Below are 57,671 nucleotides of genomic sequence, written 5' to 3'. Positions count from 1 at the left end.
TTTTTATTCTATTGACCTCTCTTTTGTACGGTTTTCTCAATTGGAAAAGTATGGCATCTTTTTTCACTAAACTTATGTCGATAATACCAATACAGTTAAATAGGTTTCATTTTCTGCATCCATTATTTTGGTATTTACTTTTAGGATTGGCATTAACTTTTGTAGCCAGACAATTCAAGTTTGGAAAGTTAATTGTTGTTCCCATACTCATATTTCAGTTATATTTTGTACTAAAGCATCATGAGTTTATTACTCAAAAAAATGGACCAGCATACAACAAGTTTTATTCAGAAGAACTTTTTGAAGAAGCAAAAAAATTTATCGGTAAGCCACAAAAATCTTATAGGGTAATAAGTTTAGGCCTTCACCCCTCTATAGCATTATACAATGGATTTTATACTTTGGATGGATATTTTCCCGATTATCCTTTAGAACATAAACATAATTTTAGAAAAGTAATAGCAAAAGAACTGGATAAAAATAAAAAATTACAAAAATACTATGACAATTGGGGATCTAGATGCTACGCATTTTCCTCTCAACTTGCAAGAAAATATTGGGACACGAAACCTAGAAAAGTTAAAAAACTAGAGTTTGATTTTAAGGCGTTAAAAGCCCTTGGGGGAGAGTATATTTTTTCTAGCGCAGAAATTGATACAAAGAATACAAAGGGAATCAAATTATTAAAGGTTTTTGAGCATCCAAATTCACAGTGGAAAATCCATTTGTATCAAATAGTTATTAATTAGAGATTCTTCTTCTCTATATAGCTTTTATTTGCTAATTTTACACTCTTACTTTTAAGCATAAGAATACCTACCCCGACTATTTAAAATTATAACTTATTTATTATAAAAAAATGAAATATTTTAAAGGCTATTTGTATAGAGATGTGCTATTAATTATGGGTGCATTATTCATTGTATCATGCAGTAGTGATGATTCAGATTCTTTACTTTTTGAGGTGGATTCTAAGGTTACAGATATTACATGTAGCAACAGTGGTAGTATTGATTTAATTGTTAGTGGTGGGACGCCTCCTTATAGTTTTTTATGGAGCACTAACCAAACTACAGAGGATATAACAAACATTACTTCAGAAGGAACATTTAATGTGACTATTGCTGATAGTAATGGGTTAACTAAGATTTTGAGCATAGATGTTAAAAGGGTAGATTCTCGAATACGAATTGAAGCAGAAATCAATAATTCGGATCTTTTTACAAATAATGGCTCAATAAGTTTAACAGTTACCGGCGGGGTTCCTCCATATGAATATGTTTGGTCTAATTCTGAGACTGTGAATAGTATTTCCAACCTAGAACCAGGCCGATATGAAGTTGAAGTTAGTGACGCAAATAAGTGCTTATCAAAAGAAGCATTCACAATCCAAGCTCTTGAAGTATTTACAGATGGTCGGGATGGTAAAAATTATACAATGATCAGAAACGGTGACCAAGTATGGATGTATGAACCTTTAAATTTTGAAACCGCCAGTGGCTCTAGCTTCATCTTTGATGATCCTGATAATGCAGATAAAGGAAGATTATATACTTGGGAGACAATCATGAATGGTGAGCGTTTCGATCCTGCCAATCCAAGTGATATACAAGGACTATGTCCAGAGGGATGGCATATCCCTAGTGTTGCAGAATGGAAAGTGTTTGAAGAGTTTCTTAAAACTCAAAAAGATCAATTTGGGAATGTAGAGTGGTCAAGAGTTTTAGTACCGAATCCAAGAGTAACATTTTATTTGGTTGATTTTAGATCTGGTGTTCAATGGCGAGATGAAGGTTTTACAACTTTCATTACGAATACAAGTGATACTTTTGTATGGTTAGAATTTTTTGGTAGCCTCGAATATAAATCAACTACCATAGAACCAGATATCAGATATTGGACAGAATACAAACATTTTTGTCACTGTATAAAAAACAAAGATTAGCCAAAGTAATATTTATGAATATTTGGAAATCAATAACTCAGAAAAACAGTCTTGAAACTATTTATGATAAGAGTGTTTTCGTAGCCTTGTTATTGGTAATTGTGACCTACCCTTTTTCCATGAGTATTAATAGCCTGACGATTATACTATTAGCTGGGGCATCTATTATAAAACTTATTGTAGAAAGAAAAATCTATCTTCATAAAGTATATATTTTATTTTTTCTAATTTTTTTAATACGACTTTTGTCCTTGTTTTATACGACAAATATGCATAGTGGAGGTAGAGCAATAGAAAGATCTTTATCATTACTTATATTTCCGTTGGTCTTTATGGTTAATAAACCTATTTTATTAAATAGAACTTTTTTATTTAAGACATTAAACATTGCAACACTTGTGGCATGCCTTTTCTGTTTACTAAACAACTATTATTACTTTGTAACCAATAATATTTCTGTCAAATGGTGGTTGGATTGGAAATATAATAACCATCACCTAAGCTCATATTTGGATTTCGGGCCTAATTATTTTTCATTAGTAATTGTTATTAATTTGGCAGGTATGTACTTCTATAAGTATAATTCGTTTCGCTCTAAAATACTATGGAGCATTAGTTATTGCATACAATTTATCTTTTTGTTACTTCTTTCCTCGCGCTCCTTGATTCTTTTTTTTGTACTGAGTACAACAATCATTTTTTTATACAAAATGTATAACAAATACAAGATAAAAGGGATAATAATGACCACAGTATTTTTGGTTTTTGGCACACTAGTAGCACTATCAATTCCTGTTGTAAAACAACGCTTTAATAAAACATATTTAGAGCTTGTTTCAGACAATAAAGCCGAAACAAAGGTTGGAGGGTTTGTCAATAGGATTCAAAAAGTAAAAAGTGCGATACATATCCTGAAAGAGAATTATTTATTGGGAGTTGGTATTGGAGATGTGAAAGATGAACTTAAAAAAGAATATATCAAGATTGATTTTCAAGAAGGAATTAACCTTTCGTTTGATGCTCATAATCAATACTTACAAAGTTATTTAGCATCAGGTATACTTGGTTTTATCTCTTATCTATTAATCCTATTGGCTATTGGCTATAATTTTATATTAGATAAAAAGTATTTCTTCTTATTTATAGTGTGTATATATGCTTATTTTTCGTTATTTGAGTCTTTAATAGAAACCCATAAAGGAATAGTACTTTTCTCAATTCTACTTCTATTGGTTTTACCCTTTGATAACCAAAAGGTGTTGCAAATCGATTGGAATAAAAGAAAATAAAGGCCCCTGTACCATTTATCATATTAAGGTACACTAATTATTTATAAAAACTTGGCACAAAAACAATACATTTGCTGAAATTTTAAGGAAGCTTACTAAGAATAGTTTAAAAAGAATGTCCAGACTTTATGCGTTTGATTAAAAATAAGTTTATCTCAAAGGTTGATTTCGCTGAAAAAGGCAAATTGATCTCGTATTTGAATGTTTATAATTATATGTTATTAAGAAAGGCTGAACATACTCTCAAAGCTATCGACTATTTTACTTTTGATGGGTTTTTGTTTCAATACTTATTCTTTTTTCTAACAGGTAAATCACATAAGAGATTAGCTCCAGATTTTGGCTCATATTTTTCTGAAATGTTTGATTATATGGATAGGAAAAAAGAATCTGTTTATTTTGTTGGAGCAAAAAAAGAAGAATTACAAACTTTTGTGGGTTTGATTAGAAGTAAATATCCTAATATCAAAATAACCGGTATGCATGACGGGTACTTTGGCAGCGATGATGAACCAAATCTATTAAGCGATATTAAAAAAAATTCACCTGATAAAATAATAGTAGGATTAGGAACACCGAAACAAGAAAAGTTCTCGGTAAAAGTTAAAAAAACAAGCCCAGACACCCTAATTTTTAATTGTGGAGCTTTTATTTCTCAAACGGCAAACCATGGAGAAGAATATTATCCTAAATGGATTAACCAATTAAATCTAAGATGGATTTATAGAATTAGAAAAGAGAAAGGATTGTTTAAAAGATATTTTAGAGAATATCCAAAAGGTATTATTTATATAATTAAAGATCGATTTATATTATAAAATACTAATTTTATAAATAGATTGATTTTGTGATTAGTAAAACAAAAATTGAAATATGAAAATAACTGTTGTAGGCACTGGATATGTAGGCTTGGTTACTGGAACATGTTTGTCAGAAACAGGTAATGAAGTTCTATGCGTGGATATAGATATGGATAAAGTAAAAAAAATGCAACAAGGAGAGGTTCCTATCTATGAACCGCACCTTGATGTGTTATTTGAAAGAAATATCAATGCCGGTAGACTTACTTTTACAACATCATTACAAGAAGGGTTGGACCATGGAGAAATTATTTTTTTGGCATTACCAACTCCCGAAGATGAAGACGGCTCTGCAGATTTATCATACGTGCTTGGTGTTGCAAATCAAATAGGCAAATTAATAAAAGATTATAAAGTCGTAGTTGATAAGAGTACTGTGCCAGTTGGTACAGCAGAAAAAGTACAAGCAGCAATTAGTAAAAATGCAACATGTGATTTTGACGTAGTATCTAATCCAGAATTTTTAAGAGAAGGATTCGCGGTTGATGATTTTCTGAAGCCAGAACGAATAGTTATTGGGTCTAGTTCAGAAAGAGCAACAGAGCTAATGAAAAAATTGTATAAACCATTTGTTAGATCTGGTAATCCTATTATTATAATGGACGAAAAATCTGCAGAATTGACGAAATATGCAGCTAATTCCTTTTTAGCAGCAAAGATTACCTTTATGAATGAAATTGCAAACTATTGCGAAAAAGTTGGAGCCGACGTAGATAAAGTACGAATAGGTATGGGAACAGATTCAAGAATTGGTAAAAGATTTTTATTTCCAGGAATAGGTTACGGAGGCTCTTGCTTTCCGAAGGACGTAAAGGCATTATATAATTCTGGAAAAGAAGTATCTTATAATTTTCAAATTTTGGATTCTGTAATAAAGGTAAATCAAAATCAAAAAATTGCATTACTGCCTAAAATCAAAGAGTATTTTAACAACAATTTAAATGACAAATCTTTTGCAATATGGGGACTGGCCTTTAAGCCAGAAACAGATGATATTCGCGAAGCCCCATCACTATATATAATAAATGAGTTATTAAAAGAAGGTGTAAACATCAAGGCTTTTGATCCTGAAGCAATGAACAATGTAAAAAAGAAGTATGATGGTCAAATTGATTTTGCCAACTCGATGTATGAAACATTAAAAGAAGTTGACGCTCTGATTATTTGTACGGAGTGGAGTATTTTTAGGACACCTAATTTTTCCAAAATCAAAGATTTAATGAAAGGGGATGTGATCTTTGATGGTAGAAATCTTTATGATTTGGAAGATCTCAAAAAAGAGAACTTATCCTATTTTTCGATAGGTAGAGAAGCTATAACCTCAGAAAGACAATTATGAAGCGTATTTTAATAACAGGAGCGGCTGGTTTTCTTGGATCACATCTTTGCGATAGATTTATAAATGAAGGATATCACGTAATAGGTATGGACAACCTAATCACAGGTGATTTAAAGAATGTTGAACATCTATTCAAGCTAGAACACTTCGAATTCTATCATCACGATGTCACAAAATTTGTTTATGTTCCAGGTAAATTAGACTATATTCTTCATTTTGCTTCTCCAGCAAGCCCGATAGATTATCTTAAAATCCCTATTCAAACACTGAAGGTTGGATCCTTAGGTACCCATAATCTTTTAGGTTTAGCAAAAGAAAAAAACGCTAGAATACTTATTGCGTCTACTAGTGAGGTTTATGGTGACCCATTGGTACATCCTCAAAATGAAGATTACTATGGAAACGTAAATACCATTGGCCCTAGAGGAGTTTATGATGAGGCCAAACGTTTTCAAGAGTCGATAACTATGGCCTATCATACCTATCATGGAGTTGAAACAAGAATAGTGCGTATTTTTAACACCTATGGACCAAGAATGCGATTAAATGATGGTCGAGTGGTTCCTGCCTTTATTGGTCAAGCTTTAAGAGGAGAGGACCTAACAATTTTTGGTGACGGATCGCAAACACGTTCCTTTTGTTATGTTGATGATTTAATAGAAGGAATTTACAGATTGCTCTTTAGTGATTATGTCTATCCGGTAAATATTGGTAACCCCAATGAAATCACCATTGCAGATTTTGCAGAAGAAATTATTAAACTTACAGGAACGGATCAAAAGGTTATTTATAAGCCTTTACCGGTTAACGATCCTCTTCAAAGACAACCCGATATAACTAGGGCAAAAGAAGTTTTGAGTTGGGAGCCAAAAATTGGCAGAGCAGAGGGCATGAAAAAGACATTAGAATATTTTAAGGAACTTTCACAAGAAGAGCTACACAAAAGCGAACATAGAGACTTCGAAAAAAGTAAAGACTAAATGAGTGCTAGGATAGGAAGGTATTCGGTATATATTAAACCTCTTTTCTGTTTGGTTGACTTAGTGATATTAAACGTTACAATATCCTTTTTTGAGACTAACATTAGTCTTACGCTTTTATTTTCTTTTTATATATCTGTTCTATGGATTATTCTATCTATTAAAAATAAGTTTTATGATGTAAAGCGTTTTTCGAGAGTTGTTCAGGTTCTTGCTGCGATAATTCGTCAATTCTTGATTTTTGGGCTCATTTTGTATGCTTTTATTGGGTTTTTTAAGCAACCTGGAATAAGCCGATTAGAAATGGCAAAGTATTTTACCTCCTTAATTGGATTAGTGACTCTAGTAAAATTTGCACTACTTTATTTATTGTCTAAATATAGAAAGGTTTTTGGAGGTAATATTAGGAAAGTAGTGGTGATAGGAGACAACAAAAAAACCAATCAGCTTATTAAGATTTTTAAAGATAAACCAGAATTTGGGTATCGTTACCAAAAGAAGTTTGCAGTTAAGGATCAGGGTTTTAACTTAGAATCTTGTTTTTATTACATAGTAGAAAATGAAATTGATGAGGTATATTGTTCAATAGCAGATTTGTCAAACGATCAGTTACGAGAAGTAGTTAATTTTACAGAAAATAATCTAAAGATTTTAAAATTTATTCCTGATAATAAAGATATTTTCACCAAAAAACTAATCTTTAATTATTATGAGTATATACCAGTATTATCGTTTCGGGAGATTCCGTTAGATGACCCAATAAATAAATTTGCAAAAAGGACTTTTGATATTCTTTTATCATTAATTGTTTTAATTGGCATACTTTCATGGTTGACTCCATTAATAGCATTACTTATTCAACTTGAATCAAGAGGGCCGGTATTTTTTAAACAACTTCGTAATGGTATAGATTATAGAGAATTTTATTGCTATAAGTATAGATCAATGAAGCCTAGTACTAGTGTTAATCAAGCAACAAAAGGAGATTCCAGAGTAACCAAAGTTGGAAAATTTATGAGAAGAACCAGCATAGACGAATTACCACAGTTTATTAATGTGCTTAAAGGGGACATGTCGGTTGTAGGGCCAAGGCCACATATGGTAAAACATAATGAAGAATTTGCCCAGAAAGTAGATAAATTTATGGTACGTCATTTTGTAAAACCTGGAATTACAGGTTTAGCCCAAGTTAGTGGTTTTAGAGGTGAAATAGAGACTAAAAAGGATATCATAAATCGGGTTAAATATGATATTTTTTACGTAGAAAACTGGTCATTACTACTTGATATTAAACTTGTTATTCTTACAATACTAAATGCTATTAAAGGAGAAGAAAAGGCATATTAATCATTTCAAACAGAGCGTTTTTAGGTCAAATATGCATAATTAATAAGAAAATTGTTCGTTTATATTATTTGCTTCTCGCTTAACTATAAGATTGTTAATATAAAACCATGGAAATCGTATCTAAATTCGGAGAGATGTTTTACAAATACGAGGACGATCTTATATTAACAATCTTCTGGAATAGTCTATATACTGCCTTTTTTTTATTACCGCTAGGAATCAATCTTCCCACACCTTTTTTTTTGGTTTCAATTATTCTGGGACTGGTAAATGTTTTTAGATCCAAAAAAAGATTGATATCTAAGGATAAAGCTTTATTATTGTTCCCTTTGTATTTTATTATCATGGTAGGTAGCATGATATATACAGAAAATATTTCTGCGGGGGTAGCGTTATTACAACGGTCCTTATCCTTATTATTTTTCCCAATAATTTTCCTTTTTGTTAAAGAAGACAGCTCTACGGTTAAAAAACTATTTGAGTTTTTACTTTTAGGACTGATAATTTCCTTTTTTATAAATCTATTAATTGCATGTTATCATGTTTTTTTGATCTTAAAGGAAGACATATCGACTCTTGAGATTTCACTAGAAGGAACTTCTGCACTTTTCAATTCTTTAAATCAGGGCTGGAACCATTTTTTAGGGGCAGAGTTTTCTGGTTTGGTGAACCCTAGTTATGTTTCCTTGTATATTTTACTAGTGCTATGTTATTACCTTAAAAATAAACTTCAATCGAAGACACAGGTTTTTATTATAATCCTGTTATTTCTATATCTTTTTCTGCTCGCGTCTATCGCCGCATACCTTATTTTATTAATTATCAGCATATTGTTGATTTCTAATATTTCAAACAAGAGTCATAAATACACGATGACAATAATATTTCTTCTAGGATTTATTGTTTTTTTTAAAAATCCCAGAGTTTTTGATTTTTATACAAATGTAACAGATACTAATAATACTTTGGAAATTGATAATACTAGCATAGAAAGATCTAGACTACTAACTTGGAATGCCAGTATCAAGTTGATAAAAGATGCTCCGATTTTTGGATATGGTATAGGGGACACCAACGAAGTGCTAGTCGAAAAATATAAAGAATTAAATTATATCTCAAATTATCAGAATCAATACAATGCACATAATCAATTTCTCCAGACATTTCTCCAAACAGGAATTATAGGATTTACAGTATTAGTTAACATTTTCATACTACTAGCATTACGAATGAACAGAAGTAGAAACGAAATTTCTGTTTTCGTAATCCTTTTTATCTCACTGTTTTTTGAATCTATGCTGGTGAGATTTAACGGGATCGTATTTTTTTCAATTATCATTCCTTTATTACTTAAGAAGCGAAGTATTTTAAGCAGTACAATTATTCGTAATGAACCTCCTGTAAAAGAAAATTTTTAAAAAGTACTTTTTTACGTACTTACTTCCTATATTTGTTATATGGAAACAGTAAATTACACAGATTTTCGTTCAAACTTAAAACATTGGTTCGACAAAGTGATTAATGATGTAAGCGACATTATTATCAAGCGTAAAAATGGTAAAGACCTTGTATTGATATCATTAGACGAATACAACTCATTAAAAGAAACCACCTATCTGTTAACAGGTAAAAACAGAGACATTTTATTAAACTCTATCAAGGAGTTAGAAGCAGGTAAAGGTATTGATAAAGAGGTAATCGAATAGATGAAATTAACTTGGTCTACCGCCTCTTGGGAAGATTATTTGTATTGGCAAAAAGTCGATAAAAAAATAGTAAAACGAATTAATGAACTTATTAAAAGTTCCATGCGAACACCTTTTGAAGACATCGGTAAGCCTGAAGCCTTAAAAGGAGATTTACGAGGGTATTGGTCAAGACGGATTACATCAGAACATCGATTAGTCTACAAATATGAAAATGAAGGGCTTTGGATAGCAGCTTGCCGTTATCATTACGGTAAATAATCCGATTCCCTGCTCCACAAAGTAAACGCTCTGCGAATGTCTGTGACTTCGCAGCGCCAATACAATAAAAAATAATGCGAAGTTTCAAACTTCGCATAGCACAGTGTTTTTTATATAAATGCCACAAGAAACCACAGGATAATGTCTACGACAAAGTAACATAAATACATATTATAATATCACTTCCAAAAATCTTTCATTAGAACTCAAGTTTTTACACAAAACTAGTAGCAATACAAAAACGAATCCACTATTTTTGATGCCGTAAAATTAAAAGCCGTTGTGAGCTACGACAATACCTTTGAAAAAGTTTCTTTTCCTTTGGTTTGTCACCCTGAGCGAAGTCGAAGGGTCAATTAGTACAGTTAATCGCTTTTTATGTTGGATTTAAAAATTAATTACACATGCATTTAATCATTTCTCCCTTGGGGAGAAACAGGAATTAGGGATAACAGAAAGAAATGTGTAATTAATTTTTTAAACTTTATAATATAAGTTAAAACATTTAACAGTAGAGCTTTTAAAATCTATTAAAATTAAATCAACACACATGAACATTCTAATACTAGGATCCGGTGGGAGAGAACATACATTTGCCTATAAAATCGCACAAAGTGACCTGTGTGATCAATTATTTGTAGCACCAGGTAATGCAGGAACAGCAGCTATTGCAAACAACGTAGCTATTTCAGTTAATGATTTTAAGGGAATCAAAGCGTTAGTGATCAAAGAGAATATCGAGATGGTCGTAGTGGGACCAGAAGATCCCTTGGTGAATGGTATTTCTAATTTCTTTTCTGATGATCCTCAGCTAAGTAACGTAATTGTTATTGGACCTTCAAAAAGAGGTGCTTTACTAGAAGGAAGTAAGGAGCGTGCCAAAGAGTTTATGGCTATGCATAATATTCCTACAGCTGCATATCAAAGTTTTACCGTAGAAAGTCTGGAAGCTGGAAAAATGTTTCTGGAAACATTACACGCTCCCTATGTTCTCAAAGCGGATGGCCTAGCTGCCGGAAAAGGAGTGTTGATTCTTCAGGATCTTGAAGAAGCCAAAACCGAACTCGAAAACATGCTCACCAATAAAAAATTTGGTAGCGCCAGCGAAAAAGTAGTGATCGAAGAGTTTCTAGATGGGATCGAACTAAGTGTATTTGTATTGACCGATGGTAAAAATTATGTAATCTTACCAACCGCAAAAGATTATAAACGTATTGGTGAAGGGGATACGGGACTCAATACCGGGGGCATGGGCGCTATCTCACCAGTACCATTTGCCGATGAGGCGTTGATGACCAAAATTGAAGAGCGAATCATTAAACCTACAGTAGCCGGATTGGCAAAAGAAAATATCGATTATAAAGGCTTCATTTTTATAGGATTGATCAAAGTAGGCGACGATCCAAAAGTAATCGAATATAATGTGCGTATGGGAGATCCCGAGACCGAAGCAGTACTGCCCAGAGTTAAAACTGATTTGGTCACCCTTTTTAAGCATGTTGGGAATCAATCCTTAGACAAAGTCGATTTAGACATTGATCCTAGAAGTGCTACTACAGTAATGACTGTTTCTGGTGGCTATCCTGAAGCTTATGAAAAAGGAAAAGAAATCACCGGGATCGATTCGATCTCAGATTCAATCGTCTTTCATGCCGGTACAAAACTTGAAGGCGACAAAGTTGTAACTAACGGCGGTCGAGTGATAGCAATTACATCTTTTGATAATGATTTCAGAAAAGCATTACAAAAATCGTATCAAAATATAGAAAAGCTACATTTCGATAAAATGTACTATAGAAAAGATCTTGGATTTGATTTATAAACCTTCTGTGATCTCTAAAAAGGATTAGATTATCCATTCGTTGTGTAATATATAGATTTCCTGTCATCCTGAACTTGATTCAGGATCTCACACGCAACATTGATTTTTAATTGGGATGCTGAAATAAATTTCTTTAGACTTGCATTAGTAAATAAGTATTAAATTTAAGAAGGAGAAAAGAAGTAAGATGCACCTTTTTAACTATAGGCATTAATTGAAAATAAAAGAACATAAAAAAACCCGAGTTGTCTTACAACTCGGGTTTTTTATGATTTTATAATATGAGAATTTAAATTCTCTCCCTTTGGAAGAGATATCCATAGGGCAGAGAGAGCCTAATTCAAAAACGAATGCGCTGTAGGGTCTCTGTCTTCTTCATTGTTATCGTTAAACTTCTTTAATTCTTTCATCCAATAGAAAAAAGCAACAAAACCTATAATCATAAATAACCAGTTAACTACGTTGGCAGCAGTCCAGTTATCTAATTCTAATACTCTTAATGCATCAAAAGGTGCAAATAATACGTCTACAAAAAGAGATTCAATAGCTTCAAAAAATTCTTTCATAATTCAAGATATGATTGAGGTTAAAGATCAAATAAATAAGATCCTTAAACTTTTTATACATTAGTTCTTTAGTAAATCAAAACAATATTATAATATTGTTCGATGCAAAAATATAAAAAATAGTAGTGTTATCAAGCTTTTTTAGTAAATCAAAACCCATTAATTATATAGTTGTTGCACTATATATGATTATTCTTTATAGTCTGGCATACTTTAGACAAGGATTTGCAGTGCAAACCGCGCACATTTTATTTTTTGCTTTAGGTGCTCTCTTGTTTATAGGACCCATGTTATTGCTTCATTTTATCGTGCAAAGAAATGACCTTACTTATAAGGGCACATATACGATACTTTTATATGCTTTTCTTACTTGTACTCTACCAAATGCCTTAACTCAGGTTACTATTTTATTATCAAGTTTGTTTGTGATGCTGGGGTTACAAAGCTTGTTGCACTTAAGAAATGGTAAACAAATAAAAGCCAAAATTTTTAATGCTTCTATTTACATCGGTTTGGCTTCTTTGGCATTTTTCTGGAGTATTGGATTTATAGTTTTAATTTTTCTGGCAGTAGCGTATTTTGCTCCTCAAAATTATAGAAATTGGATCATACCATGTATTGGAATACTCATGGTTTATATATTTGCGAATTGTTTTACCTTGTTATTTTATGATTCCTTTTTTTTGATAACGAATTATGTGGATCCTGTATCCTTTTCTTTTCAATCGTATTTAATAAAAGATCACTTATTTTCTGTGGGAATATTATCGATTTGCATGCTGTTTTTTGGATCAATATACCTATTTAAATTCAGTCGTAAACCTGCAATCTCAAAACCCATATTACGATTGATTGTTGTATACCTAATCATCGCAATTGGTATTGCAGCAATTGCCCCACAAAAGAATACATCAGAATTATTTTTTGTGGCAACACCATTGGCAATCATAGGCTCTACATATCTAGAGATGCAGTATCATCAATTTGCCAAAGAGATCAATATTTGGGTCTTCCTCTTAATTCCGTTTACGGTCTTATTGTTTTAGGATCAAAATATGATACCTTTGTATCTCTCAAAACGATAATATACATGTTTACAGATACGGCAAATTCAATTTTCAAGGAGGTTATAGATAATTATCATGTTATTGATAGTGTAGATCAGGAATTTTCTAATCCTTATGATAGTAAATCACAAGCCATCGAACACCTCTTATATCGTAAGTGTTGGATTGATACTGTGCAATGGCACTATGAAGATATTATTCGTGATCCCCAAATTGATCCTGTTGCTGCACTAAAGCTGAAGAGAAAAATTGATGCTTCTAACCAGGATAGAACCGATATGGTTGAGTATATCGATAGTTATTTTTTGGAAAAATATAAGGAGATAACTCCAAAACCAGATGCTACCATTAATACAGAAAGTCCTGCCTGGGGGGTAGATCGACTATCAATTCTGGCACTTAAGGTATATCACATGCACGAAGAAACGATTCGAGAAGGTGCTAGTGATGCCCATAAAGCAGCGTGCCAAACCAAATTGAATGTATTATTAGAACAACAAGTAGATCTTTCGACTGCGATCGATACCTTATTAAAAGATATCGAAAACGGGGATAAATACATGAAAGTGTATAAACAGATGAAGATGTATAATGATGATGAATTAAATCCTGTTCTTAGAGGAGAAAAATAGCTGGGGCGTTCGAGCGGGCTATCCACTCTATCTTTTTTATCACGTACCCTGAGGCTCTCGAAGGGTACGTGATAAAAAAGAGGTTAGGCGATAAAAAGAGGGTACGTGATAAAAAAGGATGCCGCTGCTATCCCTAACGCAAATTACAAATTCATAAGAGAAATTCTGAACGTTGACTACAGAAGAAACTATAGAAAAATATACTAGCACCAATACCGATCATGCAGAAACTCATATCTTGGTCATCCGTCTTTCTGCCATGGGGGACGTCGCAATAACGGTTCCTGTATTGAGAACCTTTAGGACCACCTATCCCAGTGTAAAACTTACTGTACTTACCAGAAAGTTCTTTGGGCCTATGTTTTCTGATATAGCGAATCTCGAAGTATATCATGCTGATGTAACTGGGAGACATAAAGGTATAATAGGACTGACACGTTTATTTAATGAACTTCGGAAATTGAATATTGATGCTGTCGCAGATTTACATAATGTATTGCGCTCTAATGTATTAAAAACAATGTTTTCTTTAAAAGGAACCAAGGTGGTGCAGATTGATAAAGGAAGAGAAGAAAAAAAAGCGTTAACAAGGGCAAATAATAAAGTTTTTGAACCCTTAAAAACTACACATCAACGCTATGCAGATGTTTTTGAAGCTTTAGGATACCCAATTGATCTTACTCATCATAAATTTCCTCAGAAACAGCGATTAACTCCAAATATTGTTTCGTTAACACAAAATTCTACTAAAAAATGGCTTGGGATTGCTCCTTTTGCACAATATGAAAGCAAGACATATCCTCTTGAGCTAATGGTTAAGGTGATCGAAGAGTTAGATAAACAAGATCAGTTTGAAATTTTTCTGTTTGGAGGAGGAAAGCGAGAGACAGATATTCTTAATAATATCGGAAGTAAATACAATAATGTAGTGAATGTAGCAGGCAAATTACCCTTTGAAGATGAGCTTAAACTTATTGGGAATTTAGACGCTATGTTATCAATGGATAGTGGTAATGCCCACCTGGCAGCCATGTATGGCGTACCAACAATCACTTTATGGGGTGTGACTCATCCATACACCGGTTTTATGCCTTTCGGACAACCTTCAGCGTACGCGATTTTACCAAATCTGGCAAAATATGACCAAATTCCAACATCTGTATACGGCAATAAAGTCCCATCAGGATATGAAAGAGTGATGTACAGTATCACACCAGAAGTAGTATTAGAAGTATTGAGTACACTATAATGTTTAACTCTTACCCTGGAGCGGAGTCGCTAAAGGGGAGCATCGAACCATGAACTATATCAAACATCATCAAAATCAATAGTAAGTGTCGCACTGGTAGGGTGTGCCTGGCAAGCCAGGATGAGTCCTTCGGCAATTTCACCATCAGTAAGAATACTATTTTTTTCCATAACAGCGGTACCTTCAGTAATTCTGCAAATACAAGAACTACAAACACCTCCCTGGCAAGAATAAGGTGCGTCAATATCTTCTTCTAGAGCAGCATCTAGAATAGTCTTTTTTTGATCCATGGCGAAGGTAAACTCTTCATCATCCACAAGAACAGTAATTTGAGTTTTCCCCTCCAGATCAGCATCGATTTCAACGTCTTCAGTACTGCTAGTGAACAATTCAAAATGAATTTTATCCTTTTGAACACCATGTTCAATCAAAATATCGGTTACCGTATTAATCATATCTTCTGGACCACAGAGATAAAACGCCTCAAAAGAAACATCTTTAAATTTATTCTTTACAATGTAGTTCACCGTTGGTTTTTCAATTCTGCCAAAATGGGCATTGTCCTCCTGGCTTTGGCTATATACAAATTCTATAAATAAACGATCAGAATACGTAGTTTGAAGTTCTAAAAGCTCCTTGCGAAATATAGTTTCTTCGGGAGTTTTATTTCCGAAAACCAATACAAAACGACTATTAAGTTCTTCTTCTAGTACTGCCTTAACCATACTCATTACCGGAGTAATACCGCTACCTGCAGCAAATGCAGCATAGGTATTACTTGCGTTTGGATTCGTTTTAAGAAGAAAGTGTCCCTCTGGGGGGTGTACTTCAAGCACATCACCTTCTTTAAGCTGATTGTTGGCAATAGCAGAGAAAGTACCACCTTCTATTTCTTTAACTGCAACTTTAAGCTCCCCACTTTTTGGTGAACTACAGATAGAATATGCCCTTCTGATTTCTTTTCCTTCAACTTCTGTTCTAAGAGTAAGATATTGTCCCGGAATAAATTCATAATCCTTCTTAAGGCCTGAGGGTATATCAAAAGTTATAGAAACGGCTTGGGGAGTCTCTCGGGTTATTTGTTGTATATGTAGCTTATGAAAATCTGGCATTGCAATAATTTTTCCGCAAAAATAATAAATGCAGAAAGAGCAAACAGAGTTTAAGAAAAAATTATTTGAATGCCCGCAATTTGTTATTGAACTTGTTCAGACTTTTTGGATGTAAGCGAAAATTAGAAGTTTTTGATTCTATTGAAGTTTTTTTGAGTGGCATAGCAGAGGCAAGGAAGGAAAAAAAGACAAAAATAGAGTTAAAAACAGCAATTTTTTAGCAAATTGAAAAAGTCTAAATGAGTTCATTATGTAAATGATTATCGATTATGGACCACAATCTATTGGTCATCCTGAACTTGATTCAGGATCTCGCCAGTAAGCGATCGGTAATTAACGAGATGAAATACTTAATAAACCTGTCTGTTCTTTACATACATGTAGCTCCATCATGCGGTATAAAAGTCTTAGCAGATTCAAAACCGATGATCAAAAAATACCAGCAAAGCGAAGTTTTGAAGATAGTTTTGTAACAAAACCTCTTTTTTGATTACTAAATAGTTAAATACTATCCAAACTATGTTTAGACACTTTTTTGTACTACAATGGAAATCCTTTTGGAGATCTGCCTCTTTAACTTCAGGGCTTTTTATGAAATTGTTTATGGGTTTTTGGGCACTTTGGTTTGCATTTATGTTTGCTTTAGGGGGAGTAGCTGTTTTCGAGCTCATTAAAGAACAGTTTAATCTGGATCCTTTAGAAACCGTAAATAGATTTTTGATCTACTGGTGGGTTTTTGATCTAATATTTAGGTATGCTTTACAAAAAATGCCTGTCATTAATATTAAACCGTTACTCATTTTACCTTTTCCCAAGAACAGGATTGTGTCTTTTGCTTTTGGAAAAACAATATTTTCATTCTTCAACATCATCCATGCGTTCTTTTTTATTCCATTTTCAATTATTTTGATAGTAAATGGATATTCCGTAATGAATGTTTTGCTATGGAATTTTGGATTGATCGCCTTAATTTACAGTAATAATTTTTTAAATATTATCCTGAATAAAAAAGATAATCTAATTTTCTTTACAGGAAGTATATTCGCAATACTTGGTGGGTTACATTATTTGGGATATTTTGATATAACGCTATATACTGGACCATTTTTCCAAGGGTTGTATGACCTTCCTATTCTGATCTTTATTCCAATAATAACATGGGTGTTGCTAGTGTCGGTATCCTTTAAATCATTTGTAAAAGACCTATACCTAGATGCTGGTCTGGCAGCAAAATCTAAAGATGTAAAAACCGAAAATCTGGATTGGCTTGATCGTTTCGGAAAAACAGCAACATTTCTTAAAAACGATATAAAACTCATCAAAAGGAATAAAAGAGCCCGATCAACGGTTCTGGTAAGTATTTTATTTCTTTTTTATGGATTATTATTTTTTACAGGAGCAATTGATGCTTACCAAGGACCGGTTTGGACAATTTTTGCTGCAATTTTTGTCACCGGTGGATTTCTATTAAGCTTCGGGCAATTTGTGCCTAGTTGGGATAGTGCCTATTATCCACTCATGATGAGTCAAAACATAAAATATAAAGAGTATTTATCTTCCAAGTGGTGGCTAATGGTAATTGCAACATTGATATCTACCATACTTGCATCAGGATATTTATATTTTGGTTGGGAGGTATATTCAGCTATACTGGTGGCCTCAATTTATAATATTGGAGTAAATTCTCATGTAGTTCTTTGGGCAGGTGCATACGTTAAAACCCCTATAGATCTCACCAGCAATAAAAAGGCTTTTGGCGACAAACAAGCGTTTAATACAAAAACACTTTTGTTATCACTACCCAAAATGGTGTTACCTATGCTGTTATATGCTATCGGCTATTATGCACATAGTCCTTATGCCGGTTATGCTTTGGTTGCGGTAGCCGGAGTAGCAGGTTTTGCTTTTAAAGATAAAGTATTCGATAAAATTGAGAACATTTATAAATCAGAGAAATACAAGACTATTTCGGCCTATAAACAAGAAAATTAAAAAGAATGATAGCAATACATAATCTTATTAAAACCTATTCAGGAAAAACAGTGTTGAATATAGGGCATCTCGAAATTCAAAAAGGGAATAGTTTTGGCTTGGTTGGTAATAACGGTGCAGGAAAAACCACCTTGTTTAGTGCTTTATTAGACTTGATACAGCCCACTTCTGGTTATATAGAAAATAATAGTGTTAAGGTTCACGAAAGTGAAGCATGGAAAGCAACTACGGCCGCTTTTATAGACGAAACCTTTTTGATAGGATATTTGACTGCCGAAGAATATTTTTATTTTATCGGCGAACTGCGTGGTCAAAACAAAGCGGATGTGGATGCATTACTTTTTGGATTTGAAGATTTTTTTCATGGCGAAATCTTAGGACAGAAGAAATACTTAAGAGACCTTTCTAAAGGAAATCAAAAAAAAGTAGGAATTATTGCGGCACTTATCGGCAATCCCGAAGTCATTGTGCTTGATGAACCTTTTGCCAATTTAGATCCTACCACTCAGATACGATTAAAAAAGATAATCAAAGAACTTTCTGCAGATCCAGAGGTTACAGTGTTAGTTTCTAGTCATGATTTAATGCATGTTACAGAAGTATGTGAGCGAATTGTGGTACTGGATAAGGGTGAGGTGGTAAAAGATCTGGCTACATCGCAAGAAACACTTAAAGAACTTGAAGCTCACTTTAATAAATAACTGAAAAATATATCTACATTGCGATAGATAAAAACACCGATTTTTTATTTTACCGCTATGTTCTAGTAATTATGCTTTTGCATAAAGTAATTTTTTATCGTTAATAACTCAACCGGTATCTAATAAAAATGATATTTGACAGAGAAAAAGGTGTTAACAACCTGTTTTTTAATCAAAGAAATGTATTTTTACCATCCACTTGTTATTTTTGTGAAGGTAGAATACACTAAAAAACAAGTTTTTTAGTTATCACACGTATAAATTATCTGGTTTGGGGAAAAAAGTATCACAAATCATACTGGTATTGCTTTTAGCATTGTTAGGATTTGCTTGTTCACGAAAGAAAGACAAATTCGTGAATCGCGCATGGCATGATGTGACTACCAAAAACAATACCTTATACAATGGCCGCGTAGCTTTTGATACGGGCGGTGAAGAACTAATCCAATCCTATAAAGATAACTTCTGGGAACTACTTCCGATAGAAAGAATGATAGTTAGCGAAGATGTAAGACTTCCTAACGAGGTATTAAATCAAAATTTTGATAAAGCCGAAGAGAAAGCTGTAAAAGCAATTCAAAAACATAGCATGTTGATCGATGGCAGGGAACGTAACCCAAAAATTGACGAAGCATTTTTGTTATTGGGTAAATCAAGATATTTTGAACAACGATTCATTCCGGCACTAGAAGCGTTTAACTACATACTATACAAATACCCTACAAGTAACACGATCAATCATGCCAAGGTCTGGAGGGCTAAGACTAATCTGCGCCTTGATAATAATGAAAAGGCCATCGAGGATTTAACAAGAATGATCGAGCAGGAGTATATGAAGCCTCAGGATTATGCCGATGCTGTATCAATGATGGCACAAGCCTATATTAACTTGAAACAAACAGATTCTGCCGTTACTTATATCAATAAAGCAGCAATTCACACCAAAAACTTTGAGCAAAAGGGTCGTTATCTTTATATAAAAGGACAATTGTTGAACCAATTGGGTTATAAGGATAGTGCCAATTATGCTTTTGATCAGGTAATAGCGCTTAACAGAAGAACACCTCGCATGTATATGATCAATGCAGAGATGGCTAAAGCGCGAAACTTCGATTATGAGAAAGGTAATAAAGAAGAATTTCTCGAATTACTTACCGATCTTGAAGAAAATCGGGAAAACAGGCCTTTTCTAGATAAAATTTATAACCAAAAGGCGGTATATTTTAAAACCTTAGATTCTATCGATATGGCGGTAGCATATTATAATAAATCGTTACGTACCAATTCTGATGATAAGTATCTAGAATCATTAAATTATTATACGCTTGGCGATATTAATTTTGATAGAAAGGAGTATGCTACTGCTGGCGCATATTATGATAGTACTTTACAGAGAATGATTGTTGATTCAAAGAGATATCGAGTACTTAAGAAAAAACGCGTTAATCTTGATGATGTAATCCTATATGAGGGTATTGCCCAAACAAATGATAGTATTTTAAAAGTCGCTGCTATGTCACCGGCAGAACAATTAGCATATTACTCAGAATACACAGAGAAAATAAAGGCGAAAGCAATAGCCGCTCAGGAAGCAGAAGAAATAGCTAAATTAAAAAGTCAATTACCAGCAGAACAACGTTTTGGGCAACCCGGCACATCAAGAGGAATAACACCGGCACAGGGTCAAGGTCGAGAAGGGAAATTTTATTTCTATAACCAGACTACTGTGGCTTATGGTAAAACAGCTTTCAAAAGAACCTACGGCAATAGGGAATTGCAAGATAATTGGAGAGTGTCCAGTATTTCAAATCCCGGTGTATTTTCTGCCGAGGTTGAAGAAAAAGAAGAGGAATATGCTATCGAAAATGACCCAACTTTTGACCCACAAACTTATATTGCTCTACTCCCTACAGAGCAAAGTATACTTGATAGTTTGCATACCGACAGGAACTTTGCGTATTACCAGTTAGGCGTTATTTACAAAGAAAAGTTCCAGGAATATGATCTGGCCATAGATAAGTTTGAGAATTTGCTTCAAAACAATCCCGAAGAGCGATTAATTGTTCCTTCAAAATATAACTTGTATAAAATTTATACTGCTCGAGGCGATTCAACGAAGGCCAATGCTTTTAAACAAGATATAATCAATAATCATGGAGAATCCAGGTATGCTAAGATCCTTCAGAACCCAAATCAGGAACTAGAAGATAAAGATAGTCCAGAATCAATGTACAACAGGCTGTACAAGGATTTTCAGAATCAAAAATATGCCGAGGTTATTCAAAAAAGTGATGAACTCATTACTAAATTTGGCGGAGACGATGAATTTTTACCGAAATTTGAGCTGCTAAAAGCACAAGCGATAGGCCGTTATAGGGGTTTTGAAGCATATAAAAAAGCACTAAATTATGTAGCCTTAAACTATCCGCAAAGCCCAGAGGGAAAAAAAGCACAAATCATTTATCAGGTCACTGTTCCACAGATAGAAAATAACGTATTTTTAACTGATGTTAATGAAGACGAAAATCATAAACTGGTATATGTATTTTCAACATTTGGGGATAATCAGGCCGCTGGTTTAAAAGAACTCATAGAAGAGATTCTTAAAGAACTAAGATATGAGAAAATGAAAGTTTCTTTAGATATATATACTAAAGACCAGCAATTTGTAGTTGTACATACTAAAAGAAATAAATTAGAAGCCGAGGGCTTAGGCGAATTACTGTCGTTAGGTAAAACAGAGGATACCAGAGGTGTAGATCTAACACGATGGAATAGAAAAAAGAAATATTACAAAAAAGTAGATGTTCCATATTTTACCATAGCATCTCCAAATTATAGAATACTTCAGATTCATAAGAATCTTGAAGAGTATGATAAAGAATCAGAAACAGAAACAGAAGAAACAAAATAAAATTATTAATTAATCCCCCTATATATTATGTTTTCAGATAATAAAAAAGGAAGAGACCAAGGACCGATGACAGATTTTTCACGCAATCAGAACAAAATTTCTGAAGGAACAAAAATGGTCGGTGACATTGTTGCTGAAGGAGGTTTTAGAATTGAAGGAACGATCGAAGGAACATTTAAGACTACAGGTAAAGTAGTAGTAGGAAAATCTGGTTTTATACAAGGAACTCTAGAATGTTCTGACGCAGATTTTGAAGGTAAGTTTTCAGGAAACCTAGTTGTTTCAAACACCTTATCCTTAAAACCAACAGCACATATCGAAGGTGAAGTTACCGTGGGTAAATTGGCCGTTGAACCTGGAGCAAACTTTAATGCATCTTGTTCTATGAAAGGCGGTGTAAAATCACTAAGCAAACCAACAACCAGTAGTGAGTCAAAACAACCAGAACCAGCGCAACCACAAGGACAAGGGAAGTCAGCTTAGAAGATTTGCGGTACTTACAGGTATTGCTTTCGAAATGGGGGCAATCATTTTTTTGTTTGCATACGTAGGGGAGAAACTAGACACCTATTATGAACTAACAGAGAAATGGTTTACGATCCTCTTTGTCCTTTTGGGAGTTGCAATTTCTTTATATATTGTAATCAAGCAACTTAACAAAATCAATAAGTCCAATTGATTTTGAAGCATAATTTATTTCCTTTGCAAAATATTTAAAATAGGTATGCTTCAGAAAATCATTAGGTTTGTTGCGCTATTTGTTATTGTTGTCGGGGGAAGTTATTTTGTACATCATACAATTGCATATCGCGTATTTTCAAGTAAAAATATAAACATTATTAATTTGTCGTATTTGTTTAATGCGTCATTTACTTTTCTCTTTACTACAACCATAATTTTACTTAGTAATAAATACAAAGATCAGATTGGATTTATCTTTTTGGTGGGTAGTTTTGTAAAAACAGGAATTTTTTTAGCGCTAATTAAAGTTAACAATATAGAAATCGATAAAAATGTCTTTCTGGATTTCTTTATTCCTTATGGTATCTGTTTGATTCTAGAAGTTTATTATGTTTCTAAAATGCTTAAATCTATTAAATAATTGATTTACAGTATTTTAATATATTTTAAACTACACATAACTTATTTGGCTAAAATAGTTTAAGAATCTAACATAATTATGTACATTTGCACCGAAATTTAGGAACCGAATTTATACACGTAATGCAAAAACGTACTGTTGTTAAGATTTTATTGATTTTTACCCTGGTTTTTAACGTTGCAAATCTGTTTGCTAAAGAACCTCAAAAAGGAGATGATGGTGGAAAAGTAAATACAAAATCTGAAATCGATGCATACATAGAGCATCACCTTCAGGATTCTCATGATTTTACACTTTGGTCTGATGGAGAAACTGGTTCTCATGTTGGTTTTCCACTTCCCGTGATTCTATGGGATAACGGTCTTAAGGTTTTTTCTTCTTCTAGATTTCATCATGGTGAAACTGTTGCTGAGGTTAATGGTAATTATTATAAGCTGTATCATGGTAAAATTTATAAGACAGATGCAGAAGGCACTATCAATTACGACGAAGATCATCATCCTACAAATGCAAAACCATTAGACTTTTCGATTACCAAAAATGTCGTTACGATGATATTTGTAGGAGTACTTATGTTATTGCTATTTGGTGGTTTAGCTAGGTCTTATAAAAAAGGAGCATTGCCAACAGGTTTTGGTAGAGTTTTAGAGCCGCTCGTAATTTATGTGCGTGATGAAATAGCAATTCCAAATATTGGCTACGAAAAGCACAGAAAGTTTATGGGCTTCTTGCTTACAGTTTTTTTCTTTATCTGGATATTAAATTTATTGGGGATGACTCCTCTAGGAGTTAACGTGACTGGTAATATTGCAATAACAGTTTGTTTGGCCTTGTTTACTTATTTCATTACACAGTTTAGTGCGAATAAGGAGTACTGGAAACATATCTTCTGGATGCCTGGAGTACCGGTAATTATGAAGATTGTTTTAATGCCAATCGAGATCTTAGGAACATTGACTAAGCCTTTTGCACTTTTAATACGTCTTTTTGCAAACATAACTGCGGGTCACGTAGTGATTATGAGTTTGATTGCATTAATTTTTATGGCAGACAATTTATATGTAATGACACCGATTTCATTACTATTAACAATATTTATATCAGTGATCGAACTTCTGGTAGCTTTTCTACAAGCATTCATCTTTACGATGTTATCGGCTTTGTTTATAGGGCTCGCAGTTCAGGATCACGAGCATCATTAATAACAATTGTTTAATTATTTAATATTTATTTTATGGAAATTCCAGCTTTAGTAGGTGCAGGTTTGATCGTAATCGGAGCAGGTATCGGTTTAGGAAAAATTGGTGGCTCTGCAATGGAAGCAATCGCTCGTCAACCAGAAGCTACTGGTAAAATTCAAACTGCGATGATTATTATTGCGGCGCTTTTAGAAGGGTTAGCATTCGCTGCTTTAATCCTTGGAAAATAAGCAAAATTTTAAAGTGTTATCTGCAACGGTTGGTTGCAGATAATGCTTATTTTAAAAAATAAATAGTTAGACAAAGAAAATTTAAGTACATAAGAAATGGATAAATTAATTAATGATTTTTCATTCGGATTATTTTTCTGGCAGGCAATAATACTTTTGGTGTTATTATTCTTATTAAGAAAATATGCTTGGAAGCCAATTCTGGATTCTTTAAACAATAGAGAAGAGGGAATTAAAAATGCATTAGAATCTGCAGAAGAAGCTAAGAAAGAAATGCAAAATCTGCAGGCAGATAATGAGCGAATCTTAAATGAAGCAAGAGCAGAGCGTGATGGAATGTTGAAAGAAGCTAGACAGCTTAAAGAAACAATTATTACAGATGCAAAGGCAGAAGCTCAGGCAGAGGCAGATAAGATCGTTGCACAGGCACAAGCTACAATCGCTAGCGAAAAGAAAGCTGCAATTGCAGAATTGAAAAGTCAAGTAGCTGAGCTTTCTGTAGAGATTGCAGAAAAAGTAGTTAGAAAAGAATTAGCCAACAAAAAGGACCAATTAGAATTGGTTGACTCTATGTTGGGAGATGTTACTTTAAACTAATCACAGAATGAGTAGAGCAGCAATACGTTATGCAAAGGCTGTTTTGAGTTTGGCTCAAGACAAAAAAGCCACTGAAGATGTTCAGAAGGATATGCAAAGTATTATTATTACTGTACAGGATAGTGCAGAGCTCAAAATGGTATTAAATAGCCCGTTGATCAAAAGTGAAGTAAAGCTTGCTTCTTTGCGTGAGATCTTTAAGAATACGGGTAGCATTACCCAACAGCTATTTGATACATTGATTCAAAATAAAAGAGTTGATCTATTAGCTGAAGTTGCTAAGCAATACATTGTTTTGTTTGATCGATTAAATAACACTCAAGTTGCAAAAGTGACTACTGCAGTGCCTTTGGATAAAGCATTGAGTAAAAAAGTTTCAGACAAGGTTAAACAGCTAACCGGTAACGAAGCTATTTTAGAAAATATCGTTGATGAAAGTATCATTGGCGGATTTATCTTAAGAGTGGGTGATTTGCAATACAATGCGAGTATTGCCAATAAGCTTATCAATTTAAAAAGAGAATTAAGTAATTAAATATAAATTAATAATAAGGGAATAAGTATTTTATCTTGTTCTCCTAAATTACTATAAAATGGCAGAAGTAAATCCTGCTGAGGTATCAGCAATTTTAAAACGACAAATATCTGGATTCGAAGCATCAGCTTCATTAGAAGAGGTAGGAACTGTATTACAGATAGGTGATGGTATCGCACGTGTATATGGGTTATCTAATGCTCAATACGGAGAATTAGTACAGTTCGATTCTGGACTAGAAGGTATCGTCCTTAACCTTGAAGAAGATAATGTTGGGGTAGTACTTTTAGGTCCTTCTACAGAAGTAAAAGAAGGAGCGACGGTAAAACGTACACAACGTATTGCGTCGATCAATGTTGGAGAAGGAATTGTAGGACGTGTGGTAGGAACGCTTGGAAATCCTATAGATGGAAAAGGTGCGATCGAAGGTGAAACTTTCGAAATGCCATTAGAGCGTAAAGCTCCGGGGGTAGTTTTCCGTCAGCCGGTAAATGAACCACTTCAAACAGGAATTAAGTCAATCGATGCCATGGTGCCGATTGGTCGAGGACAACGTGAGTTGGTCATTGGTGACCGTCAGACTGGTAAAACGACAGTTTGTATAGATACCATCCTTAATCAGAAAGAATTTTATGATGCCGGTGAGCCGGTATATTGTATCTATGTGGCAATTGGACAAAAAGCTTCTACGGTAGCGGGTATTGCCAAAGTGTTAGAAGATAAAGGCGCAATGGCCTATACGACCATCGTAGCGGCTAATGCTTCTGATCCTGCTCCAATGCAGGTATATGCTCCATTTGCAGGTGCTGCAATTGGCGAGTACTTTAGAGATACTGGTCGTCCTGCTTTAATCATTTATGATGATTTATCTAAGCAGGCAGTAGCATATCGTGAGGTTTCGTTATTATTACGTCGTCCACCAGGTCGTGAGGCGTATCCTGGAGACGTTTTCTATCTTCACTCAAGACTATTAGAGCGTTCTGCAAAGGTAATTGCTGATGATACTCTTGCTAAAGATATGAACGACCTTCCTGATTCCTTAAAAAATAAAGTAAAAGGAGGCGGATCATTAACCGCACTTCCTATAATTGAAACACAAGCAGGTGACGTTTCTGCTTATATTCCAACCAACGTAATTTCGATTACCGATGGTCAGATATTCTTAACTTCGGACTTATTTAACTCTGGTGTACGTCCAGCGATTAACGTAGGTATTTCTGTATCTCGTGTAGGTGGATCTGCACAGATTAAATCGATGAAGAAAGTTGCAGGTACGTTAAAACTTGATCAGGCTCAGTTTCGTGAATTAGAAGCGTTTGCCAAGTTTGGTTCTGATCTTGATGCTGCTACCCTTAATGTAATTGAAAAAGGAAAGCGTAACGTTGAAATCCTTAAACAAGCACAAAATGACCCTTATACTGTAGAAGATCAGATTGCGATCATTTATGCGGGTTCTAAAAACTTGTTAAGAGACGTTCCTGTAAATAAAGTAAAAGAATTTGAAAGAGATTATCTTGAATATCTTAATGCAAAACATAGAGATACTTTAGACACTCTTAAAGCTGGAAAACTTACAGATGAAGTAACCGATGTATTAATGGCTGCTTGTAAAGAAATTTCAGCGAAGTATAAGAATTAGTATTGAGTACAGCGTATAAAGCCGTAGAATCTTATTACTCTGTATTTCATAAAGTTTAATGTTGAAAAAGTATTGATTTAGGGAAGTACTAACTACTAACTACTCAATACTCAATACTAAAAAAAATGGCGAATCTAAAAGAATTACGTAGTAGAATTACATCAGTGTCGTCAACGATGCAAATTACCAGTGCCATGAAAATGGTATCTGCTGCAAAGTTGAATAAGGCACAGATGGCTATTACGGCTATGCGACCATATGCAGATAAACTTACCGAACTTTTGCAAAGCCTAAGTGCTTCTTTAGAAGGAGACAGCGCAAGTGCCTACGCAGAGCAACGTGAAGTCAATAAGGTGTTGGTCGTAGCGATTGCTTCAAATCGTGGTTTGGCGGGTGCTTTTAACACAAATATTGTTAAGGCAGTAAGAGACCTTTACCAAAATCAGTATCAAGGAAAACAAGTTGATTTTGTTAGCATTGGTAAGAAAGTAAATGATGTAGTTTCCAAAACACATACTGTGGTTGCTAACAAAAGTGAAGTGTTTGATGATCTTACTTTTGCAAACGTTGCTGCCATTGCTGAAGAATTAATGCAGTTGTTTACAGAAGGTGCTTATGATAAGATCGTTATAGTTTATAATAAGTTTAGAAATGCAGCTACACAAGATGTAACTACAGAGCAGTTTTTACCTATCGTTCCGATCGAAGGAGGTACAGCTACTAATGTAGACTATCTTTTTGAGCCTTCTAAAGAAGAAATTGTAGAACAATTAATTCCTAAATCTCTCAAAACTCAGTTGTATAAGGCAATTCGTGATTCGTTTGCCTCAGAACATGGTGCTCGTATGACAGCCATGCATAAAGCAACCGATAATGCTACAGAGTTGAGAGACGCGCTTAAACTATCATATAACAAAGCAAGGCAAGCTGCTATTACCAATGAGATTCTTGAGATCGTAGGTGGTGCAGAAGCATTGAATAGCTAAAAAGATTATTTTTTAAACTACGAACCTCGCAATTTTTCTTGCGAGGTTTTTATTTTGGTAAAATCATGTTTTTCTATCTTTATAATTGATTAAAACAGTTTGGCATTGGTTTTGCCTTCTATGAGAATATAAGTAATTAGTATGAAGAATTTTAAAACAATAAGTATTAGAATATGTATATTATTGATTGGTAGTACCTTTATGCAATGTGCAAGTAGTCAAAACATGAAAAACACATCTTCAATACAAATTAAAGAGCCATATTTTCAAAAATGGACTTCCCAAGATAATAATGGTTTTACAATATACATCCCAACAGAAGATACTTCTAGGGTTTCATTCAAATATGCATACTTCAAACAAAAAAGAATAACGCTTACCAAAGAAGAAGGTAAATCATTGTATACTGGAAGTTATGTTTACCCCAAAAAAGCAACAGATTTGATAATGAGCAGTGATCCTAAAGAAGAGTTTCAAAATACAGTTCCCGTTGGGATTGAACGAATACCTTTTAGGCTTAAAGACAATGAGTGTGTTATTGTTTACACAAAAGATGGTAAAGAAGGGCATTTCAAAATAGAAAATGTGCCTGAAAAAAAAGAGTTATAGGGGTTGATTAGTCTGGGTGATAAAAATTGTACTTTCAATTGCACCTAAAGTGTTATTTTTTCGAATCTTTCAATACTTTGGGACTACCTGCGAATACTGAAGTATTAAGAAATTATAATGGGTGTCACATCAATATTTCTTGCACATAATACAGATTGTTACCAAGGTACGTTTTACTTAAAACTTGTTATGGGTTTTTTTAATTGTGAATACGATAAAATTGGCACTTGCCACTAAAGGAAGTGGGTTTTCTTGGTTTTATCTTTATATATTCTAAAACTTTCTTTTTTCGCGCAACCTTCAGGCATAATGCAGTCTAAATGAGTAAAAAATGTATAAATACTTGAAAAATGAAAAAATTAGGTTTTTTAATGAAAATTAAGGGGATGTTGCTTTTTATTACTCTTATTTACGTTACAATTTCTTGTTCTGATGATGACCGCACTTTTAGAGATTTTCCGCGTAACATTACAAATTCTGGCAATAACTTTAAATGCGGTATCAATATGAATGATAGTGTATTACCCAAGATAGGAGACACAAGAACGTATTATGTTATCACTGATTTGACAGAAAAACGAGTGATTTGGGGAGCTGGAGACTCTATTTGTAGTGTATTACCTTTCATAAAAGAAGAAAATTTATTAGAACATGGAATTCAAATTCTTAGTGATTCAAACACAGGAGACTCTTTAAAAGTTAATTTTATAGAAGGATATAAAGGATTGTTTATTGGGTATAAACTTTTTGTAGAAAAAGACACACTTTGTTGTGCGGCAATGGGAGAACCTAGAAGGAATTAGTCGTTGCAAAAATGGAGGGAGTAGATAGTATTATTTCATCTTGTTTTTGGTTTTATTCCAAGTTACAAAAGGTATGTTTTTGTCAAGGTTTCAGTCCACCAATATTGATTATTGCTGATTTCGATCTGACCACTAAAAAACAATAAAATAAATAGATCAAAAAAGAGTAATAGTAATCGATTAGCCCGGGTGATAAAAAATTGTATTTTTACAATGACAAGGACACTAGCAATTGAGCACTTTTCAAAAACTATTTAAACAGACTTTTATTTACGGACTGGCAACGGTGTTGCCACGTATGTTGTCTTTTCTGTTGGTTATTGTTCACACCAAGTACCTCGAGGGGCCAGTATCTTATGGTCGGGTAACTATACTGTTTTCGTGGATAATTGTTTTTAATGTTATCCTCGCCTACGGAATGGAAACTTCCTTTTTTAGGTTTTTAAATCAAAATAAGTACAAGGATAAGGTTACAAGCACATCCGCGATATCTATAGTTATCACCACATTTATTTTTGGAGTTTTAGCCTTTTTATGTCAGGATATAATATCATCTCTTATTGGTATAGAAAAGGAATTCTTAACATATGTTATTCTAATTTTGGTACTTGATGCGTTGGTTATTATTCCTTTTGCCGATTTGAGAGCCAATGAGAAACCGGTCAAATATTCGGTTATTAAGATTGCCAATGTTATAATTTATGCCGGTCTCAATGTGTTTTTTTTGATTTTTTTACCAGAGCTTTCGCAAAAAGTAACGTGGTTACAATCAATATACTTCGAAAACTTTGAGATCCAATATGTATTTTTGTCGTTAGTAGCAGCCAGCGGGATAACCTTGTTATTAATGCTGCCCTTCTATTTCAGGGTTTCACATCGTTTTGATAAAGAACTATGGAAAAAAATGATGATCTACGGGTCTCCCATTTTGATTTCGGGATTAGCGTTTGCGATCAATGAGCATTTTGATAAAATATTATTAGAATGGATGTTAGAGGGTGAGCAAGGCTTATTTGATTCGGGGGCGTATGCCGCGTGTTATAAACTTGCGTTGTTTATGACTTTGTTTGCTACTGCTTTTAGATTGGGTATAGAACCTTTCTTTTTTAGTCATGCCACAGATAAAAATGCGCCTAAAACGTATGCAATTATTACTAAATATTTTGTGATTTTTGGATCTTTAATTTTGTTGAGTGTCATTATTTTTTCAGACTTACTTAAAGAATTTATGATCAAAAGTCCAGAGTATTGGGAGGCCATGGTGGTAGTTCCAATCATACTACTTGCCAACCTATGCCTTGGGATTTATCATAACCTTTCGGTTTGGTACAAGATTACTGATAAAACTAAATTCGGCGCCTATATTTCGATAGTAGGAGCTATAATAACCCTTGCACTTAATTTCTTGTTAATTCCAAAATACAGCTATCTAGGTTCTGCCATTGCCACATTGGCGGCATATGGCACGATGATGCTGTTGTCTTGGTATTTTGGAAAAAAATATTACCCGATACCTTATAATCTCAAAAAGATAGGAATGTATCTTACGATATCTATTGTATTTTCAATACTGTCTTTTTATGTCTTCGAGAGTAATTATATGATTTCTATTCCGTTGTTACTCCTGTTTTTAGTAATTTTGTACGCCTTTGAGAAAAAGGAATTAAAACAGATTTTAAAAATATAGATACATTTTACTGTCATCTTAAGTGAAGTCAAGAGATCATAATTTTGAATAGGATATTTCGATTGAACTTATCCAAGGCTCGATCAATGGGCTCAATGTGACAGACCTTTTATAAATAAAAACATGAAAATAAAAATCATCAATAGATCATCTCATGAGATGCCTCATTATGAAACCATTGCCTCGGCAGGGATGGATCTAAGAGCAAACGTTACCGAATCTGTTACCTTAAAACCTCTTGAGAGGGCTGTTATAAAAACAGGTCTTTTTATAGAACTCCCTGTAGGCTATGAAGCACAAGTGAGACCAAGAAGTGGCCTAGCGGCGAAAAAAGGAATTACCGTATTGAATGCCCCGGGAACTATTGATGCAGATTATCGCGGAGAAATAGGTGTAATTTTGGTAAACCTGTCTAATGATAGTTTTACTATTGAAAACGGAGAACGAGTGGCACAGATGGTAATTGCAAAACATGAGCGTGCAGAGTGGGTAGAAGTAACCGAACTATCTGAAACGTCGAGAGGCGAAGGAGGATTTGGAAGCACAGGAGTAAAATAGGTATGAGGTTTTAGGTAGTAAGCTTGAGGACTGAGGTGTTATACTGAGCTTGTCGAAGTACTATCGAAGTCCTGTAGCCGAAGTGTGAAATTATAAACTAAAGACTAAAAATTGAACTCTTTGAGGGTTGCTGCTTTCTAGGAGATATATTTTGGAAAATAAAATAAAATAGAAATACCCTAATTTCTTTGAAATGGGGTTAGGGAGGTGTAAATAAACAAAAAACAAAAAAGAGAATGAAAATCATCGTACCCATGGCAGGGAGAGGTTCTAGACTCAGACCTCATACACTTACTGTTCCAAAACCTTTAATTCCGGTTGCAGGAAAACCAATCGTGCATCGATTGGTGTCTGATATCGCAAAGGTTTTGGGAGAACCTATCGACGAAATTGCTTTCGTACTTGGTGATCCTGCATATTTTGGGGATGATGTGGTAACAAGCTTGACCAAATTGGCAGAGAGTTTGGGTGCAAAAGCATCAATTTATAGACAGGACCAACCGCTAGGTACTGGTCATGCCATTATGTGTGCTGCAGCATCACTTTCGGGTCCTGCAGTGATTGCCTACGCAGATACGCTCATTCGAGCAGATTTCAACCTTGATAAAGAAGCAGATGCTGTGATCTGGGTAAAGCAGGTTGATCAACCAGAAGCCTACGGAGTGGTAAAACTCAATGATAAAAAACAAATTGTAGAATTGGTAGAAAAACCTCAGGAATTTGTGTCTGATCTTGCCGTAATTGGTATTTATTATTTTAAAGATGTCGCTATTTTGAAGAACGAATTGCAATATGTTTTGGATAATAACATTATTCATGGTGGTGAATACCAAATCAACGATGGTATCAAAAGAATGATGGCCAATGGTAAAACTTTTGTTACTGGCCGGGTAGATGAATGGATGGATTGTGGAAACAAAAATGTTACCGTAGAAACTAATTCAAGAATGCTTGGTTTTTTGCAGGATGATGGAGAGGAACTGGTAAGTAAGACAGTTACTTTAGAGAACTCAACAATAACACCACCTTGTTATATAGGAGAAAATGTAGTTCTAAGGAACACGGCTGTTGGTCCCAATGTTTCTATCGGTGATGGATGTTTATTAGACAATACCACCATTAAAAATAGTCTTGTTCAGACCAAAACTGTCATAAAAAATGCTAACTTAGACAATGCAATGATCGGAAATAATGCAGTTTATGACGGAAACTTCAAAACAGTGAGTATAGGAGACTATTCTATTTTAGAATAATTTATGAGGAATAAAAGAGAGTTTCAGTAGTTTTATGAGTAAAATTTGGACATATATATATATTTTGATAGTATTCTTTGGAACGGGGAATACAATTGTCTTTTCCCAGGATATAGAACCTAAACAAGAAATCAATATTGACGATTTAGGAGATGTTTCAGACGAATTTCAGGAAAACTTTTTTGAAGCGTTAAAGCAAAAAGCTATTACCAACTACGATAAAGCAATTGAAGCTTTAGAAAAATGTATTGAAATCGATCCAAAACCTGTTTTTCTATATTCAGAATTAGGTAAAAATTATCTCGAGCTCAAAGTATATGAAAAAGCAGAAGAGAATTTCAATAAAGTTCTTAAAGCTAAGCCTAACGACAGATATGTTTTAGAGCTTTTATATGAGGTTTATTTTCAGCAACGCAAATACAAAGAATCTGTCGGGGTAGTTGAAAGATTGGTTCCTTTTAACACCATGTTTAAAGAACAATTAGCCAATCTGTATTTTCTCGAAAAACGTTATGACGATGCATTAGAAATGCTGGACCAACTTAATGAAGAATATGGGACTGATGCTTATCGAAATCAATTACGAAAGAGAATTACTTCAAAAATTACAAATCCCAATAGCAGAATTGCCATTCTTGAAAAAAAGATAAAAGAGAATCCAAAAGTAGAGCAAAACTATCTTAACTTAATCTATATCTATAGCCAGAACAATCAGAGTGAAAAAGCCTTCGAGACGGCTCAACAATTGCTTAAGAAAAAACCAAAATCAGCATTGGTTCATTTGGCGTTGTATAAGTTTTATCTACAAAACAATAAGAATGATGATGCGATTAATTCTATGAAGATCGCTTTACAAAGCTCTAAAGTAGATACAGCATCCAAATATAAAATAGTTAATGACTTTTTGCCCTTTCTGGATAAAAATCCTCAATACGAATCACAATTAGCAGAAATCATGGCTTTGGTTTCGGGCGGTCAAAATAATTCGAAGGTTTTTACAGAACTGGGACATTTTTACTATAAAAAAGATCGAAAGGAGCAGGCTCTCAATTTTTATGAAAGAGGCATAAAAAGCAATGCTAATGATTTTGCACTCTTAAAAAGAATTTTATTATTACAATTGGATCTGAAACGATATGAAAAAGCAGAAATAGGAAGTCAATTGGCTTTAGAGATGTATCCTGCACAACCGATTTTCTATTTAGTAAATGGTGTTTCGTTAATTAATCTTGAAAAGGCAGAAGAGGCCATCGAAATCCTTTCACTCGGTATAGACTATATCATAGAAAATCAAAAAATGGAATCTGATTTTTATACTCAAATGAGTGTAGCTTATCAAAAACTAGGCAATACAGCAAAAGCTTCAGAATATCAACAAAAGGCAAATCAACTCCAGAAAAATCATAACGGTTAATGTACAGAATATTTTATCTATTGTGTTTTTCTTTAATTGTACTAAGTTCTTGTAAGGGATCCAAAGCAACGACAGGGGCGAAAATAAAAAAACTTAGTGCCGAAAAGATTATTGCTAACCACTACAATAAATCCTTTAATTTTGAAACGCTTAATGCCAAGGTTAAAGTGCGATATGACGATGGAAAAAATTCATACAGTCCTTCGGCTACTTTGCGAATAGAAAAAGACAAAGCTATTTGGATTAGTGTAAAAATGTTAGGAATTACATTGGCAAAGGCATTGATCACTCCAGAAAAAGTGAGTTACTACGAGAAAATCGAAAACACATATTTTGAAGGAGATTTTAAGGTGTTGAGCGAGTGGTTAGGTACAGATGATCTTGATTATGATAAAGTGCAACAAATGCTTTTAGGGCAGGCATTGTTTAACCTTCGAAATGATAAATACAAATCTTCAATTGCAGAGCAAGGGTACTTACTACAACCTAAAACAGAATTAGCATTGTTTGAACGTTTATTTTTAGTACGCTCCAATAGTTTTAAAATGGCTTCTCAACAACTAATTCAGCCTATAGCGAATAGAAATCTAACCATCAGTTATCGCAGTTATCAAAAAGTCGGAAATCAGGATTTCCCAAAAGAAATAAATATTGAAGCGTTGCAAGAAGATCAAAAAACTAGTATAGGGATAGAATATAGAATGGTAGATTACAATGCACGGGTGAGTTTTCCGTTTAAAATACCATCAGGTTATAAGGAAGTTACTATTCAATGAGGTTTTTAAGAGTAATATATGTTATTGGATTGTTATTGGTTTGTGGTCCATCTTATTCGCAAAGTACAAAACAACAACAACTCGAAGAAGAACGGCAACGCCTTAGAGAGGAAATTGCGCAAATGAAAAAATTGCGCGAAGATAATAAGCAAAAAGAGCTTTCGGTACTTGATCAGGTTGAAGCAATTAATTCTCAAATTAGTACTCGGGAAAATCTTATAAAAATTACGAATCAGCAAGCAAATTTATTAACAAGAGAGATCAACACGAATCTCAAGAAGATAGATGTATATCGCACTGAGCTTAAAGTGCTCAAGGAAGATTATGCCAAAATGATTAAGAAATCATATAAAAGTAAATCTCACCAGAGCAGGATAATGTTTTTATTGTCTTCATCAGATTTTGCACAGGCTTATAAGCGATTGCAGTATATGAAGCAATATAACGAGCATCGTAAAGAGCAAGCAGAGCGAATAGAAGGTAATACGCTCGAGCTTCAGAAACTTAACCGAGACTTGTCAAAGCAAAAAGAAAACAAACAAGATCTTATTGTAGAAAATCGAGAAGCGCAAGAGAAACTTAAAGAAGAAAAAAAGGAGCAACAGGTTTTGATGGCCTCTATACGCAAGAAACAAGGAGTGTATACGAAGCAAATCAAGAAAAAGCAAGAACAGGCTAGTGCTATTGATAAAGCTATCGAGAAGTTGATTCGCGAAGCTATTGCCAAAGCCAATAAAAAAGCTGGTAAAAAAGTTGCGAATAAAGGATCTGCTACTACATTTGCATTAACCGCTGAAGCTAAAATACTAGCCGATAATTTTACATCTAATAAAGGAAAATTACCTTGGCCGGTAGGAACGGGCAGAGTCACCAAAAAATTTGGTCGTCAGCCGCATCCTACGCTTCCAAATATACAAATCAATAGCAGCGGTGTAGAAATTGAAACCAGAAAAGGAGAGAAGGCTAGAGCCATTTTTGAAGGCGAAGTGATTGCTATTCAAAAATTAAAAGGTGCTAGTCGTCTTGTACAGATAAGACACGGTAATTACATCACTACATATTATAACATAGAGAATATTACGGTTAAAGAAGGCCAAAAAGTGAACACAAAACAATCTATTGGCGAAGTACGTGTGAATCCTACTACAGGGAGAGCAATTATGAAATTTTTGATTTATCAAAATGCAAAAAGATTAAACCCGCAAAGTTGGATTTATAGGATGTAATGTATAGTAGGATGAAATTCAAAAAATATAGTATAGGGATTGTAGTATTGCTCTTAATACCAGGCATCACGTTTTTGTTTTTTGCAACTCCTTCTCAAATCACTGAAGTTCAACCAAAATATCCTGATTATGTTGGTAAAATAGATTTAAATAAGGCTACACGAACTACTGAATTCTCTCTTTGCAAAGATGAGAATAAACCTCATGGATTTTATAGTAGTTCAGCCCCACATATATACAAAAAGAATAAATTAGAATTTAGGGAGTTTATTGTACAGCATTATCAAAATAGAAACAGGAATGATAATGGTTACCTAAACCTAAGATTTCATATCAATTGTCGGGGTGAAACAGGTAATCTCATAATTAATGAATTGAATGCAGACCTTGAACCATCAAATTTGAGTGCTACTTTGGTAGAACAACTTGTAGATTTGTCGATGAGAAACGAAAATTGGCGTACCGCAGATCACCCTACGATTAATTACTACATGTATTTAATCTTTAAAATCGAAAATGGAAATGTTACAGAGATACTTCCTTAGTATTTTTATAAGTTTATTCTTTTGTTCTTGTTATAACAAGAATCTGAAGGAGGCGTCAGAAGAAGACAAAATACTTTCTAAGAAAATATTCGATGAGGAGCAAGCAAAACATGACTTTGATGGTCCTTACCAGGGAACGCCATTGTCGATGAAATTATTGGATAGTATTCTTACCCTGGATCCTAATAATTGTGAAGCCTTAAGATCATATTCTGTACCCTATCTTAAAAGAGGAATGCCCCATAAATGGAAACCCTTGTTTGATAAAGCGGTGGCATGTGATCCAAAAACATGGCAACCATGGCGAGGTTACTTGTATTTATGGTTTTATAGAGATTATAAGAAAGCAATTGAGGACTTCGATGCCAGTGATATCCTTACTCCAAATTTTGTAGATTCTCCTCAAGGCCATAGCGTTGATTACTGGAGAGGTATTGCATACTTAGGCCTAAAAGATTATAAGAATGCAGCACATTATTTTAATACTCATATTGCCAGAGTGCGCGAGGATTCTGGTGAGGACTGGGTAGAGCCCAGTGCATTTTTATATTTGGGTATCACGTACTTTGAAGATTCTAAATTCAAAAAGGCCAGAATTAATATAGAAAAAGCATTACGGTATTTCCAAAATGTATCTGCTGATAGCCATTATTACAGGGCTTTGTTATATCTGGAAGAAGGGGAGTATCATGAAGCTATCGCTGCGACTAATAAAGCAATCGATGATTATAAGAATGGATATTATAGTAAACGGGCGTATGTTGAAGAAATCAGGCAGATATATCCTCAACAGTTATTAAGGCTTAAAAAATTAATCGCAGCTCGTATGGTTAAAAATAAGTAGTGAGAAATTTTAAATGAGCCCAATTAGACTTTTAATTCATATTGTGGTACACTAGTAACATCTGGATATTCTTGATCATCACAATATCGAATTCTTATAAAAATTGCGATAGCCAGAATTAACCCGACTAACGTAATGATAAGCGAGAAGATAAGATTTTTACCTCTTTTCATTTCAACGAATTTCCATTCATTTGAAGATATAAAAAAGCAACGAAAATTTTTTCTTTTCTTCAGATTTTAAGATAGTTTTAGGTAAAATCAAGTTAGATGAATAACGCCTTCAACTCTGTAGCATCATTTGGTTTCATTTTACCTGCAAGTACCAGGCTAAGTTGCTTGCGACGCAAGGCTGCATCATATCGTTCTTTTTCGAGATCGGTCTGAGGTTCTATTGGAGGCACCTCGACTGGATTCCCAGATTCATTTACGGCAACAAAGGTATAAATAGCCTCATTGGCTTTTGTCTTATCTCCACTTTGACGATCTTCTACCCAAACATCAATATATACTTCCATAGACGAGGTAAAAGCTCTTGAAACTTTTGCCTCTACCGTTACAACGCTACCTAACGGAATTGCTTTATTGAAAGCCACATGGTTCACAGATGCAGTAACTACAACTCTTCTTGAATGCCTGCCAGCAGCAATACCAGCCGCACGGTCCATGCGAGCCAATAGCTCTCCGCCAAATAGGTTGTTTAGAGAATTAGTTTCTCCGGTTAGTACAAAATCGGTAAGTATAGCAAGAGATTCCGATGGGTGCCTGGCTTTCATATACAGTATATTTTTTGGCAAAGATAATCACGCAGAAATAACTATTACTATACAGTAGAATAAAAGTGTATTACTTGAAAAATTGCTTGAATGCGAATTTGGTGTAGATTTTATTCAAAAAGTATGAATATCAATCGAAAACGAAAAAAATCTTAAAAATAATGAAATGTTGTCTACATTTCTTTGAAAGAAAAAATATAAGAAATTAGAGTTCCTGAACCAATAACCAGGCTCTTGGACTTTCCTCTCTTTTAATTTTTCGAAGTGCTTGTAATGCTTCTATTCGATCTGAGTAACTTTGATAAACCACTTGATGAAGACCATATTTGTTTACCTCGATAAGACGTGCATCAAAACCTTTAGCTTTAAGTTTTCTCACTTTTTTATCGGCATTTGATGCAATTCTAAAAGCACCAGCAACAACATGATATTTTCCTGTTACAACCACAGATTCATTTTTCGATTCAACAGTCTTAGTCGATTCTTCTTTGGTAAGATTTAAGGTAATCGCTGGTAGTGGATTTGAAATCTCAAATGTTGCCTCTTGAATTCTGTTTTCAATTTCGGCATTAGCTTTTTTCCACTCCTGATTATTGTAGCTTATGGTACTATCACTAATTTGCTTCAAACCAAAGAACCCACCAATTCCTAAGATGATAGCAGCGGTTGCCGCGTATTGTAAATAAGGACGCTCACGACGTTTTTCTGGCGTAAAAGCTAGAGGAGCAACCTCTTCAAGAGCTTCAACCTCTTCTTTATATGCTTCACGCTTTACCTCAATCTCACGTTTGATGGTCGGGGACACAAAAGTATGTAATCCAAAAGCTTCAGTAAGATAATTTACTTCTTGCAAGGGTTCAAACTGTAAGGTATCTTCTACAGAGGTAAAAAACGCTCCTATATTCTCTAATTCTAAACGCTTCCCTTGTGCCATCTTTTCATTTAGGGACAAGACATAACGCTGAATTTTAGCTACAGCATCGGTATAGGAGATATTTTCTGCAGAAGCGATATAATTTGCCAATAAACCATCATTATTTTTCAACTGACTGTTAAACGAAATGAGTTTTTGAGGAGGAAAAAACGAATGAGTAGATTCTTGAATCTCAGCAGGCTGACGTCTTGTTAAAAATGCTCCAAAACCTGGTAAAATTACACATTCATATCTATATAATAATTCGCTTATGTACTTGGCTGTATTGTTCATTATCCCCTTATAAAATATGCTATTCTAACAATGTGTGGTTAAAACCCAAAGGTAAAAAAAAATGAAAGTCATTAGAATAATGGCTTACAAATTTATTAACAGTTTTGTTTTTTTTTGTTTCTTGCGTTGACATATAAAATATTACATGACCGTCGAAAAACTAATTGCACTACTTAGACTCAAAAAAGTAGCAAATCTAGGGGATAATTCTATCAAAAAACTGATACGTGAAGTAGGTTCGGCAGAAGAAGTTCTTGCTGAAAAACCAAGTAATTTGTTAAAAATTGATGGTATTGGTGCTATAAAAATAAAGGATCTTCATAATCCAGGTCATTGTAAGGCCGCAGAAAATGAATTAGAATTTATTACAGAAAACAAGATTAATTATTGGGTATATGACCAGCCTGATTATCCCGAAAAATTAAAGCATTGTATTGATGGCCCTGTAGTACTTTTTGGCCGTGGAAATATCAATCTACTAAACAAAAAAATAGTAAGTATTGTTGGTACTCGAAAAGTCACTAGCTATGGGGTTCGGTTTTGTGAAGAATTGATCGAGGCTATTGCCCCTATCGACCCGGTTATTGTATCCGGTTTTGCATACGGAGTTGATATTACGGCACAGAGAGCGGCAGTACAACACAATTTGCAAACCATAGGTTGTTTGGCTCATGGACTGAATCAAATCTATCCAAAAGCTCATCAAAAATACGTATCTCAGATTGAAGAAAACGGTGGGTTTTTTACAGATTTTTGGAGTACCGATACCTTCGATCGAAAAAACTTTTTGGGGCGCAATCGTATTATTGCTGGACTTAGTGAAGCTACTGTAGTAATCGAGAGTGCCGATAAAGGAGGTTCGCTTGTTACGGCCGATATTGCCAATTCATATAATCGTGAAGTATTTGCAGTTCCTGGTAGAGCAAATGATGTTCTAAGCAAGGGATGTAATATGCTCATAAAAACGCAAAGAGCCCATATGCTCACTAATGCAGTAGATTTAATCTATATGCTCAACTGGGAGTTAGAAGAAAAAGAGAAACCCACAGTGCAGAAAAAGCTGTTTGTAGAACTAGAGGGTGACGAAAAGAAAATCTATACCTTTTTAAATAATAACGGAAAAGAATTGTTAGATGTCATTGCATTACAGTGCCAAATCCCAACATTCAAAGCTGCCTCTATTTTATTAAATATGGAGCTTAAAGGAGTGATTAAACCTTTACCGGGAAAATTGTTTGAAGCAATTTAGACTAAACTAGACAGAAACAAGGACCATACGATTTGTTACTTCTAAGGTTCATTTTAAAATTTCTTCTATAATCGGAATCATTTTTTCTACCCACAAGTTATACTGATAGCCGCTGGGATGTAAGCGGTCATCTGCTAGAGCATTCTCTGAAGCTCCTAGATTTCGGGAAATAGTAGTTACATCTACGAACGCTATTTTGTTCGCTGTACATTGCTGTTTGATGTATTCATTGTAATTATCAAGCTCTTTTGCTATAATTTCACTATTATTTATGCCAAAAGGAGTAACACCGTAATCTGGAATAGAAACCACCATTACCTTCGTATTAGAATTAGCCAAATTAATTGCAATATCAAGTAATGTATCAAACTCTTCTTGAAATGTTGAGAAACTACCTCCTTGAAATTGATTATTCACTCCTATCAACAATGATACTAAATCATGATTTGATGGTGATTGTTCTTGTATCGCGTCCAGGAGATCAGTTGTGGTCCATCCTGTCCTTGCTATAACGGTAAGGTTTTCAATTTTATTTTTTGAAGTTCTCGTAGCAGTTTTTAATTGATACGGCCAGCTTTCTTCCTGTTTCACTCCTTGACCAATGGTATATGAATCTCCCAATGCAAGAAAAGAAAATGTCTGAGTTTGATCATTTTCTGATTCGATTTCAGGTTCGATTGCCTGGGATTCAGAATTTGACGAACAACAACAAAAAAGTAATGTTATTCCCCATAAACAAATCAAGACTTTTTTGGTCATATCGAGTAGTTTAATATCAATACTATGGTAAGCGATCTTTATCTAGATTAAAATTCCATGTATTTCAATATAAAAATACTTCTTTTAATTATTAAGCTGCTTCTTTATTTCTGATAATGCTCTGTCTAATTGAGGTTGGTTTTTTTCTAAACGATGCTTGAAGTTTTCTTTTACATAAATATCTGGCTGTACACCGGTTTTTTCTAAATTCTTACCATCAAGTGTATAGCATCCCCAAGAAGGTAAGCGATAAAATGACCCATCGACCAAACCTTTTCCAGAAGTAAAAATAATCCAACGATATGTTTCTGTACCAATAATTTTTCCTAGTCCTAATTGCTTAAAGCCCGCAGAGGTCATTTCGGCATCACTTAAGGACTGCTCATTGATCAAAAGAACAATTGGTTTGGCTGCAGGGCCAAAATTAGGTTGCGGTGTGAGCTCTCCATCTCTATATTTCCATTTAAGATATGGTTTCTGTGATAAGAACTTTAATACTTCATCATGTACATTACCACCCGTATTATTCCTTAAATCTAGAATTAGGGCATCTCTTTTGTATGCTTCAGACACCATTTCTTTCTTAAAATTGTTTAATTCGCTGCGTCCCATATTTTTCATATGAACATAGGCAATTTTTTTATTGCTTTTACGATCTATATATTTCTGGTTATTATCTACCCACTCATCATATAACAGGCTTCTTAATTTGTTAGATGCGATTGGATGTAATTCTACAGTAACCTGTTGTCTTTTGCGTTCGAGAGTTAACTGCATCTCTTTATCTAAAGAAGGTTGTGTAAAGTATGATTCTCGATTATTATTTGGATTGATTTTTTTTCCATTTACGGCTACTAGTCGATCTCCGGGTTTTATATTTTTATTAGTAATATCTGAAGGGCTGTCTGTAACAATTCTTTCTACGATATACGGGTCGTTTTTTGAGAATACGATTCCGGTTGATAACGTGTGGGTTTTATAGAATTCTTTCTCTTCTTTACCGGTAGAGCGAAATCCAAAATGAGAGGTGTTTAATTCACCAAGCATATCATTAAAAAGTAATCTTAAGTGAGAGCGATTGGTTATATAGGGCAAGTATGCAGCATATCTTTTTTTAAGTTTTTTCCAATCTTCACCATGAAAATCACCATCATAAAAATTCTCTTCGAAACCGGCCCAGGCCTCTTCAAACATTTGTTTAAATTCTTCTAATAATGCCTTTCTAAATTTAAAATCAATTTCAATTTTATCAATTTTGTTACTTTCAATATCCAATGTATAAAGATGACCATCTAGTAATACATAATGACTATCATTTCCTGAAGCTATTTGATAGCTTGAGATTTTATCGTCTCCAACTTTTTCGGTTTTGTTTTTTTCAAAAGGTGTTATCGTTGTTTTCCATAATTTTGAATCGCCTTGATCATGATTAGAAATATAAAACACGTAGGATGCATCTTCTTTTGAAATAACTACCGGACCACCTCCTTGAAACCCAAATTCTGGACCCACACGCTCTAGACGATCCATCAATCCCCTTTCATTAATAGTAATTTTAACTTCTTCTGTTTTGTCTTCTTTCTTCTTCTCCTCGTTTTTTTTATCCTTGTCTTTATCCTTCTTTTCAAGAAATAGCTCGTCAAACTTTGCAGAAGTATAGGGGACTTCATATTTATCAAGAGCCATACGGTAGATGTTAGCTTCTCTTAACCCGTAAGGATAACTGGGCTGGGTTAAATTAGAGGTAAAGTATATATATTTTCCATCGGGAGACCAATAGGGGCTATTTTCGGTCACTCCGGTTTGACTTGCGTTTAATACTTTTTTTGAAGAGATATGATAGATAAAAATGTCATTTTCAAAATTACGAATGGCATTATAAACCAAATATTGTCCGTTGGGAGAAAATTTGGGTTGTGGAGCATAAAGTGCCCAAAATTCATCTTTCACCACCATTGTGCTTTTAAGACTTTTTAAATCGAGAAGTCGTAATTCGTCCCTTCCACTAATATAGGCCGCAAGCGAAGACTCTGGATTTAGCTCTATATTTACATTATTTCTTGTCTCATTGGTGATTTGTTTTTCCTTTCCTTTTCCGTCAGCCGAAATCGTAAATAAATTTAAATACCCATTATAGGTTTGATTATACAGTAAAGTTCTATCGTCGTCAAGCCATTTTACTTCTACCACACGCTCATTAGGATTGACAGGAATTTGTTTTATAAATTTTCCTTTATGATCAGAAACGAACAATCTTCCTCTGGAAACAAAGGCTATTTTTTTTCCATCTGAAGAGACGTCAAAATAAGAAATTTTTCCTTTCACCTGAAAGTCCTGAGTTTTGTTTAAGGTATTATTGCGATAGATTTTGATAGGTACTTTTTTTGAAGTACCAGAAGTCTTATCGTAGCTGTAGATTTGGTAATCCTTACCAAATATTATTTTATTTCCATTTGCACTTACTTGTGGTCGTTTGACAGAGGTACTAAATGTGGTTAATGCTGTTTTTTTATTGTCTTTGAAGGTATAAAGATTGTATTCTCCGTTGGCTTCGTCTGAAACAAAATAAAGAATCCCGTTTTTATCGAGAGTTGGCCAAAAATCTTTTCCTCTGTAGGTTGTATATTCTCTATACTCTTTGGTTTTCGGGTTATAAGATTTTATATCTGGATTGTAATCTCCTTTATATCTCTTTCTATGAGTAAAACTTTTGCTTTCCCAGCTTTCATTAAAGAAAATTTCACTAGTAATTGGATGTACGGCAATATTATGGGTAGTATTAAAATAATTAGGGAAGAGGCGAGTAGGTGTGCCGCCAGAAGCAGGTATTTCGTATCCACTAAAACGATTTTCTCTAGATGATGTAAAGTATATTTTTTCTGAATCCCACGACCAACTATCTACATCATCGTTTGTATCATGAAAGGTAAGTTGTCGAATTTCTCCTCCTTCAATAGGCATGACGTAAGCATCTCTATTACCATATTGTGTTGCACTAAAAGCAATCCATTGTCCATCAGGTGAAACTCTTGGCAATGTTTCGTCGCCTCTCATACCTGTTAATCTAGCTGCCTCTCCACCGTCAATGGGTACTTTCCATAAATCTCCGTCATAGCTAAAAATGATAGTTTTTCCATCTGGAGTAAGTGTTGGGTCTAGCATAAAAAATGCTTCTTGAGCGAGTATCGATGAAGGTATAAAAATCAATAAAAAACAGGAGAGTGAAGATAAGAATGATTTGAACATATGTATTTTTTTTGATTGATGCGAGAAAGATACTAAACTTGAGCAATACCACTTTTAGAATAAAAAGTTAAAATCACATAAGAGTAGCTTGTTTTTGATGGGTTTACAGACTAAACTTCTCGTTTGGAAGATAAATTGATGCTACAAAGTACCTAACTGTTTTTTCATACGTTCCAGAAATTCACCCATCTTTTGATGTACTATCTGTATTCCTTTTAGGGGGCGAAGCATTACTTTGATATCTTGTAATTTCCCCTCTTCATCAAAAGTAAGCATATCAACGCCCTCTACAGTAACGCCCTCGATTACAGTGCTAAACTCTAATATACTATGCTCTTTATTAGTCACTTCTCTCACATATTTAAAATGCTTATTGGCAATGATACTGGCTGCAGCAGTAAGATAAATATTTACAATCTTCTTTCCCTTCTGCGGAGTCCATACTACCGGGGAATGCAATATCGCATCGTCTGCTATAAGATCATCTAGTCTTGATGTATCTCTATTATTTACAAATTGATGCCATAGGGCTAGTCCTTTTTGATTATTCATGGTATGATCATTTATCGTTTTTAATCAGTCAACTTTCTCATTATCGATTCTAAAGGACCAATATTTTTAAATTTTGTCCATATTGCAGCAAACACCATACAGAATACGCTAAAAATCAAGGCATAAATGAACGAAAATTCAATGGAATACTGTCCCATTTTTGTTGGATTTACTGCTTCTACTATACCCATCCCAATAATAACATGTGCTACATAAAAAGTCAAGGCAAGCTGTCCGGTTTTTTTTAAAACATTAATTAAATAATTAGTTTCAAATGTATTAGAAATTATAATACAAATAGAAATTATAAATATAGCAAAACTACTTCCCGATATCATATAAATGGGTAATGGAGGCATGGGACTAGTTCCTAAAATCTGTTTTAATTCATCTTCAAAAGTTTGATTTCCTTCAGCCAAAATTGAAATTAAGCTTTGAGATAGTAACGTAATGGTTAGAAAAATTGCTACACTAACCCAAGTAGCTCTTTTTATAAACTTAGGATTTGATAAGTCCTGTTTTCCGAACCATAGACCAATAAGCATAAATGCCGACCATGGAATAACAGGATGAAACCCATTAAAAAATAAGTTTCTAGCAAATCCTTCTGGAGACCAAAAATCGACATACTCGAAGGTATCAAAATTCCATCCCGTATCATAGTTCCAGATAGATAACAATAAAGGATATATAAATACTAACACCAACGAACTGGTTACTATAATTTTGTTACTCCCCGTTAAAAGTAGTAAGGTTATTAACATGTATATGCCGTAGAAATGTAATATGTCTGCTGGCCAAATAGGAATGTATAGTAAACCGATAATGAATAGAAAAATGGCTCTTTTGAGTATTCGTTTTCTAGTTTTTTTAATTTTTTGCAGGTCATGATTTTTTATAGCAGAATTTGACATAAAAGCAATTCCAACTCCTGCCAATACGACAAAAGTAGCGGCTGCTTTTCCTTCTAGAAGCCCTAAAAGAAACTTAATCGTTTCATTGCCGTTACCTCCAAAAACAATTTTGAAATTTACTAAGATCATTCCGATGACAGCCAATGCCCGGGCAACATCGATGCCAATAATTCGCTTTTTCATTTTCAATTGAATGGATATTGAATTTGTTTATGTAATAGGTTGCTCTGAAAACAAATAGTTTACCAGTATTCGATGAGTCTGCGATATAATAATATTGTTACCAAAAAAAAGGGTGAGTTATAAATTAAATGACTCCTGCACAGATTTTCAGCCTTAAAATCTTCTTCACAGATTTGATCACTTGTTTATGATAGTCTGGATCGGTTTTTATTTCGGCAAGAATAGAATTCATGGTTTTTTCTTCATCTTGAGGCATCAGAATCATATCACATCCTGCTTTTGAGGCAAGAAGCGGAGCATTGTCGAGAATGGTAACGGCTTTCATAATATTAAGAGCGTCAGAAACCACAATACCTTCAAAGCACATTCCGTCTTTTAATAGATCAGTAATGATTCTTCTTGAACAACTAGAAGGTAAACCGTCAGTTCCAAACGTATCATTATTCACCACAGTAATATGGGCAATCATAATTGATAGCACACCAGCATCAATAATGGGTTTGTAGTTATCGATTTCTTGTAGCGGGCCATCAATATATACACTTTGTTTATGGGTGTCGCCTTTTACGAGTCCGTGACCGGGAAAATGTTTTGCAGTAGCAATAATACCCCCTTCTTGTGTGCATTTTATAAACCGATTGGCTAATTCAATCACCGAATCTTTATTATTTCCATAACTACGTGATTTTATGGCTTCGTTACCAGGACTTATATCCAAAACGGGTGCAAAATTATGGTGTACTCCAATTTCTTTGAGTTCTCTATTAATAATATTTACAACAGCATCAGATTGAGCATGGGTTTTGATATCGATTGTTTTACCAACATTTTGTGCTCCCTTTATTCTACTGGCAAACAAACTTGGCTCTGCATCCATACTAAAGATAAGAGGTAACGTTTTATTCTTTTCTGAAATTGAATTAAGCTCTTCTATGGTTTCGGCATGTGTTTTTTTACTTCCTTTTAAAAAAACCACCCCACCAATAATTTGATCTGTTACCAGCTTTTTTACCACCGCTTCGGGTTTCCCCAATTCCCCGGTGCAGCTAATGATCATTTGTGCTACTTTTTGTTGGTCTGATAGTGTATTAAAAATAGAATCTACAGTTCTATTTAGTGCCGCATTATCAGAATAAAAGTCATCTAAAGTAAATTTTGAATGCTGAGAGAAAGTAGGAATCGACAGGAATAAAAAAGTCAATAGTAAAAGGGAAAAGTACTTCATGCTTTGGGTAAAAGTAATATTTGTATGTAATTAACAAGTAATAGGAACACCGTTTAGTTGTCCCCATTCGCTCCATGAACCATCATAAACTGACACATTTTGATATCCTGCGAGCTCTGCAGCTAACATAATAATGCATGCAGTGATTCCTGATCCGCAAGTAAAGATCAGTTTTTTATTTTCAAGATTAAAATCATTAAAAATTTCTTTTAGCTCTTCGACCGGAAGCATTTTACCATCAAGTTGAACCCTGGTATACGGTAAATTTAAAGAATTCGGGATGTGTCCACCCTTTAAGTTTTTCCTTGGCTCTGCCTCTTTCGCCAAAAACCTACCTTGTGATCGGGCATCTAGAATCAAGGTATTCTTATTATCCATTTCATCGAGTATATTTTTTGAGTTCGCAACGAGCTTGGGATTGAACATAGCTCTAAAATTACCTAGTTTTCGACTGGCAGGTTTAGTTTCTATAATACAAGGTAGATTAGCACGTCTCCATGCCGGCAACCCCCCGTCGAGAACAGCAATATCCCGATGCCCCATAGCTTTAAACATCCACCACACTCTTGGGCTAGAGTAAACTCCTAATTTGTCATACACCACAATCTTGTGATGGGAACTAATACCAAGGGTACGACATGCCTTTTCAAAATACTCGGGAGAAGGTAACATATTCGGGAGATCACTATTTTTTTCTGAAAATGTATTCTTGATGTCAAAAAAAAGTGCATCTTTTATTTTGAATTTTGAGATATCGTCTTTATATCTTGAAGTCTCCTTTTTAATTGTGGCATCCAAGATGACTAAATCCGGGTCATCTAGGTGATCTGATAGCCATTGCACATCAACCAAAGGACTGCCGAAAGTTGATTTTCTATTGGCGTTAGGTTTAGATCTTACTTGAAATTTGTCTAATAGTCGACCGGATCTATGTTGTAATTTTTTCTTGAAATAAGAAGTGCCGCCCAGAGCTTTACCTTTCCAACCCATAGCTTGTGAAGCCCATCGTTTTAGACTGAAATGATCAGTATGTTTTACAATCTTTCCGTCTTTAAACTCAAAAGTGGTGTGAACTTTGTTAAGAACAGGCCTTTTCCTGTTACCAAAGGTATATCGTGCCTCCCAGTAAACAGATCCTTTATTTCCATCTACAGTTATATCTGAAAATTTTGCGGTGAGATCCTTTCCGTTCTCACAAAGCCAGTACCATACTTTTTTAGCCTTTTCCGCTTCTAGTTTTCCGAAGATTGGATCTTCAAAAACAATATCGTCATGATAACAGGTCATCATAGTATCGACATCGTGATCATCCAGTGCAGTATAAAAAGTTTTGATGAGCTCCTTCATGGGTTATATATTAAAGATCAATTAGCTATAAATTTATCAAGCATTTGATTGGTTTGTTGCATCATTTTTTTCTGAAAGAATCCTGTGCCTCCCAGCAATTGACCCTTCCAACCCATAGCTTGTGATGCCCATCGATGAAGGTTAAAATGATCTGTGTGTTTTATAATTTGCCCATTTTTGAACTCAAATTGAGCATCAATTCTATTATGTACCGGTCTACCTGTTTTGCTAAAAGTATACCACGCTTCCCAATGTGCAGAGCCACTTTGATCATTGGCTTCAACCTCTGAAAATTCAACTTTAAAATTTTTTGCATTTTGGCAAAGCATACGCCACATGTTTTTGGCTCTATCTCCTTCTAGTTTTCCAAAGGCAGGATCTTCAAAAACAACATCTTTATGATAACATGATACCATTTTATCAGCATCAAGATCACGTAAACCGGTATAAAATGTTTCGATGAGTTTCTTCATTATGTTGCGATCATAAAAGGAATACTGAAAAATAAGAATAATCTTCTTTGAAGCATACCTTATTTAGTTAAAATACACTTAAGTAAAATAGATAAAAGATTTCTTGGTTCTATGCTCTCAAGATAGCAGTAATATTTAAATGCTGTTGTACGTTGTAATTTGATCGACACAGATTTTAAAGATGCTTTAGAATCACCTCTTAAAGCGCAGCGCATTAATCTCTAATTTAGTCTAGTTTTTCTGCTAATTTCTTGAAAATCTTTTTGGGATTTTTGTTTTCATAAAGAATATCATGAACAGCATCTATAATAGGTGTTCTTACACCTTTGGTAGCTTTCATTTCGTAAGCTGTTTTGGCAGCATAATATCCTTCGGCCACCATGTTCATTTCCATTTGCGCACTTTTTACGGTGTATCCTTTACCAATCATATTACCAAACATACGATTACGTGAAAAAACAGAATAACCTGTCACTAACAGATCTCCCAGGTATGCAGAGTTGTTAATGTTGCGTTTCATTTTATGTACTTTTTTAATGAAACGCTTCATCTCACGAATGGCATTACTCATCAAAACACTTTGGAAATTATCCCCGTATCCTAAGCCATGTGCAATTCCTGCCGCTACAGCATAAATATTTTTGAGCACCGCTGCATACTCTGTACCAATAATATCATCACTGGTTTTACATTTGATATAGTCGCTACTTAAGTTTTTAGCAATTACCTTCGCTTTTTCTTCATCGTTAGAAGCAATGGTAAGATAAGAAAGTCGTTCAAGTGCCACTTCTTCAGCATGACAGGGTCCTGTTATTACACCAATATTATTAAAGGGAATATTATATTCGTCATGAAAATGTTCTCCAACGATCAATCCAGTTTCTGGTACGATCCCTTTAATAGCAGAAAAAATTACTTTGTCCTTTAAAGACTCGGTAAGTTTTTCTAATTCACTATGCAAAAATGCCGATGGAATAGCAAAAATTAAATAATCTGCATACGCCACAGCTTCATTGATATCATTAGTAAGTTTTAGCTGTTCTAATTTAAATTCTACCGAACTAAGGTAATTAGGGTTGTGCTGTTGTCTTTTTAGATGTTCAAGGGCATATACACTTCGCATGTACCAACCAACTTCATCAAGGTTTTCAGTTAGCATTTTTACAATAGCGGTAGCCCAACTACCACCACCAAGGACCGCAAATTTTAGTTTTTTTTCCATTCAAAAAATTGTGAGTTCAAAAATAAGTAAAATACCCTTTAAAGTAAAAATCTGATAATCAGTTTGTTGTAAGTTTGGCATGTGTTTTGGTTCTAATTTAGGGAAATAGAAAATACATAGCTTATGAAAACGCTAAAATTACTTTCGGTTATTTTATTTGGATCAATATTATTGACTTCTTGTGTAGCAGAGGTTATTGTCGAAGAGGACGTTTTTATCGAAGAACCAGCAGGCATTAACTTAAATGCTCTATTAAGTACTTATGAGATTTGGTACGTTGATATTGAACGTACGAGCGGCAATGGCGAGATTCCGTTTTTACAAAAAGCGTTTACAGTTTCTTTTAGGAATGGAACATTCTTTGCGAACAACAATCTGGTAGGGATGGGTAGTAATGGAAATGGTTTTGGATTAGATGTAGGCTTTTATGATACCTTTAGAACGACAGTAGATATTGATCATGATATCGATGGAGTTTATGAACTAGTAGTATCGCAATTATCGCGTAATGAAATCGAATTATATGACGGCGTAACCAATACCAGCTATTATCTAGTGGGATACCAAAGAAGTACGTTTGATTATGACCGCGTATTTTATGACAACATCCATTATTTTCTCCAGGAGTATAGAGTATGGGAAAAAGTATATACTAGCGAATTTGGAGTGCTAAATGAATTTGATAATGAAAACTATTTAAAATTTGAATATTTTGGAGCTGGAGAAAACTTCAAAAGTTCACAGGATCAAAACGGACTTCCGATTAATGATATTTTTTACGATTATACAGGGTTTTATGAGGTTAACGATATCATTAACACTTTTGATAGGAAAACTTTAACACTTAGTTACGATTACCTGGGCAATGAATTCTTCGAATTATCCGTTATAAATGACAGTACAATAGAATTGTTTCATCCTGCTTCTGAAACTGTATATGAATTTGTAGGAAGAGGACGTATACAATTTAAGAGTTCAGAGAATGGAAAACCTTCTCAGAACGAAACTAAACGATATAAAAAAGCCGATTTCCTGAAGCTTGAAAATAAAAAGTGAGGATCGCGCTAAACAATACTTAACTTTTTGGTTGGTTATTTAGTTGGGAATCGCTCTACAAGAGAAATCTTGTTGGGGCGATTTCTTTTTAAAAAGACTCTTGGCTTGCAACTAAAAAGAGGCAAATAAATCTAGTCGAATTAATCCAGATGATTGTCGGGATCTTTTCAATTTAGCATTGAATGATTAATTAAAGCTAAATGTGTAATCCAACTAATCTCACTAAAAAAGTATATCCCATATGCTATGTTTCTACAATCTAGAGAGCAATCTTAACGAAACATTTGGCGAAAGAAATTTAATTTTCTAAAAATTAGACATTTAGGCATAATATTTTTTAACTTTATTACTATAACAAATCCAATTTAATATTATGCTGAAAAAAGTTTTAAACATCGAAAACACCAAAAAATTAAGTAAGAATGAGCAAAAGTCTGTAAGAGGTGGGCTAGTTCCTATTTTAGATGATTGTTGTAGTTGCATTTTTAGACCGGGAAACAGTATGTTTCCTATTTTCATTACACAACCTTGCTCTATCCCATGTCCAATCGATGGAAGTTTGGAATATGAAGACACAGGATGTTAATTTTACAATTAAGCGAACCTAGGTTCGCTTTTTTTTATATTAGTACTAAGAATTCATCTACACTTTTTAAATTCTTCCTAATTAATGAGATGTAAATTTTGTGTTTCATTATTTTATTATCTATAATTTAAAACAAATTTGTAATTAAGATTACTTCAATTTATAATAAATTTCCTTCCCAAAACCGTAATTTTATATTCTAAAAAATAAAGCGCATGGCTATTCAAAAACCTTTCAATCTTATAAAATGGATTGAAGAAAATCGTGATACTTTAAAGCCTCCTGTTGGGAATAAAAACTTATATAAAGATGCAGGAGATTACATTGTAATGATTGTTGCAGGTCCCAATGCAAGAAAAGATTACCATTATAACGAAACCGAAGAACTTTTTTATCAGCTAGAAGGCAATATCGAAGTGCATATTCAGGAAGATGGACAAAAGAAAACGATGAAATTAGGTCCGGGGGATATGTATTTACATCCCGCAAAGGTGCCACATTCACCTGTTCGACAAGAAGGATCTATTGGTTTGGTAATCGAAAGAAAACGGGTAGCCCTTGATGCAAAAGATGGATTATTATGGTTTTGCGATCATTGCAATAACAAATTGCATGAGGTATATTTTATGCTTAATGATATTGAAAAAGATTTCCTGAAACATTTCAAGCATTTTTATGAAAGCGAAGTTTTACGAACTTGCAATAATTGTGGTACTGTAATGCCCACAGATCCCCGATTTGTTTCTGAAAAAGTGTAGAACCAAATTAATTCGTAATCGACCAAGTTTTTGAAAAATTGATTTTTTTTACATGGTTTTCAAAGAGATTCACTAAAAATTGACATAAGAACAGATCAAAATTTAATTTATCTGCAAAACACAGTATCTTTACCTTTTTAAAAAGTAACAAACAACATGGCAACAGCAATAGCAGATTTCGGAATCGAAGAAGCGCTAAAACAATTAGGTGTTTCAGATCATAATAAAGGAACTTCAACAGGAGCAAACTGGTTTTCTTCTCAAGAAACAATTTCATCGTATTCACCTGTAGATGGTGAGCTAATCGGGAAAGTTGAAACTACGACAAAGGAAGATTATGAAAAAGTAATTCAGACTGCTTCCGAAGCATTTAAATCCTGGAGGGTAATGCCAGCTCCACAACGAGGAGAGATTGTTCGACAGTTTGGAGAAGAACTTCGTAGACTCAAAGAACCGCTTGGTAAATTAGTCTCTTATGAAATGGGAAAATCCTATCAAGAGGGATTGGGTGAGGTGCAAGAGATGATCGATATATGTGATTTTGCGGTCGGCCTGTCACGACAATTGCATGGATTTACAATGCACTCAGAACGTCCTGGACATAGAATGTATGAGCAGTATCATCCACTAGGGATCGTTGGTATTATTTCTGCATTTAACTTTCCTGTTGCCGTATGGGCTTGGAACACTGCTTTGGCATGGATTTGTGGAGATGTTTGTGTATGGAAACCCAGCGAAAAAACACCTTTATGTGGTATTGCCTGCCAAAATATTATTGCAAAAGTATTAAAAGAAAATAAGCTGCCCGAAGGAATTTCTTGCCTGATCAATGGTGACTATAAGGTGGGAGAAATGATGACTAGCGATAAAAGAGTTCCACTAATTTCTGCAACGGGTTCTACTCGTATGGGTAAGATCGTAGCAGCTACGGTTGGAGAGCGCCTTGGTAAATCACTGCTCGAGTTAGGTGGAAACAACGCTATTATTGTAACGCCAGATGCCGATATGAAAATGACAGTGATTGGGGCCGTTTTTGGAGCTGTAGGAACCGCTGGACAACGCTGTACCTCAACTCGAAGATTGATAATTCACGAATCCATTTATGACAAGGTTAAAAAAGCAGTTGTCGATGCGTATGGGCAATTAAGAATTGGTAATCCTTTGGATGAAAATAATCATGTAGGCCCATTAATCGATAAAGATGCCGTAAAAGGATATCAAAATGCACTTGAAAAAGTAGTACAAGAAGGAGGTAATATTGTGGTAGAAGGAGGAGTACTTTCTGGTGAAGGATATGAGAGTGGTTGTTACGTAAAACCTGCGATAGCTGAAGCCAAAAATTCTTTTGAGATTGTTCAGCATGAAACTTTTGCTCCTGTGCTATATCTTTTGAAATATAGTGGTGATATAGAAAGTGCTATCGAAATTCAAAATGGGGTAGCTCAAGGATTGTCATCAGCAATTATGACCAATAACCTGCGCGAAGCAGAACGTTTTCTGTCTCATGCAGGGTCAGATTGTGGGATTGCCAATGTCAATATCGGGACCTCTGGCGCAGAGATTGGTGGTGCATTTGGCGGAGAAAAAGATACAGGGGGTGGTCGTGAATCAGGTTCTGATGCCTGGAAAGTTTATATGCGTAGACAAACCAACACTATAAACTACACCACAGAATTACCCTTGGCGCAAGGGATCAAGTTCGATTTGGAATAATTTATTGGCTGTAGTTTAACATGGCATTGATAATTGTAAGATATTTATTTGCTTGATAAATAGGAATGTCTCCTATCCTAAATCCTTTCCGGAGGAAAGGACTTTTTGACCACCTTCCCTTTGGTAAGGGTTGGGGATGGGATAAAAGATGTATTGATTAAAAATACCAACGTTATATTAAACTAGAATCTAATTTATTGTTTATAAAATAGTTTTGAAGCATTTACGTTTTGTAAATGCTTCATTTTTTTGAACTATACTTGAAAAGAAGTAAAACGCAACCATCACATTTTAAAAGCATCTAGTATATAGTTAAAGGGAAGTGGATCAAAACATATAAAAAAATGAAGAAGTTTTTTTTAATAGGTACTGTACTACTATGTTATGCATGTAACAACGATGATGATCAAACGCAAGATCCTGTTTTTTGCACAGAAGAATTACGAGCAGGTCTAGAAGTAACCGTAAAAGATGGTATAGCAGGAGAATTTTTAACAGAGGGAGTAACCGTGGTTGCCATCGATAATGAATATAAAGAAACACTTGAAAACTTTACAGGTGCTAATAATTTTATTGGAGCGTTCGAAAGAGCAGGAACCTACATCATTACGGTTAGCAAAAATGGATACACCAATAAAACCAGCGAACCGATTGTTGTTGGTGAGGATATTTGCCATGTGATCACAGAAAGTTTGGAGGTGATTTTGGAGAAGCAGTAGCCAGCTTATGATTTTTTATGACACTGTCCAAGATTTTGTGTAAATGAATACAGACGGGTTTGACTTTTATTAAAGTTGAACCCTTTTTTCAAATATAGTTAAGAACTGATTAAGGATCAACCCCCAATTATGTATTGGTTGTGTCCACTTTTTAGTAATCTGCATCAGCGATAAATACACTGATTTTTTAAGCGCATCATCTGTTGGGAAAGCCATTTTATTTTTGGTGTATTTTCTAATTTTTCCATTGAGATTTTCTATTAGGTTGGTAGTATAGATAATCTTTCTGATTTCCAAGGGGAAGTCAAAAAACACCGTAAGTTCTTCCCAGTTATTCTTCCAGGACTGTACTGCATAGGGATACTTTGTATTCCATGTATCAGCAAAACGTTCTAGTTCTTGTGCTGCCATTTCTTTGTTAGGAGCATTGTAGATATGCTTCATATCAGCGGTAAAAGCTTTTTTGTCTTTCCATACTACGTATCGAGCGCTGTTACGGATCTGGTGGACTACACAGATTTGGGTATCTGCTTGTGGGAACACATTTTTGATCGATTGTGTAAATCCATTAAGATTATCCGTAACAGTTACCAAAATGTCATTTACACCCCGGGCTTTTAAATCAGTAAGCACCCCTTACCAAAAAGCGGCTGATTCATTCTCTCCAAGCCACATCCCTAATAACTCCTTATAACCTTCTTTGTTAAGGCCTACAGCCAAATAAATGGTCTTATTGATCACCTTTCCTGCCTGTCGAACCTTAAAAACGATACCATCCATCCAAACCACACAATAGACCGCTTCCAAAGGCCTGTTTTGCCAATCAACAACTTCTTGATGAACCCGGTTAGTGATAATCGATATAGCAGAGGTAGAGAGCTTATATCCATAAATCTCAAAGAGTTCTTCTTCTATGTCAGAAACACTCATCCCTTTGGCATAGAGCGATATGACTATTTTTTCAATAGGAGAGGCAGTACTTTGACCCTTTGGAACTACGATAGGATCAAAACTGCCCTGTCGATCACGAGGTACTTTTACTTGAGTCTTTCCATATTGGCTCTTCAAAGTTTTTGAACTACTCCCATTACGGGCATTGGTAGAATCGTTCTTGGCATTCTTGGGATACCCTAAATGTGCGTCCATCTCTCCGTGGAGCATCGCTTCTAAAGCCGCTGTATGAAGTTCATTAAGTAATGCTGATAATTCTTCTTGTGTTTTGATACCATCTAAAGCACCACTTTCTAAAAACTGTTTCTTAAAATCTTCCATAGTAAACTGTGTTATTAAAATTAAACAAAAAATTTAGGCGGGTTTTAAAACCCGCCTAAATTCTGTTTACACAGTATATTGGATACTACCTTTTTTATGCTCTGTAAATTGTCCTGACTTCGCGGAATTATTATCAAGCTATACTTATATCATTTCATAAAAAACTGCAATACAAGTTTTACATTGTATTGCAGTTTTATCAATTTACTTATTTGCTCCCTGCTATCGCTGCGAAATTAAAGGCATTCAGAGAGCATGCTTTCTTATTCTTGCCAGCGACTAGTCTAGGACATAGTGGGTAAAGCTTGAATCCATCGTATAAAAAACGGCCACATTGCTGTAACCGTTTCTTACCTTTTATTTCTTACTCTTACCGCCACAAGTTGCAAACTTGCAGTAGCAACATACTATACCTGAGCAGGGGATCAATCGCATCAAAATTATCAGGCTCATTTGGACGTTGTTCCTCTTCTGCATAGATCATCTCTACATAACGCCAAAGCTCCTTCAGTTGTTTTTTTATGTGATCTCTTGAGGTCTTGATACTCTTACCCCAAACAAAGGTGTAGCGATTAGCATTGGCCTCGATCTTGGTGCCATCTACATAAATATCCTTAAGGTTCAAATATC

General features: G+C 34.4%; 56 protein-coding genes and 1 pseudogene (2 of these 57 cut by a window edge). 42 read left to right on the top strand and 15 right to left on the bottom strand.

Features of this window, described 5'->3' with window-relative positions; translation table 11 throughout:
- The 11 genes from ACFSJT_RS05430 to purD form a co-directional block, all read left to right on the top strand.
- Nucleotides 1-749 carry the final stretch of a DUF6044 family protein gene (locus ACFSJT_RS05430; protein ID WP_378319203.1) on the top strand. Its footprint begins 928 nt before the window's first position, so only the last 749 of its 1,677 coding nucleotides appear in the window; its start codon lies beyond the left edge, outside the window; the stop codon is at nt 747-749.
- Between the two features lie 110 nt (nt 750-859).
- On the top strand, nt 860-1,945 hold the full coding sequence (locus ACFSJT_RS05425) for an FISUMP domain-containing protein (protein WP_378319202.1): 1,086 nt from the start codon (nt 860-862) through the stop codon (nt 1,943-1,945).
- A 14-nt stretch (nt 1,946-1,959) separates the two neighbouring features.
- Nucleotides 1,960-3,234, top strand: coding sequence for an O-antigen ligase family protein (locus ACFSJT_RS05420; RefSeq protein WP_378319201.1), 1,275 nt, complete (start codon nt 1,960-1,962; stop codon nt 3,232-3,234).
- A gap of 215 nt (nt 3,235-3,449) precedes the next feature.
- Nucleotides 3,450-4,052 carry a WecB/TagA/CpsF family glycosyltransferase gene (locus ACFSJT_RS05415; protein WP_378319200.1) on the top strand — a complete coding sequence of 201 codons (603 nt, stop codon included), beginning with the start codon at nt 3,450-3,452 and terminating at the stop codon, nt 4,050-4,052.
- A gap of 55 nt (nt 4,053-4,107) precedes the next feature.
- Nucleotides 4,108-5,433, top strand: a complete 1,326-nt coding sequence (locus ACFSJT_RS05410) for a UDP-glucose dehydrogenase family protein (RefSeq protein WP_378319199.1) — start codon at nt 4,108-4,110, stop codon at nt 5,431-5,433.
- Nucleotides 5,430-6,413 (top strand): UDP-glucuronic acid decarboxylase family protein, encoded by a 984-nt coding sequence (locus ACFSJT_RS05405; protein WP_378319198.1) that lies wholly within the window; start codon nt 5,430-5,432, stop codon nt 6,411-6,413. Before ACFSJT_RS05410 ends, ACFSJT_RS05405 begins: the two co-directional genes overlap by 4 nt.
- Nucleotides 6,414-7,760: an exopolysaccharide biosynthesis polyprenyl glycosylphosphotransferase gene (locus ACFSJT_RS05400; protein ID WP_378319197.1), complete on the top strand. Its 1,347-nt coding sequence runs from the start codon at nt 6,414-6,416 to the stop codon at nt 7,758-7,760.
- Nucleotides 7,761-7,867: 107 nt separating this feature from the next.
- Nucleotides 7,868-9,178: an O-antigen ligase family protein gene (locus tag ACFSJT_RS05395; RefSeq protein WP_378319196.1), complete on the top strand. Its 1,311-nt coding sequence runs from the start codon at nt 7,868-7,870 to the stop codon at nt 9,176-9,178.
- Nucleotides 9,179-9,217: 39 nt separating this feature from the next.
- The gene (locus ACFSJT_RS05390; protein WP_378319195.1) at nt 9,218-9,466 is read left to right on the top strand and encodes a type II toxin-antitoxin system Phd/YefM family antitoxin; all 249 of its coding nucleotides are present in this window, start codon (nt 9,218-9,220) and stop codon (nt 9,464-9,466) included.
- Nucleotides 9,467-9,727, top strand: a complete 261-nt coding sequence (locus ACFSJT_RS05385) for a Txe/YoeB family addiction module toxin (protein ID WP_378319194.1) — start codon at nt 9,467-9,469, stop codon at nt 9,725-9,727. It begins immediately after the preceding gene.
- Nucleotides 9,728-10,277: 550 nt separating this feature from the next.
- Complete coding sequence (gene purD / locus ACFSJT_RS05380; protein WP_378319193.1) at nt 10,278-11,549, top strand: phosphoribosylamine--glycine ligase; 1,272 nt, start codon at nt 10,278-10,280, stop codon at nt 11,547-11,549.
- 335 nt (nt 11,550-11,884) lie between these two features.
- On the opposite strand, the gene ACFSJT_RS05375 is transcribed toward purD, so the two are convergent.
- Nucleotides 11,885-12,115 carry a DUF6341 family protein gene (locus tag ACFSJT_RS05375; RefSeq protein ID WP_378319192.1) on the bottom strand — a complete coding sequence of 77 codons (231 nt, stop codon included), beginning with the start codon at nt 12,113-12,115 and terminating at the stop codon, nt 11,885-11,887.
- Nucleotides 12,116-12,240: 125 nt separating this feature from the next.
- On the opposite strand from ACFSJT_RS05375, the gene ACFSJT_RS05370 reads away from it, so the two are divergent.
- The 3 genes from ACFSJT_RS05370 (at nt 12,241) to ACFSJT_RS05360 (ending at nt 15,063) form a co-directional block, all read left to right on the top strand.
- A complete protein-coding gene (locus tag ACFSJT_RS05370; protein WP_378319191.1) occupies nt 12,241-13,161 on the top strand; it encodes a DUF6427 family protein in 921 nt (306 codons plus the stop codon).
- A gap of 44 nt (nt 13,162-13,205) precedes the next feature.
- Nucleotides 13,206-13,814, top strand: coding sequence for a DUF4254 domain-containing protein (locus ACFSJT_RS05365; RefSeq protein WP_378319190.1), 609 nt, complete (start codon nt 13,206-13,208; stop codon nt 13,812-13,814).
- A 172-nt stretch (nt 13,815-13,986) separates the two neighbouring features.
- Nucleotides 13,987-15,063, top strand: a complete 1,077-nt coding sequence (locus ACFSJT_RS05360) for a glycosyltransferase family 9 protein (RefSeq protein WP_378319189.1) — start codon at nt 13,987-13,989, stop codon at nt 15,061-15,063.
- A gap of 59 nt (nt 15,064-15,122) precedes the next feature.
- Here ACFSJT_RS05360 and ACFSJT_RS05355 read toward each other — a convergent pair whose 3' ends face one another.
- A complete protein-coding gene (locus ACFSJT_RS05355) occupies nt 15,123-16,175 on the bottom strand; it encodes a 2Fe-2S iron-sulfur cluster-binding protein (protein ID WP_378319188.1) in 1,053 nt (350 codons plus the stop codon).
- Nucleotides 16,176-16,694: 519 nt separating this feature from the next.
- Between ACFSJT_RS05355 and ACFSJT_RS05350 the strand changes: the two genes are divergently transcribed.
- From ACFSJT_RS05350 to ACFSJT_RS05245, 22 genes are all read left to right on the top strand, one after another.
- Nucleotides 16,695-18,167 (top strand): DUF5687 family protein, encoded by a 1,473-nt coding sequence (locus ACFSJT_RS05350; protein WP_378319187.1) that lies wholly within the window; start codon nt 16,695-16,697, stop codon nt 18,165-18,167.
- 5 nt (nt 18,168-18,172) lie between these two features.
- Nucleotides 18,173-18,868: an ABC transporter ATP-binding protein gene (locus ACFSJT_RS05345; protein WP_378319186.1), complete on the top strand. Its 696-nt coding sequence runs from the start codon at nt 18,173-18,175 to the stop codon at nt 18,866-18,868.
- A gap of 271 nt (nt 18,869-19,139) precedes the next feature.
- Nucleotides 19,140-21,782, top strand: coding sequence for a type IX secretion system periplasmic lipoprotein PorW/SprE (porW, locus tag ACFSJT_RS05340; protein ID WP_378319185.1), 2,643 nt, complete (start codon nt 19,140-19,142; stop codon nt 21,780-21,782).
- 27 nt (nt 21,783-21,809) lie between these two features.
- A complete protein-coding gene (locus ACFSJT_RS05335; RefSeq protein ID WP_378319184.1) occupies nt 21,810-22,265 on the top strand; it encodes a bactofilin family protein in 456 nt (151 codons plus the stop codon).
- Nucleotides 22,210-22,461, top strand: coding sequence for an AtpZ/AtpI family protein (locus ACFSJT_RS05330; RefSeq protein WP_378319183.1), 252 nt, complete (start codon nt 22,210-22,212; stop codon nt 22,459-22,461). Before ACFSJT_RS05335 ends, ACFSJT_RS05330 begins: the two co-directional genes overlap by 56 nt.
- Nucleotides 22,462-22,506: 45 nt before the next feature.
- Nucleotides 22,507-22,884 carry a hypothetical protein gene (locus ACFSJT_RS05325; RefSeq protein ID WP_378319182.1) on the top strand — a complete coding sequence of 126 codons (378 nt, stop codon included), beginning with the start codon at nt 22,507-22,509 and terminating at the stop codon, nt 22,882-22,884.
- A 122-nt stretch (nt 22,885-23,006) separates the two neighbouring features.
- Nucleotides 23,007-24,086, top strand: a complete 1,080-nt coding sequence (gene atpB, locus ACFSJT_RS05320; RefSeq protein ID WP_378319181.1) for a F0F1 ATP synthase subunit A — start codon at nt 23,007-23,009, stop codon at nt 24,084-24,086.
- Nucleotides 24,087-24,118: 32 nt separating this feature from the next.
- Complete coding sequence (gene atpE, locus ACFSJT_RS05315) at nt 24,119-24,313, top strand: ATP synthase F0 subunit C (protein WP_210198273.1); 195 nt, start codon at nt 24,119-24,121, stop codon at nt 24,311-24,313.
- 96 nt (nt 24,314-24,409) lie between these two features.
- The gene (locus ACFSJT_RS05310; protein ID WP_378319180.1) at nt 24,410-24,910 is read left to right on the top strand and encodes a F0F1 ATP synthase subunit B; all 501 of its coding nucleotides are present in this window, start codon (nt 24,410-24,412) and stop codon (nt 24,908-24,910) included.
- Between the two features lie 7 nt (nt 24,911-24,917).
- Entirely contained in the window at nt 24,918-25,445 is a 528-nt protein-coding gene (gene atpH, locus ACFSJT_RS05305) for an ATP synthase F1 subunit delta (RefSeq protein ID WP_378319179.1), read from the top strand.
- 58 nt (nt 25,446-25,503) lie between these two features.
- On the top strand, nt 25,504-27,084 hold the full coding sequence (gene atpA, locus ACFSJT_RS05300; protein ID WP_378319178.1) for a F0F1 ATP synthase subunit alpha: 1,581 nt from the start codon (nt 25,504-25,506) through the stop codon (nt 27,082-27,084).
- Nucleotides 27,085-27,209: 125 nt separating this feature from the next.
- Nucleotides 27,210-28,070: an ATP synthase F1 subunit gamma gene (gene atpG / locus ACFSJT_RS05295; RefSeq protein WP_378319177.1), complete on the top strand. Its 861-nt coding sequence runs from the start codon at nt 27,210-27,212 to the stop codon at nt 28,068-28,070.
- 225 nt (nt 28,071-28,295) lie between these two features.
- A complete protein-coding gene (locus ACFSJT_RS05290) occupies nt 28,296-28,679 on the top strand; it encodes a hypothetical protein (protein WP_378319176.1) in 384 nt (127 codons plus the stop codon).
- A 350-nt stretch (nt 28,680-29,029) separates the two neighbouring features.
- Nucleotides 29,030-29,482, top strand: coding sequence for a hypothetical protein (locus ACFSJT_RS05285; protein ID WP_378319175.1), 453 nt, complete (start codon nt 29,030-29,032; stop codon nt 29,480-29,482).
- A 232-nt stretch (nt 29,483-29,714) separates the two neighbouring features.
- Entirely contained in the window at nt 29,715-31,169 is a 1,455-nt protein-coding gene (locus ACFSJT_RS05280; protein WP_378319174.1) for a lipopolysaccharide biosynthesis protein, read from the top strand.
- Nucleotides 31,170-31,292: 123 nt separating this feature from the next.
- Nucleotides 31,293-31,727: a dUTP diphosphatase gene (gene dut, locus ACFSJT_RS05275; protein ID WP_378319173.1), complete on the top strand. Its 435-nt coding sequence runs from the start codon at nt 31,293-31,295 to the stop codon at nt 31,725-31,727.
- A 236-nt stretch (nt 31,728-31,963) separates the two neighbouring features.
- Entirely contained in the window at nt 31,964-32,980 is a 1,017-nt protein-coding gene (locus tag ACFSJT_RS05270) for a sugar phosphate nucleotidyltransferase (RefSeq protein ID WP_378319172.1), read from the top strand.
- Between the two features lie 34 nt (nt 32,981-33,014).
- Entirely contained in the window at nt 33,015-34,394 is a 1,380-nt protein-coding gene (locus tag ACFSJT_RS05265) for a tetratricopeptide repeat protein (protein WP_378319171.1), read from the top strand.
- Entirely contained in the window at nt 34,394-35,170 is a 777-nt protein-coding gene (gene lolB1, locus ACFSJT_RS05260; RefSeq protein WP_378319170.1) for a lipoprotein insertase outer membrane protein LolB1, read from the top strand. The genes ACFSJT_RS05265 and lolB1 overlap by 1 nt, the downstream gene beginning before the upstream one ends.
- Complete coding sequence (locus tag ACFSJT_RS05255; RefSeq protein ID WP_378319169.1) at nt 35,167-36,396, top strand: murein hydrolase activator EnvC family protein; 1,230 nt, start codon at nt 35,167-35,169, stop codon at nt 36,394-36,396. Before lolB1 ends, ACFSJT_RS05255 begins: the two co-directional genes overlap by 4 nt.
- An 11-nt stretch (nt 36,397-36,407) precedes the next feature.
- Nucleotides 36,408-36,941, top strand: a complete 534-nt coding sequence (locus ACFSJT_RS05250) for a hypothetical protein (RefSeq protein ID WP_378319168.1) — start codon at nt 36,408-36,410, stop codon at nt 36,939-36,941.
- Nucleotides 36,919-37,785: a tetratricopeptide repeat protein gene (locus ACFSJT_RS05245; RefSeq protein WP_378319167.1), complete on the top strand. Its 867-nt coding sequence runs from the start codon at nt 36,919-36,921 to the stop codon at nt 37,783-37,785. The genes ACFSJT_RS05250 and ACFSJT_RS05245 overlap by 23 nt, the downstream gene beginning before the upstream one ends.
- Nucleotides 37,786-37,808: 23 nt before the next feature.
- On the opposite strand, the gene ACFSJT_RS05240 is transcribed toward ACFSJT_RS05245, so the two are convergent.
- From ACFSJT_RS05240 to ACFSJT_RS05230, 3 genes are all read right to left on the bottom strand, one after another.
- Nucleotides 37,809-37,958 (bottom strand): hypothetical protein, encoded by a 150-nt coding sequence (locus ACFSJT_RS05240; protein WP_378319166.1) that lies wholly within the window; start codon nt 37,956-37,958, stop codon nt 37,809-37,811.
- A gap of 92 nt (nt 37,959-38,050) precedes the next feature.
- The gene (locus tag ACFSJT_RS05235) at nt 38,051-38,560 is read right to left on the bottom strand and encodes an acyl-CoA thioesterase (protein WP_378319165.1); all 510 of its coding nucleotides are present in this window, start codon (nt 38,558-38,560) and stop codon (nt 38,051-38,053) included.
- Between the two features lie 205 nt (nt 38,561-38,765).
- Entirely contained in the window at nt 38,766-39,767 is a 1,002-nt protein-coding gene (locus ACFSJT_RS05230) for an HU domain-containing protein (RefSeq protein WP_378319164.1), read from the bottom strand.
- A 145-nt stretch (nt 39,768-39,912) separates the two neighbouring features.
- Here ACFSJT_RS05230 and dprA point away from each other — a divergent pair, with 145 nt between their 5' ends.
- Nucleotides 39,913-41,016, top strand: coding sequence for a DNA-processing protein DprA (gene dprA / locus ACFSJT_RS05225; RefSeq protein ID WP_378319163.1), 1,104 nt, complete (start codon nt 39,913-39,915; stop codon nt 41,014-41,016).
- A 48-nt stretch (nt 41,017-41,064) separates the two neighbouring features.
- Here dprA and ACFSJT_RS05220 read toward each other — a convergent pair whose 3' ends face one another.
- The 8 genes from ACFSJT_RS05220 to ACFSJT_RS05185 form a co-directional block, all read right to left on the bottom strand.
- Nucleotides 41,065-41,775 (bottom strand): SGNH/GDSL hydrolase family protein, encoded by a 711-nt coding sequence (locus ACFSJT_RS05220; protein ID WP_378319162.1) that lies wholly within the window; start codon nt 41,773-41,775, stop codon nt 41,065-41,067.
- A gap of 84 nt (nt 41,776-41,859) precedes the next feature.
- Nucleotides 41,860-44,937 (bottom strand): S41 family peptidase, encoded by a 3,078-nt coding sequence (locus tag ACFSJT_RS05215; RefSeq protein WP_378319161.1) that lies wholly within the window; start codon nt 44,935-44,937, stop codon nt 41,860-41,862.
- Between the two features lie 225 nt (nt 44,938-45,162).
- Complete coding sequence (locus ACFSJT_RS05210; protein ID WP_378319160.1) at nt 45,163-45,573, bottom strand: nuclear transport factor 2 family protein; 411 nt, start codon at nt 45,571-45,573, stop codon at nt 45,163-45,165.
- A gap of 20 nt (nt 45,574-45,593) precedes the next feature.
- Entirely contained in the window at nt 45,594-46,670 is a 1,077-nt protein-coding gene (locus tag ACFSJT_RS05205; protein WP_378319159.1) for a DUF418 domain-containing protein, read from the bottom strand.
- A gap of 124 nt (nt 46,671-46,794) precedes the next feature.
- Nucleotides 46,795-47,895, bottom strand: a complete 1,101-nt coding sequence (locus ACFSJT_RS05200) for a glycoside hydrolase family 3 N-terminal domain-containing protein (RefSeq protein WP_378319158.1) — start codon at nt 47,893-47,895, stop codon at nt 46,795-46,797.
- A gap of 30 nt (nt 47,896-47,925) precedes the next feature.
- The gene (locus ACFSJT_RS05195) at nt 47,926-49,242 is read right to left on the bottom strand and encodes a rhodanese-like domain-containing protein (RefSeq protein WP_378319157.1); all 1,317 of its coding nucleotides are present in this window, start codon (nt 49,240-49,242) and stop codon (nt 47,926-47,928) included.
- A 17-nt stretch (nt 49,243-49,259) separates the two neighbouring features.
- On the bottom strand, nt 49,260-49,715 hold the full coding sequence (locus ACFSJT_RS05190; RefSeq protein ID WP_378319156.1) for a nuclear transport factor 2 family protein: 456 nt from the start codon (nt 49,713-49,715) through the stop codon (nt 49,260-49,262).
- A 226-nt stretch (nt 49,716-49,941) separates the two neighbouring features.
- The gene (locus ACFSJT_RS05185; RefSeq protein WP_378319155.1) at nt 49,942-50,937 is read right to left on the bottom strand and encodes an NAD(P)H-dependent glycerol-3-phosphate dehydrogenase; all 996 of its coding nucleotides are present in this window, start codon (nt 50,935-50,937) and stop codon (nt 49,942-49,944) included.
- Between the two features lie 123 nt (nt 50,938-51,060).
- Here ACFSJT_RS05185 and ACFSJT_RS05180 point away from each other — a divergent pair, with 123 nt between their 5' ends.
- The 5 genes from ACFSJT_RS05180 (at nt 51,061) to ACFSJT_RS05160 (ending at nt 55,769) form a co-directional block, all read left to right on the top strand.
- On the top strand, nt 51,061-51,993 hold the full coding sequence (locus ACFSJT_RS05180; RefSeq protein WP_378319154.1) for a nicotinic acid mononucleotide adenyltransferase: 933 nt from the start codon (nt 51,061-51,063) through the stop codon (nt 51,991-51,993).
- A gap of 373 nt (nt 51,994-52,366) precedes the next feature.
- Nucleotides 52,367-52,579, top strand: a complete 213-nt coding sequence (locus tag ACFSJT_RS05175) for a hypothetical protein (RefSeq protein ID WP_378319153.1) — start codon at nt 52,367-52,369, stop codon at nt 52,577-52,579.
- Nucleotides 52,580-52,794: 215 nt separating this feature from the next.
- Entirely contained in the window at nt 52,795-53,337 is a 543-nt protein-coding gene (locus tag ACFSJT_RS05170) for a 3-hydroxyanthranilate 3,4-dioxygenase (protein ID WP_378319152.1), read from the top strand.
- A 156-nt stretch (nt 53,338-53,493) separates the two neighbouring features.
- Nucleotides 53,494-55,050 (top strand): L-piperidine-6-carboxylate dehydrogenase, encoded by a 1,557-nt coding sequence (gene amaB / locus ACFSJT_RS05165; protein ID WP_378319151.1) that lies wholly within the window; start codon nt 53,494-53,496, stop codon nt 55,048-55,050.
- A gap of 344 nt (nt 55,051-55,394) precedes the next feature.
- The gene (locus ACFSJT_RS05160) at nt 55,395-55,769 is read left to right on the top strand and encodes a hypothetical protein (protein WP_378319150.1); all 375 of its coding nucleotides are present in this window, start codon (nt 55,395-55,397) and stop codon (nt 55,767-55,769) included.
- Nucleotides 55,770-55,838: 69 nt separating this feature from the next.
- Here the strand turns inward: ACFSJT_RS05160 and ACFSJT_RS05155 are convergent.
- Together ACFSJT_RS05155 and ACFSJT_RS05150 are read right to left on the bottom strand one after the other, a co-directional pair.
- A pseudogene (locus tag ACFSJT_RS05155) lies at nt 55,839-57,041 on the bottom strand (IS256 family transposase).
- A 370-nt stretch (nt 57,042-57,411) separates the two neighbouring features.
- Nucleotides 57,412-57,671 carry the 3' portion of a transposase gene (locus ACFSJT_RS05150; protein WP_378319149.1) on the bottom strand. The gene runs 397 nt beyond the window's last position, so 260 of the gene's 657 nt are visible here — the last part of the coding sequence; its start codon lies off the right edge, out of view; its stop codon occupies nt 57,412-57,414.

The organism is Aquimarina celericrescens (assembly GCF_042682765.1).
GTDB classification, from domain to species: Bacteria; Bacteroidota; Bacteroidia; order Flavobacteriales; family Flavobacteriaceae; genus Aquimarina; species Aquimarina celericrescens.
This window is presented reverse-complemented; position numbering and strand designations above follow the sequence as displayed.

Excerpts from the sequence above, each read along its gene's own strand:
- dprA (WP_378319163.1), top strand. The coding sequence starts at position 39,913 with ATGACCGTCGAAAAACTAATTGCACTACTTAGACTCAAAAAAGTAGCA.
- ACFSJT_RS05420 (WP_378319201.1), top strand. The coding sequence starts at position 1,960 with ATGAATATTTGGAAATCAATAACTCAGAAAAACAGTCTTGAAACTATT.
- ACFSJT_RS05310 (WP_378319180.1), top strand. The coding sequence starts at position 24,410 with ATGGATAAATTAATTAATGATTTTTCATTCGGATTATTTTTCTGGCAG.
- lolB1 (WP_378319170.1), top strand. The coding sequence starts at position 34,394 with ATGTACAGAATATTTTATCTATTGTGTTTTTCTTTAATTGTACTAAGT.
- ACFSJT_RS05205 (WP_378319159.1), bottom strand. The coding sequence starts at position 46,670 with ATGAAAAAGCGAATTATTGGCATCGATGTTGCCCGGGCATTGGCTGTC.
- ACFSJT_RS05390 (WP_378319195.1), top strand. The coding sequence starts at position 9,218 with ATGGAAACAGTAAATTACACAGATTTTCGTTCAAACTTAAAACATTGG.
- dut (WP_378319173.1), top strand. The coding sequence starts at position 31,293 with ATGAAAATAAAAATCATCAATAGATCATCTCATGAGATGCCTCATTAT.
- ACFSJT_RS05230 (WP_378319164.1), bottom strand. The coding sequence starts at position 39,767 with ATGAACAATACAGCCAAGTACATAAGCGAATTATTATATAGATATGAA.
- ACFSJT_RS05425 (WP_378319202.1), top strand. The coding sequence starts at position 860 with ATGAAATATTTTAAAGGCTATTTGTATAGAGATGTGCTATTAATTATG.
- ACFSJT_RS05270 (WP_378319172.1), top strand. The coding sequence starts at position 31,964 with ATGAAAATCATCGTACCCATGGCAGGGAGAGGTTCTAGACTCAGACCT.
- ACFSJT_RS05325 (WP_378319182.1), top strand. The coding sequence starts at position 22,507 with ATGCTTCAGAAAATCATTAGGTTTGTTGCGCTATTTGTTATTGTTGTC.
- ACFSJT_RS05190 (WP_378319156.1), bottom strand. The coding sequence starts at position 49,715 with ATGAAGAAACTCATCGAAACATTTTATACCGGTTTACGTGATCTTGAT.
- ACFSJT_RS05255 (WP_378319169.1), top strand. The coding sequence starts at position 35,167 with ATGAGGTTTTTAAGAGTAATATATGTTATTGGATTGTTATTGGTTTGT.
- ACFSJT_RS05290 (WP_378319176.1), top strand. The coding sequence starts at position 28,296 with ATGAAAAACACATCTTCAATACAAATTAAAGAGCCATATTTTCAAAAA.
- ACFSJT_RS05170 (WP_378319152.1), top strand. The coding sequence starts at position 52,795 with ATGGCTATTCAAAAACCTTTCAATCTTATAAAATGGATTGAAGAAAAT.
- ACFSJT_RS05240 (WP_378319166.1), bottom strand. The coding sequence starts at position 37,958 with ATGAAAAGAGGTAAAAATCTTATCTTCTCGCTTATCATTACGTTAGTC.
- atpG (WP_378319177.1), top strand. The coding sequence starts at position 27,210 with ATGGCGAATCTAAAAGAATTACGTAGTAGAATTACATCAGTGTCGTCA.
- atpB (WP_378319181.1), top strand. The coding sequence starts at position 23,007 with ATGCAAAAACGTACTGTTGTTAAGATTTTATTGATTTTTACCCTGGTT.
- purD (WP_378319193.1), top strand. The coding sequence starts at position 10,278 with ATGAACATTCTAATACTAGGATCCGGTGGGAGAGAACATACATTTGCC.
- ACFSJT_RS05250 (WP_378319168.1), top strand. The coding sequence starts at position 36,408 with ATGAAATTCAAAAAATATAGTATAGGGATTGTAGTATTGCTCTTAATA.
- ACFSJT_RS05405 (WP_378319198.1), top strand. The coding sequence starts at position 5,430 with ATGAAGCGTATTTTAATAACAGGAGCGGCTGGTTTTCTTGGATCACAT.
- ACFSJT_RS05160 (WP_378319150.1), top strand. The coding sequence starts at position 55,395 with ATGAAGAAGTTTTTTTTAATAGGTACTGTACTACTATGTTATGCATGT.
- amaB (WP_378319151.1), top strand. The coding sequence starts at position 53,494 with ATGGCAACAGCAATAGCAGATTTCGGAATCGAAGAAGCGCTAAAACAA.
- ACFSJT_RS05285 (WP_378319175.1), top strand. The coding sequence starts at position 29,030 with ATGAAAAAATTAGGTTTTTTAATGAAAATTAAGGGGATGTTGCTTTTT.
- ACFSJT_RS05215 (WP_378319161.1), bottom strand. The coding sequence starts at position 44,937 with ATGCTAGACCCAACACTTACTCCAGATGGAAAAACTATCATTTTTAGC.
- ACFSJT_RS05175 (WP_378319153.1), top strand. The coding sequence starts at position 52,367 with ATGCTGAAAAAAGTTTTAAACATCGAAAACACCAAAAAATTAAGTAAG.
- ACFSJT_RS05235 (WP_378319165.1), bottom strand. The coding sequence starts at position 38,560 with ATGAAAGCCAGGCACCCATCGGAATCTCTTGCTATACTTACCGATTTT.
- ACFSJT_RS05195 (WP_378319157.1), bottom strand. The coding sequence starts at position 49,242 with ATGAAGGAGCTCATCAAAACTTTTTATACTGCACTGGATGATCACGAT.
- ACFSJT_RS05400 (WP_378319197.1), top strand. The coding sequence starts at position 6,414 with ATGAGTGCTAGGATAGGAAGGTATTCGGTATATATTAAACCTCTTTTC.
- ACFSJT_RS05395 (WP_378319196.1), top strand. The coding sequence starts at position 7,868 with ATGGAAATCGTATCTAAATTCGGAGAGATGTTTTACAAATACGAGGAC.
- ACFSJT_RS05220 (WP_378319162.1), bottom strand. The coding sequence starts at position 41,775 with ATGACCAAAAAAGTCTTGATTTGTTTATGGGGAATAACATTACTTTTT.
- ACFSJT_RS05415 (WP_378319200.1), top strand. The coding sequence starts at position 3,450 with ATGTTATTAAGAAAGGCTGAACATACTCTCAAAGCTATCGACTATTTT.
- ACFSJT_RS05185 (WP_378319155.1), bottom strand. The coding sequence starts at position 50,937 with ATGGAAAAAAAACTAAAATTTGCGGTCCTTGGTGGTGGTAGTTGGGCT.
- ACFSJT_RS05410 (WP_378319199.1), top strand. The coding sequence starts at position 4,108 with ATGAAAATAACTGTTGTAGGCACTGGATATGTAGGCTTGGTTACTGGA.
- atpA (WP_378319178.1), top strand. The coding sequence starts at position 25,504 with ATGGCAGAAGTAAATCCTGCTGAGGTATCAGCAATTTTAAAACGACAA.
- ACFSJT_RS05265 (WP_378319171.1), top strand. The coding sequence starts at position 33,015 with ATGAGTAAAATTTGGACATATATATATATTTTGATAGTATTCTTTGGA.
- ACFSJT_RS05245 (WP_378319167.1), top strand. The coding sequence starts at position 36,919 with ATGTTACAGAGATACTTCCTTAGTATTTTTATAAGTTTATTCTTTTGT.
- ACFSJT_RS05180 (WP_378319154.1), top strand. The coding sequence starts at position 51,061 with ATGAAAACGCTAAAATTACTTTCGGTTATTTTATTTGGATCAATATTA.
- ACFSJT_RS05335 (WP_378319184.1), top strand. The coding sequence starts at position 21,810 with ATGTTTTCAGATAATAAAAAAGGAAGAGACCAAGGACCGATGACAGAT.
- ACFSJT_RS05345 (WP_378319186.1), top strand. The coding sequence starts at position 18,173 with ATGATAGCAATACATAATCTTATTAAAACCTATTCAGGAAAAACAGTG.
- ACFSJT_RS05355 (WP_378319188.1), bottom strand. The coding sequence starts at position 16,175 with ATGCCAGATTTTCATAAGCTACATATACAACAAATAACCCGAGAGACT.
- ACFSJT_RS05365 (WP_378319190.1), top strand. The coding sequence starts at position 13,206 with ATGTTTACAGATACGGCAAATTCAATTTTCAAGGAGGTTATAGATAAT.
- ACFSJT_RS05210 (WP_378319160.1), bottom strand. The coding sequence starts at position 45,573 with ATGAATAATCAAAAAGGACTAGCCCTATGGCATCAATTTGTAAATAAT.
- ACFSJT_RS05375 (WP_378319192.1), bottom strand. The coding sequence starts at position 12,115 with ATGAAAGAATTTTTTGAAGCTATTGAATCTCTTTTTGTAGACGTATTA.
- atpE (WP_210198273.1), top strand. The coding sequence starts at position 24,119 with ATGGAAATTCCAGCTTTAGTAGGTGCAGGTTTGATCGTAATCGGAGCA.
- ACFSJT_RS05350 (WP_378319187.1), top strand. The coding sequence starts at position 16,695 with ATGTTTAGACACTTTTTTGTACTACAATGGAAATCCTTTTGGAGATCT.
- ACFSJT_RS05200 (WP_378319158.1), bottom strand. The coding sequence starts at position 47,895 with ATGAAGTACTTTTCCCTTTTACTATTGACTTTTTTATTCCTGTCGATT.
- atpH (WP_378319179.1), top strand. The coding sequence starts at position 24,918 with ATGAGTAGAGCAGCAATACGTTATGCAAAGGCTGTTTTGAGTTTGGCT.
- ACFSJT_RS05385 (WP_378319194.1), top strand. The coding sequence starts at position 9,467 with ATGAAATTAACTTGGTCTACCGCCTCTTGGGAAGATTATTTGTATTGG.